Below are 57,213 nucleotides of genomic sequence, written 5' to 3' on the forward strand. Positions count from 1 at the left end.
GATCGGCGTGTACTCCGAAGTGCGTGCCTACGACATCACCGAGGAAGAGATCCGCGAATACGCCCCCAACGGCATCATCCTCTCCGGCGGGCCGGAATCCACCGTGGCCTCCGGCTCGCCCCGCGCGCCTGAGTGCGTGTTCGAGATGGGCCTGCCGGTGCTGGGCATCTGCTACGGCATGCAGACCATGGCGGTGCAGCTCGGCGGCGCCGTGGAAGGCTCCGACAAGCAGGAGTTCGGCTACGCCCAGGTCAAGATCGACAGCGACGACGACCTGTTCCGCGACATCAAGGACCACGTGGACCATGACGGCAAGGCGCTGCTCGACGTGTGGATGAGCCACGGCGACAAGGTGGCCCGCGCCCCTGAACAGTTCACCGTGACCGCCTCCACCCCCAGCTGCCCCATCGCCGCCATGACCTGGCCCGAGAAGCGCTTCTACGCCGTGCAGTTCCACCCCGAGGTGACTCACACCCTGCAAGGCATGCGCATCCTCGAGCACTTCGTGGTGGGCGTGTGCGGCGCCGAAAAGCTGTGGACCCCGGCCCGCATCATCGAAGACCAGATCGCCCGCGTGCGCGACCAGGTGGGCGACCGCCACGTGCTACTCGGCCTCTCCGGCGGCGTGGACTCCTCGGTAGTAGCCGCACTGCTGCACAAGGCCATCGGCGACCAGCTCACCTGCGTATTCGTGGATAACGGCCTGCTGCGCAAGAACGAAGGCGACCAGGTGATGGAAACCTTCGCCCGCCACATGGGCGTGAAGGTGATCCGCGTAGACGCCGAAGAACTGTTCCTCTCCAAGTTGAAAGGGGAGAACGACCCGGAAGCCAAGCGCAAGATCATCGGCAACACCTTCATCGACGTGTTCGATGAAGAGGCCAGCAAGATCGAAGGCGTCGACTTCCTAGCCCAGGGCACCATCTACCCCGACGTGATCGAATCCGCCGCCAGCAAGACCGGCAAGGCCCACGTGATCAAGTCGCACCACAACGTCGGCGGCCTGCCGGAGACCATGAAGCTGCAGCTGGTCGAACCGCTGCGCGAACTGTTCAAGGACGAAGTGCGCAAGCTCGGCCTGGAACTCGGCCTGCCCTACGACATGGTGTACCGCCACCCCTTCCCGGGGCCGGGCCTGGGCGTGCGCATTCTCGGCGAAGTGAAGAAGGAGTACGCCGACATCCTGCGCGAAGCCGACGCCATCTTCATCGAAGAACTGCACAACGCCGACTGGTACCACAAGACCAGCCAGGCCTTCGCCGTGTTCCTGCCGGTCAAATCCGTCGGCGTGGTTGGCGACGGCCGCCGCTACGAATGGGTCATCGCCCTGCGCGCCGTGGAAACCATCGACTTCATGACCGCACGCTGGGCCCACCTGCCGTATGAGCTGCTGGAGAAAGTCTCCAACCGCATCATCAACGAGATCCGCGGCGTCTCCCGCGTGACGTACGACGTCAGCAGCAAGCCGCCCGCGACGATTGAGTGGGAGTGAGGCACGCCTAGGCAAAACGCCTGACACGGCTAAGCTGACCGAGATCAAGGGCTTACCAATTGGTAAGCCCTTTTTCTTTGCAATTCGTTACAGGGTTTTGTTTACTCAGGTTAAGGTCGCCGAGACGACCGCCGATAGAACAGGTAGTACAACGCAGACAGGGCTGTCGCAGGGAAAGGATGTCATCCCCGGGCGGTAGCGTGTTGGAAAACAGTATTTTGGGAAGTAACAAGTACTTGAGGTAAGCTCTAGAAGATATTGTAAGTCATGTTGGTCATTGAAGTAAGTGGCTGTAAATACGTCGCGAGATTAAAAGGGTAGGAAGGAGCTATGCATGAACCGTGTTTTTTGTAGATAGATGAGGGGGAGGAACGTGAATAACGGTAAGAGTTTTTCTGAATTAACCAGCGCCGATAAAAAAGAAGTCGGCTTCCATTATCAGTATTATTATTTTCTCTATCGACTTCTGAATTTAAAATCAGGTCAATCCGTTGGCCTTGAAGTTAAAGATGATGTGCATACAGAGTTGGATAACGATACGCAGATTCTCTTTCAGTTAAAACATACAGTGCAGAAAAATGCCGCTGATTTCGCTGTAGCGCTTGCTGAGTTAGATAATGATTTGTGGAAGACGCTACATAATTGGGCAAAGATCATTTCCGACGAATCAGTTGGCCGCAAGCATGGCCATGAACAAATAGCTTTTATTGCGAAAACAGAGTTTCATTTGGTTACTAATAAGTCAGAGAGTCATAAAAATAATTTCCTGAAGAATTTGGAATGCTATAAGTTTGGAAGTGTTAGTTCAGGTGAGCTAAAGTCCTACATAGAGACTCTGTATAGGAAAACACAGAATTCCCATCTCAAAAATTACATTAAAGTAGTTCTAACTCTTGAAGATAAGGTTTTCCAATTGTTCATGAGCAAGATATACCTAGAGCAAAGTGTGGAGGACCTTCATTCTCTAATAAAAAAATCTATAAGAGAAAAGATGGTCGCGAATAGCAAGGTTGATATTGTCTTTGAGAGGCTTGATTCAAACATTAGGACTGATAATTACTTTAAAATAAAACAAGGTCAGAAAGTGGAAGTCGATTTTGACTCTTTTTATAGCCGCTATAGAAATATTTTTTCTGCTTCTCGGGAGCCGCTTCAGCTAGGAAAGCCATTTAAGCCTGCATATCCAGATGACGTTTTTTCTCAAGTTTTTATTAAACAGCTCATCGCCATTAAAGCTATGAAGGATGATGATGTCGAAAAGGCTTACGAGTATACGTTAAAAAAACTAAAAATCACTCGCTTTTTAGAGGACTGGCTTCAGTCAGGGGAGCTAGTATCCGACGAAATAATTGAATTTCATGGCGACGTAAAAAACAAATGGCAAAATGGGTTTGAACATTGGTGTCAAGACTGCCTTGATCATGAGGCGATAAGTAAAGCGAAAAGCTTGTTGTATGATCTGCGGCAAATAGAATTTACTATAGCTAGTAGCAAGCTTAACACTGAGCTGAGCAATGGAGAGATTTATCATCTTTCTGATGAAAGGATAATCGGGTGGCATCGGGATTGGGAGGATATCTGAATATATGTTAGAAAAGGTAGAGAAGAATTATTGGGGCGGCTATAATAACATTGGTGTAGGCGCGGTGGCTATTGCATCAGTATTAAACCACTCTTACAGCTTATCCATCTCCAAAGTCCTATTAATCATCCCCATGGTCGTGCATCGCCCCACCTTGGCCCATATGTCACATAAGGGGATACAGGAGCGTGGTTCGGCAGCACTTGCATCAGGTTCGCCTAATTTATTTGTTAATTTCAATCAACGATTTGAAAGCTACCTGCCCTTATCATTAAATTCTGTTCAATTACTAGTCCACCTTGGTTATGCAAGATTCGGACAATCCCTTGTGCGTCAAAAAATTCTTACTGTTGATAAGATGTTTGGGCGACGCGCTCAAAAAATTAATCAAGCTTCCAAAAAAATTTCTGAGCTTCTTCAAGAAGATGAGGAAGAGCTTTACTTAAACTTAAGGGTGCATTTGTGAATTTCGGTATTGATTCTGTTGTTATTTGGTCTAAGAGCGATGAGGTTCGCTTGCTAGAATTCAAGCGGAATAAAGTTAATGTTATTACTGGTGAAAGTCAAACTGGAAAATCGACAATATTAAAAATTTTCGATTATTGTTTTTTGGCTAGTGAGCATGATATTCCTCACGATGTTATTAACGACAACGTGAGCTGGTATGGTATTGGTTTTTATGTTAATGGGAAAGACTATTTTCTCGCTCGTCGTAGCCCTTCCGGAAATAATGTCTCTTCCGATTACTATTTTTCATCAATGGGTGAAGTGCCTAGAAAACCCGTCCCCAATATAAGGCAAGAAGATCTTCGTGGCATACTTGAGGCCGAATTTTCTATTGATGATCGAGTCAGGATGCCGTTTGGGGGAAAGGTTATAAAGTCCGGCTCTAAGGTTTCCTTTCGTTACTTCTTAATGTTCAATTCCATTTCTGACGATATAATTATTAACAGTAAAGTGTTTTTTGATAAGCAGGAGATAGATCGGTATCGTGAGGCTTTGCCGAGGATTTTTGACCTTGCTTTAGGAATTGATGACCTTGAAAATATTATTTCACGTGAGCGTAAAGAGTTGCTGCTGAAAGAGCTCAACAAGCTGGAAAAGAAAAGAAACTCTTTTGCAGAAAGCAAAAGCTCCTTTGCTAGTGAAGTTCGAAATATTGCCGCTAAAGCTGCCGAATATGGACTAACCCCTGAGCTCAGTAAGGACATAACGGCTTCGAGTTTGAAGCAGCTTTTGGATAACCCCAATATTACCCCAGCTTTCGATGCCTCAACAAAGCGACGATCAGATATTAATTCAGAGTTATTCTCTATTAAAAGGCAGATTCGGAAATATGCTCAATTCAATGAGGAGTATAAGAGTTACAAATCGACAGTAAAAAATTCTCAAGATAGCTTAAAGCCGTTGAAAGTCTTGATGGAGCGTTCCGATGAAATTATAAAATCTGACATTTTTGACGAGTTGATTAGTAGCTTGCAGGTTGATCTTAGTGTAATAAACGAATCAATTAAATCTAGGAGACCAGTTGAAAGTCAAGTGAATGGAATCGTCAAGGAGTTAGAGGAAAAGAAAAAATTGTTATTAGAGGAGCTGCAGGCTCTTCCTGAGACGCCACGTTCCTTTAGTCAATTGCAAGATATGTGGATTTTTCTTGGTGAAGCCAGAGGTAAGCTGAAGGTTTATTCTAATTTAGATAGTAAATTGGTTGAAAGCCCTAATGATTCGAATTTAGAAGTTATGAGAGAGGAGTGTGAATCTATCCAAGTAAAGGATGTAGAAGCTGAACGTAATGCAACTATCAGTTTGATTGATGAAGTGGCTTCGGACTTGATGAGGCAGGCTAAGGATGCGTTGGAAAACTACGGAACTTGGTATGCGAGTTTCAACTATAAAGAGAAGAAAATACAGCTAAGGAAGCCAAAGTCTACTTTGATCGAAAATGTCGGGAGTAGTTCTAATCATATGTTTTTGCATCTTATGCATTTTTTGTCACTACATGAGGTGGCTATTAATAAAAATTCCAAGTTTGTGCCAAGTTTCTTATTTGTTGACCAGCCGAGTCGGCCATATTGGGGCGAAGAAGAGGATGTTAATCCGGAAAATCTCATTCATAGTGATAGGGCGAAAATAAGAACCGCTTTCGAGATGCTCGATAATTTTATTTCTAATATAAATAAGGAGTACAATCATCAATTTCAAATTATTATGCTAGAGCATGTGCCGTCCGCAATGTTCGATGGTTTAAGTAGTTTCCATCTTTTGTCCCCTTTCAGAGATGGCAATGCTCTTATTCCAAATGGTTGGAAAAACTAAATCCCACTCCATTCAGGAAGACGCTGGCGACACAGGCGTGTTCTTGGGGCTTTGCTGCACAAGAGCCCATGTGCTCTTGCCCAGCAGTGAGAGGTACACTGAACGTGGTGAATCATAGCAAGGGAAACTGCTTAAGAAATATAAAACGTGCCCATTACCTTACAAGCCTACAAGGTTGAGATGTATCTGGCGAACATGCTAGCAGCGTGAGTTTGGTAATTTTCATGTATTTTCTTTGCACTTAAATACAAATACAAGGCAGGGGCAATAACGTATCCGGCAATTAATAAAAGAGATTAAGTTCCTCTTCACGGTTGTGGCCGGATCCGGCGTTCCTTCTCAGACGACACAGGTGACATCCGCATGCACAGTATCTATACCATGACCATCTAGCTTGAAAATACATTACCATATTTTTCTTTGGCCCGCTAGGCAACTTATGCGAGCGTTGACTACGATGCGCTGATTATGGCTTTACTTAAAAAAACTCGTTTTCAGCGACTTGCGCACTCCCTGTGTAAGATCGCACAAGATCGTCAAATTACCCCTGAAACTGTTATCGGTACAGCATTGGCCAGTTGGTGCTCGCAATCCTTTTCTGGACTGCCGAAATCTGGTTTGCCAGTGTCAGTTACACTGCAGCATGATCCGATAGTGGTTGCCTTTGTTGACTTTGTCATGGTTAACGAGCTGCAGGAGGCAACATACTGGTTTTCCTCTTTATATGCACAACTGATTGGAGAAAAAAAACGCAAGAAGCTAGCCATGTTCTTCACTCCACCATCACTGACTAAGCGGCTGCTAGATGATTTGGAGAACAGCGGGGTCGACTTCGTCAGTCGTAGTTTCTGTGACCCGGCGTGCGGTGGTGCGGCCTTTCTAACTCCCATCGCTATGCGAATGCGAGATGCGTTGCACTCCAAGGGTGCAACCCCGGAGCAGGTACTCCAGCACGTGCAAGCGCATCTATTCGGTATCGACAAGAATGAAACTCTGTGCAAGTTATCTCAACACTTTCTTCTGATGGCACTGCACAACGAGGTCGTAGACGCTGAGATAGTGCCGCAATTCCAAGTGTTGTGGGATGATTCACTGCAGCAGATGCCAAACCTAGCAGGTAAACTGGATGTCGTCGTTTGTAACCCGCCGTTTCGCAAGATGTCGGCAGATGAGGTGAGGGAATACTTTGATGAGTTTTCCGACATCATCGAAGCGCAGCCGAATCTCTATGCACTTTTCATTGCCCTTTGCGTAAAGTTGCTTGCACCTGGAGGGACTTGCGCACTAGTGACACCTACAAGTTATTTGTCGGGGCGGTATTTTTCCAAGCTACGAACCTACCTTATGACCCAAACACGAGTGCTGAGCATTGGCATGGTAAGTGATCGTCAAGGTGTCTTCATTGACGTTGAGCAGGAGACGGCGCTGACTCTTGCAAGACGTGAAGACAACAGACACATGCACTTGACAGTTGCTGAGGTGAGTGTGGTTTCCAGAGATGGTAGCTATAAAGACGTTGGCCAGTGTTCGTTGCCGAACTCGGGCTTAGTTTGGCCTATTCCGCGTACAGAAAGCGATGTTCTGTTGTTGCGTAGTACGTCGAAGTCAAAGATTTTTCTTGAAGATTACGGCTATACAGTTCGAATTGGAGCCTTTGTATGGAATCGTGACACGCGCCCTACTTACCCATCGGCCAAAAGTGCCGCTAGAGCAAATGGAGGTACGGCGATTCCTCTGCTGTGGTCCAGCGATATTGCCGCTGACGGAAGTTTACGATTTGACGGTCTGTCGAGCGTCAATAAGGAGCCTCGTTTTGTGGACTTTGGCTCTAAATTGCATCGGTCAGTAGTTCGATTTCCCAGTGTGATACTACAGCGCGTAACATCAAATGACCAGCCGAGGCGGCTGATTGCAGCAGCTGTTCCAGAAAATATCTTTGATAGCTACGGGGGATTCGTCGGTGAGAATCATACAGTCATCCTCGAGCAAGTTGTACCAGAGCCAGTGCTTCCGCCGGCGCAATTGGCTAAATTGCTGGGAACTCCAACCGTTGATCGTTACTTCCGGTGTATATCAGGAGCAACCAATGTCTCCGCTTTTGAGCTAAAGCAGCTGCGTCTGCCAGATCCAGATCGGCTAAAGAAATACCTAGCACAGGGCCACGACATCGCCGAGGCTGCACGGCGAGCTTTATACGATTAGCGGCGCTTGTTATTTTGCCATCCCATGAATCGAGGCGAGTCATGACATTTGGTAATAAAAATAAGTTCAAGGAGCTGCGGGAGGCAGAGAAAAAACGACGAGAAGCAGAGCAAAATCGACGAAAGCTAGTGGCTCGGTTTGCCAATCGTAAACCACCGCCGGTGCGGTCTGAGCTAACTCACGCACCAGAGTCGCCCAAGCAGCCCCCTGAAAAGAAGAAGTTGCCACCACAGCCCGCTGTTATCTCTCGCGTAAAGAACTCGTTGATTGACCTATTTCGCGACGACGAAGTGGAACCCAGTGTCCCGTCCAGTGCGTTAGTGGGATTGGCCGACTTGTATTTACACGCGGCTGAACACCGCACGCGCCACATTGCGCTTGTGTGGCCGGCCACCCTCAAGACGCTAACTCTCGTGCACGCGCTGGCCACGTTGGTGCGGTGGCACGAAGGGGACAAGCAGGGTGTTCGAGGAATACTATTTCCTATCAAAGCTAATGTGTTCAATCTGCTAAACCACATTCATTTCGATCGGGCCGAAGTATTACGTATTGCGAACGAGTTGGCTGAGGTGCAGTCTTACTCGAACAGCCGGGTCAAGCGTTCTATGCCCGAAAAGGACGCTTTCTTTTACTCACTCAGTGAATGCAGCCTGCCTACACTCGAAGGCGAGTCGTTTCACCCGACCATCGGCGAGTTGCTGCCACATTTCCTAGCTACGCCGGACTTCACTGAATGGAAGTCTTGCTCGGATCGGCTGCTCGCTCTTATCCGGGCCAAGCTGGTAAAGCGAACGCATGCCAAATCCTTGAAAGAGCTACATTGTGTCAATATCGGTGATCCCATGACGGCCCCTGATGCTCTTTTCGCACTCGATGGACGGATGTCGGAAGAAGAGCTGCGCCGGGCAGCGCGAGCGCTTGCCAAGACCACACCACCCGAAGTGGTGTTGGTCCCCGTCACACGGACTGTGCGTTTCGAGGCCCCTAGTTGGCGGGGGCGGATTGCGCGCTTTTGCATGATGCTAGAAGAAGTTTTTCATGCAAAGCCACCCGGAGTTGTCATCGTCACCGATGAGCCACATGCCGCGTACAAGCTAAAGAGCGAGCTCTGGAAACGCAACGATAAGCGTGAGCCAGATCGGCGTTGGCGAACCCCACATGAATTCAAGATTTGCGGCTTCCCGAACACTGTGGCGTCAGAAGGGTTGCTGTCAGCAGGAACGCGGGAAGTGCTGCACCCAATGCCCCGGGAATTCAATGTCTACATTGTGGATGCTGATATCACCAAAGTTGCTAATGGGCTGATGCGAATCGCCAACGTAACTCCTGGGGGCCGGGAAGCGGCCAAGCCCCTGGCGGATGCGGCATCCTACTTGTCGCGCATAGCAGTTCTGCCGTGTGGCGTACGGCACCTGTCCGAGTATTTAGCAGGGGCAGATGTGGCAGAGCGCACGCGTGTGGCGTTTGACTGGCCTACATACATTGGCGCCATTTACGAGTTTGACCGCTGCGTGGGCGTTGGCGAAAACCGTCCCGCCTTGATGGAGTGCGTCGAAAAGGGCTCTCGACTATTTGAGAACTACTATGAGGCAACACCTTTTGCCCACAAGCTTACCGAACTCGTAGCAAACGTTGTGACAGGTAAAAGGCGGGCGGTTGCCGTGGTGTTTACAAGCGCGTTGTATCGGCGCCTGGCCGAGCGTTTCTTGGCTGAGTACGACCAATATCCTGCGGGCACAACTTTCAATACTTTTAGCGATCGTATCTATCTCATTACAGCTTCCCATCTCGAGGAACACCTGAGTGGGCTTGAAGGTTCGACTCTTGTCTTTGCGGGCCTCAACGAAAACTGCCTGCGGCTGCTTCTCACGGATGACCGTGTGCCGGCTCATTCGGTGGTCTTGCTCACTCAGCGTGCGGGGCAATTCCTGCGTGCATCTCTTAAGCCCATCGTCGAGAACTTCCTAGAGTTTAAATCTTTCAAGCCGCGGATTGAGTCCCTTCTTCGTCAGCTTAAGGACCTTCCCGACGATTCATCGGTCCTGTCTACCGGTGATTACGTTTTGCCTACGTTTCGCGTCGAGTTGTCCTCGGACGCATCCTCGTGCAGCAAAGGTATAGACCTCGACTCGTGGGCCATCCGTCTCGACAACGGAGTTACCCAGTATCGTCGCGACAGTTCTGAGGTTTATGTCTACGACCCTGCATCGGAGTACTCGTCTGAGCGAGGCTTCAGGATCTGTCAAGTTAAGTCGTTGGAAGTAGGTGACAAGCTCTTTGTCATGTCGGGTGAACTACGCGAGATGGTCGAACAAGCCCTGAGCGATGCTGGCGTGTTCATCCAAACAGACAAGACGTTTGAAGCAGCGTTGCGCAGCTACCACGAGCAGGTCCAAAAGCGTCTGGCCGAATGGTTCCCGGGCAGAACACTTTCCGAGAAGGCGAGGGCGTTGCGCAAGGAGATGCTCACAATTGATCCCAGGCTAGAGGAGAGCCTCCCTACAGAGCAGGCAATGCGCCACTGGATCAACTTGGGTGAGTCATCAAACACTCCTTTTGAAAAGCTCCGCCCACAGGCCCCACAAAGCGAGGCAACATTTAAAGCCTTTGCTGAGGCTCTGGGCTTCTCGTCACTGGAAGTTGCATACCAGTGGCAGCGCGTCATTATGGCAGTGCGTAACTCGCGCCGGCTCGACGGACGCCACGTGTCAGATATCTATTCGTACATGCTTCTGCAGCCGGAGTCGGCCATGGCCAACTCAAATATCAAACGGCAGACGCTGATGCAACTCTTTGACAAAGCCCGTGAGGATGTGGCTACCGTCGAGTTGGTTGGCCCTGTTAAGGAGTCGAAGACATGAGTCAACCTGTCCTTAGCGCTGATCCAGCAGCCATTCCAGCGACACTAAAGGAGGCCGTGGTCGACAGCGTTCTGAATCTGACTTACGCACAACTGAGCGGCCAGGGTCCGACGGGGCAGTACTTGTTCGGAGCCCGCCCACGGACACTACTAAACTCCGGTTTTCTACTACCGCAGCGTAGTCCGTCTGGCGACGACGAGGTGACCTCGCCCATTTGGATATCGTCGCATGGATTGCAGATGCAGCTCAACGTAGAGTCACCGTCGGTGGTGACGATTCAGCCTCGTGTTTCGCTTTACGTGCGCGTCCTCCCCCGAGAAGAAGACCTCAAGCGTCCCAACTGCCGGCCTGTCTTCATGCTGCGGCAAGCCGTGCGCGATGAGCTCATGGCTGAGCGTGACAATTGCCTCGACAAAGAGTGGGAGAAGGTCAGGGGCTCATATACCTCCAGGTGGAAGCATCCTGGATGGGCCGAGATTCGTAAGAAGGTCGTCGACGAGGTGTATGCCGCTAAGGGCATCCCACGACATCTGCTGACTTCCGACTTGCCGCAAGAAACTATGGAAATTGATGTAGAAGAGCAAACCGAAAGGGACACGGCAGGCGAGACGACGCAAGAGGCGGTTCCCGTTTCCGCGGCTGGATCGCTCCCGATTAAGGACGAGCACTTCGAACCGCTGACAATTCCCCATAAATGGATGCGGTTGGAGGTCGAGTTGCCAGCTCTCGAACTAGATGCTGCCAAGCCCAGTGACCAACTCCAGCACGACATTGACGACCACGCTGTGCGCATGAACGAGGCAATCGCCAGACGACTTGACGAGTGGGTGCACAGCGATAACCCCGAGACGGGTGGTAAGGCTTGGGGATATCGCCGCCAACTCACTATTCCGGCCAGCCTGTACACAAAGTGGACGGACTTTCTCGACAGAGTACGGAATTCTGATACACCGATTGCAATCCCTAACACTCAACTTAATTGGGATGTTCAGATAGATGCCGACTGGCAGGACAGCTCAAAGCGCAATCTTTTCTTTGCACTAGAAAACGTCACCCCGGTGCCCCGCCAGCATGAAGATGAAACGGAAGAAGCCGTTTTCCTTGTCTCGTTGGAAGTGCAGTTGCCTGCGACGCTTCATCATCCACTGAAGCTCGAACGCATTGAGCCTTCATACCGATACAACAAATACCTGACCTATCCGGCAATGGGTCACAACTGCGGTGTCGCTCGCATAGATTCGCCTCTTGAGCTGTGTGTGCTGGAGACGACTTGGACGCCACGTTACACCCAGCCACGCATAGTTCCGTCCAGCACAAGCGGGGTGCAACGGCAAGTGCGGCAGCTCGCACACCCTAAGAGCTTGGAAGGCCTCTTGCCACTAGTGCCTGCCATGCAGGCATGGTTGGATACTCTGCCTGGGCAGGTCAATCCGGCGGAGGGGCTTGACCCATTTGATAATGAAGGCATAGCGCGCGAAACCGAGGGGTTCCACCAGGATCTCAATAAGTGGAAAGCGGAGATAAATTCGGTTTCGGCCGGGCTGGAGTGCCTGCAGGAGTCTAAAGCGGCCTGGCAGCAACGTGGTCCGCAATCCGACCCGAAGGCTGTAGTCTACGAAACCTGGCTCGCCATGAACGAAGCGATGGCGGACTTCATGAAGGCGCGTTTCGGACACGACAACAATGAGTGGCGCCTATTCCAGATGGCTTTCATCATTGCCAACATTCCAGCGCTGGCCTCTCGAATACCTAATTTCAGCCACTACTATGACGAGCGCCGCGACGATGCGGTAACCCTTCTGTACTTCGCTACCGGCGGTGGCAAGTCCGAAGCCTTTTTTGGGCTACTTGTTTTCAATCTGATACTCGATCGCCTGCGCGGTAAGCATCGAGGGGTAACGGCGCTAATTCGCTATCCGCTTCGCCTGCTCACCATTCAGCAGGCCCAGCGTTGCGCACGCGTGCTTGCGCATGCCGAACGTGTGCGCCAACGACATGGGTACGCAGGCAACGTTTTGTCCATCGGTTTTTGGGTAGGCAGCGGCGGCTCACCAAACCGTCACACCACTAAAGGAATCAAGAGCATTCCACAGGTCTCCACAGCTCCGCCCTGGCTGGCAGATGAGAAGGCGCTGCGGGAGGATGACGCTAAGTACTCGGCTGCGATACGCGCCTGGCGAAAGTTGCCCACTTGCCCGTTTTGTGGTGGCGACACAGCACTGCGGCTGTTCATCGAGCACGGCGACCAAATACTTGGGCACGTCTGTACCAACATCCAGTGTGATTCCAACCGTGGGCAATGGAAGCCGCTGCCCTTCTACATCGTCGACGATGATATATATGACTTGGCGCCATCCGTACTGCTCGGCACAGTCGACAAGCTGGCGCTTATTGGGCACTCCAGTCGGACCATCCGACGCATTTACGGTATGTTCGGGGCTGCTCCATGGGTAAAGCCTGCCAACGGACGGCTCTACATCCCTGACAAACATGAAATTGCCGCGGGGCCAGGAGGTAAGGGCATGGTGGGGGTGTACCCAGCTTACAAGTCGGGGCAGCGTATCTTTCACGATCCCTTTCCCAGCCTCATTATACAGGACGAGGCGCACTTGCTTGACGAGTCATTGGGAACCTTCGCTGGCCTGTTCGAATCGACGCTGGACGCTGTCTTCGCACACTTGGCCAAGCCCCTGAATGAACTCATCGCAGTTGATCCACATGGGCGGCGCCGGCGACCCAAAATCATCGCTGCGTCTGCGACGGTCTCCGACCCCGAGCGACAGCTAGAGCACCTGTACCAGCGCTCGGTTCCAGCGACGCAGTTTCCCGAGCCGGGGCCTTCATTGTACGAGTCTTTCTACGCCAAGCCTGCCGAGGCTGCATCTGAAGAAGTTGCTCGCCGAGCCAATGCCAACATTGAGGTGGCCAGCCAGCAAGCTCGTGTGTACACGGCGTTCATGACCAACGGCAAGCCCCATACCTCCACCAGCGTGGCGGTCCTATCTGGGTTCCATTTCATCATCACGAGGTTGTTTGACGGACTCGTAAGCGATGACGCCAAACAGTTCGACGCGGTACGGCAGCAATTGGCCGACCATGTCTCAGCAGGGCCGTTGAAAGCGCTGCATAGGCAGGCACTGCTTGCTGCAAATGCCTCTGAATTGGTGACACTCGTTGACTTGCACCGCATCGCGCTAACTTACGTCACCAACAAGAAGGGTGGAGACCAAATCATGTCCGCTGAGGCAGAGGAAACGCGCAAGCGTCACCTTAACGAAGGCATTGATCTTGAGGGGTTAGACACGCGCCTTATCACTGGTTCTGTCGATCAAGGCGAGATTCAGGCCGTGGTGGAAACTGCCCAACAACGCATGGCACCTGGTACGATTCTACCGCCGATCCGAGAGCAATTACGCTCCGTCATCGCTACCTCGGCCATCTCTCACGGCGTGGATGTCGACGAGTTCAACTCAATGTTTTTCGCAGGCATGCCCTCGGACATCGCGGAATACATCCAGGCTTCGTCGCGTGTCGGTCGCGCACATATTGGCTTCGTAGTGCTGGTGCCCACGCCGCAGCGCCGCCGCGACCGTCACATCGTCCACATCTTCGACATCTTCCACCGCTTCTTGGAGCGTATGGTTCAACCCGCAGCCATCGACCGATGGGCTGAGCGTGCCATCGAGCGTGTATTCCCTAGCCTTTTCCAGGCGTACTTGCTGGGCGTGGTCCCCAGCCAGGAGTTACTACGTCTGCCCGAGAACGAAAAGCACAAGACGCCGGACTTCAGCTGCATCCCAAACGTGCGGCGCGAATTTTCCGCCAGGGGCGATGCGTTCATCGACGAAATCGATCGCTTCATCGAATCGGCGGTGGGTCTGCGCGGTGTGTTTGCACCCGAAGGAGAGGAGCACTACCGCCAGCGAATCGATCAGTGGACTAGAAGCCTTATCGGGAACACGTGGAACAGCCCACTTTGGGGAAGCGGCACGATGGATGGGTATTTCCAGGCTCAGACGGACCCGATGTTCAAACCTATGACCTCGCTACGAGACGTGGACCAAGGAGGTATCATTCAGGCATCCTTCCGCGATACTAAAGGACGCAGTCAAACACCCGGCGAAGTGCAGTTAGTGATGGATCTGGTGCGCCACGGCGTAGCTAACAATGACGGTTTGGATAATTCGTAGTTGGGAGACTGACATGGCAAGAAGGGGAACCTTCCACGCGTTGGATGACGACGAGAAGACACTGAACGCACCAACAATGGCGCGCTCGCGCAGCCAGTTAGGCTCCGCTTATGCACCCGGAGCCTTTTTCACGTTTGAAGGTGGCCTTGGCGCCTGCGTGTCGATTCCTGACCTGTCGGCAACCACCGACGATGCGGCAATTGGATCAGAAACCAAAGCACAAATCATGCTTCGCCTGCAGGAAGTCTGGCAGAGCTGGTTCGGTCGCGCCTACTCGATAGGTACTCCGGATCGCCTAATCCACCCACATCAGTGCCTTGATGAGGCCTTGCTCAAAGGCGCTTCGGTTATCCCGCTAGGTGGCGACCGTCTTACATTCCTGAGCCCACTGCGGATGGGCTATGCGCCATCTCCGCTGACCTTCGTCTGCAATAAATGTCGGCTGTTCAAGAGATTCGAATCGGTATCGGATCTGGCGAGAAACATCGGTAATCTACGCAAGGCTAAATGCTTGGCACCAGACGCCAAAGGCCCATGTCAATGGCGTCAGCTCGACGTCATCTTTGTTCATTGGTCAGGTGAGTGGATGCCAGCCACACCCGGTAAGTGGGAGTGGAATAGCCGCAATAGCGAAGCGTGGTTAGGTGGTGAGGCTTGCGCGGAATGCGGCAGCAAAGATTTTAAACTCAATACTGACTCGCCTCGAATTGGCCAGTGGCACTTCTATTGCGCAAATGGACACAAACGCAGCAATGAATGGCGCCAGAACGACCGCTTCACGACAGAAATATTCCGGGACCGAGCAAGTACGCGAATCAGCGAACGTCGCATGGAGCCTATTTCGTACCGTGCATCATCAGCGTACTACGCGCAAGCCGAGCAGTTTGTGCTCTTTCCAGAGACGGAGCATCGACTCCTCTCCCTCCTAGAGCCACAACAACATGCGGAGTTGGCTGCGTTCATTGGGGCCAAGTTCCGCTTTTGCGGCGCGGCACTTACGCCCAATGAGATGAAGGAGGCACTACTGGCAGCCGGTAAGGCTGACGAATGGCAGTCCTACGAGAGCATACAGCGCATGCGTAGGTCGGCGGAGAGCAGCGGTGACATAGATGGGTTTAAGCTCATGGATGATGAGCTCAGGAAGCTGGTCAATCGTTGGACCACGAGCGATCCACCATTGGTTCGGCCTATGGTCGACTTGCCCCCCTCCGTGATGGCTCAGCTCTCGGTTCGCAGAGAATACACCAGCCGATTCGACCCTTTTGTTCTAACCGTCGAACATGAGGCTCTCAGCCGTGGCAAGCTTTCGGCCGCGACAGAAGGCGGTCGTGCGCCCTTCGTGCGCTTCAATCACCTCGACAACGACCTGGCGCCTAAGGATGCTGCGGCCAAGGCGGCCCAAGAGAGGGAAACGCAGCGGCTAATGAATAAGCTCGGGATGACTGAGCTTGGCCTGATTCGGGAGTTCGACCTGTGCCGATTTACTCACGGCTACACCCGAGTGTCGGCAACGCCTACCCTAGAAAAGCGTGGACAAGACATGCCGGTCCGGCTTCGGCTGTTTGAACCGCTGCGTAATGGCAAGCGACCTATCTATGTCGTCACCCAGGCCAATGAGGCCCTGTATGTGCGTTTGGAACCACATGCTGTATATGCATGGCTCCAAGAAGTCGGCGTGCGTGACTTGCCACCGTGGGATGCACTCGATTCGGTCATGCTAGGCGGGCGGTTGTTGGAAGTCGCGCAGCCGTTTGGACAGTATTTCTCTTTGCTCAAAGAGGGGGATGCATCGACCTATCGCTACGTCTACACTTTGCTACACACTTATGCACACGTACTCATGAAGAACGTCGCAGAGCTCTCGGGCCTGGATCTGGGCTCAATGGGTGAGTACATATTTCCGCTAGACCTGGCATTTGTCGTGTATCGAAACGGTACGACTATGGATCTCGGGAACTTGTCTTCTCTGTGGCGCAACGAGAACAACCGCTTCCTCTCGCGGCTGCTGGAAGCGTCCACACATCGCTGCAACTCGGGGCGGCTTTGTGACACTGGCGGCGGAGCGTGCCCTGATTGCATCATGATTCCCGAGACCTCTTGTATCGCGCAGAATCAGTTGTTGTCTCGTGCTGTGCTGAAGGGTGGGCCCGCGCCACGGGAGGACGCGACTCACAAGGGGCAGCGTATTCGTGGCTACCTCGAAGTGGTCAACGAAGACGATGGATGCTGACCTGGAAAGCGCTTTCGACGCTCTGGAACCCCTATAAGAGATGCGCGCTTTTTTATGTGAGCTCCCCGGCATCGGCGGGCTTGACATGCCGCTGGAGCTCAGAGCCATTTGCATACGGTCGGATTGCCGCAAGCACGATCGGGTGATATTGAACGTGCTCTCGTTGTTCTGAAGTTGACCCGCCTTGGTGGATGCCCGATCCTTTTGGGAAGGATGAGTCCATGCCCAAACCTCACGCCTCTTATTATGCCGTTCCTTGCAGGCGATATTCTTATTGTTCTTTTTGCTCGACCTGGGCAAATAAGATCAGCTTAATCAGACTCTGTCAGATAATGGGGGAAAGGCCTGTATCTACCTCACTGGTGGCTGCCAGGCAGCTGCGGTTGTGTTGTTTAGCGCTTCCTTAGCTCGCGTTGATAATTTCTGAGTTTGGTTGGGTGGTAACTATCCGATAAAGGCTGCTACCGCATCATTACTTGGCCCACATAGCTTCCATCTTGGAGGCTCTCGATTGTCATCTCGGCAATTTCTGCTTCCATCTTGCCCTTGGCCTTTTCCTGCTCAAGATATGCTTCGGCCAGCTCTGGGGCAGCATGGCTATCACCTAGAATGGCCGCTCCCACCCAATTGGCAGGAATTTCTCCATCTGCCTCGTGCCGCTCGGCGTAACTTTCCTCGACTGCTGAGTAGCACTCCCTCGCGCTTTCATTGCTCTCGACTTCTTCTATCAGCATGCAGCGAAAAAGGGGGAGAGAGTCGTTGCTCGGTGCGATGTCATAAGCTCGCTCCACCGTGCTTAGAGCAAGCTCGTAATTTCCCTGATAGATGGCAATTTGGGCTCTGTTGATCAGCGCGAAGTGATTCCCAGGATCGGCCTCGAGCGACTGCTCGATAAGAATTTTCGCTTTTTCTAGTCTCTCATTGTTTCCCTCTGCAATGCCGAGAGCAGTTTCTTCGTTGGCTTTCCTTTGAAGCTCGATGGAATCGCTAGCGATATCATTGCCTCTACCTTCCTGGCAGGCCGTGAGGAGAATAGTCAGCGAAATGACAAAAAATAATTTACGGAGCATGCTGTTTCTCAGCTACCTGAATGGAAATCGTTTTGCTTGTGCTGGGTGGCATCGGTGCTGCTGATCCTGCGCTGGTCTGGTACTGGAAGGTCCCTTGGAGGTAAAGAGAAAGCGTCTTGCCAGGCTGTGGTTCGGGTAAGGAAAAGGAGGCGTGGCCTACCGGTCTATATAGAGGTTCATCCGGCCAAGCATTGATTCCGTTATTCTGAAGAACTGCCGATTCCAGTAACTGATCGCCATCCCTGAGCTCGGCACGCATGGCTAGAATGGCCGTGCCTCCACCTGGGGTTTGTGCTGCGATTGCTCCACCACGTGCCGATAGATGAAGCGTGTTATCTCTAATCGTGACATGGACCCGAAAGATATATCCTCCATTACTGCCAATACCTTCGACGAAGAGATAGGCTGGCTGATTCATGATCACTTCGGTTTTGGAGGCGACATACTCGTATTCAGCTTCTGGGGAGTTTTCGGTAAATGAGGTCCTGAATGAGTCATTTTGATTCCCGGGCACCCTAAGCGAACGCATACGCGCTAGCGAGCCTGCTGCTTGTGAGCTTGCTCCAGTTGGGGAGCCGGTGGCTATGGTAGAAGCCGCTTCGACGTAACCGCCACACGACGTAGCGCTGCCATCGATGGCTGCAGCTGAGCCCTCGATTGGATACCACGCCACGCCGGAGGTAATGCTGGCGCCACAGGAACTCTTGTCGCCGACTCTGGCGACGGGAATGCCATCCACCTTGGCAGTGCTTGCACCGGAAACGATCCGATGCGGTCCACCCTTGCAGGAGCAAGCTACCTTGTCGCCAACCTTCGCAAGATCCATGGTTTCTTCCCTTCTACCCCATGCCCATGGTGCGGTTACCGATTATCGCTAGATTTGGCGCCTTGGCTACCGCTGGGTGGGAATTTGAGAAATCGCTTACGGCAAGGGGGAGAAATATCTTACAGAGCTAATGTGCTGGCGACCCAACTCCAGCCATTGTTTACATAAGCGGGCGCCTCAAGGGCGCCCGTTTTCGTAGTGGGGTAGTTGCCTCACCTTCAGAAGCGGTCGACCCGGAACGGTGCCATATCCACCGCGGGCTCTTCGCCATCCATCATCTGGGCGAGCAGTTCGCCGGTGGCCGGGCCCAAGGTGAAGCCCTGATGGCCGTGGCCGAAGGCGAGCCACAGCCCTTCCTTGTTGGGGGCGGGGCCGATCACCGGCTTCATGTCGGGCAGGCAGGGGCGGGCGCCTTTCCAGGGCTGGCTGTCGCGGCGTTTGCCCAGCGGGAACAGCTTGCGTGCCACCTTCTCGGCGGCGGCCAGCTGCTTGTACTGGGGCGGTGATTCCAGATCGGCCAGCTCGGCGCCGGTGGTCAGGCGAATGCCGGCACGCATCGGTTCGAGCAGGAAGCCTTTCTCGGCATCCATCACCCAGTGGTTGAGCTTGGCATCCCCTTCGGCGGAGTAGTGCATGTGGTAGCCGCGCTTCACGAACAGCGGCACTTTCATGCCCAGCCTTCCCAGCAGCTCTCCGGCCCAGGGGCCCAGGGCTACCACTACCTGCTCTGCCTCCATGGGGCCTTCGCTGGTATTGACTCGCCAGCCGCCCTCGACCTGGAGCACGTCCTCGACGCTGGCCTGCTTTATGTGGCCGCCCTGTGCGGCAAAGCTGCGGGCGTAGGCCTGCACCAGGCCGCCCGGGTCTGAGACCATCCAGGGCTGCGTCCAGTGGATCGCCCCGACCAGCCCCTTGGCCAGATGCGGCTCCTTGGCGTAGAGCGCCTCGGCGTCCAGCGCTTCATACTCGACCCCGAAGCGCTCGTGGTTTTCCTGGGCTTCTTTCTGGCGCTCCTCGAACTCTTTTTGGGTGCGGTAAAGCTCCAGCCAGCCGCCCTTGCGTACCAGCGCCTCGGCGCCGGCGGCTTCGATCATCGGCGCGTGGGCATCCTGGCAGCGCATGATCAGCGATGCCCACTCGGTCACGATGCGCTCGTAGCGCTTACCGCTCGAGTTCAGCCAGTAGTTCAGCAGCGGGCCCGCCGCGCTGAGCATGCCGGTGGGACGGTAGCGGATGTCCACCTGGCGGTTGGGCACCACACGCAGCAGGGTGGCGACATCACGAGGGAAGGCGTAGGGGCGCACCGCCTCGCGCTGGATGATGCCGGCATTGCCGAAGGAGGTCTCGAGGCCCGGTTCGCGGCGGTCCACCAGCGTGACGTCATGACCGCGACGCACCAGATGCCAGGCTACGGATACGCCGACCATGCCGGCACCAAGAACGATGATTTTGCGGGCCATGAAGGACTCCCTGCCGATGGAATATGGAAGCTCCGCCGGGGCAGAGCCTGTCATTGCGCGGAGTTTATCAGCACTTCCCAGAAAATCGGCTACCTGCTGAAAATTAAGATAAAGACACCATATCTGCATGTCATGGCAGAATATTTGCCCGTGGCCATGGGGCTGAATGGGATTTTTGATTGTGGCTGGCTGTTGGGCCTGCTTGCGCCATTACCGATAGTGTAGGTGCTGCACTGAGGGCCGCCATGGTCTGGCATGATCTGGCTAGGCTCTGATCAAGGTCGGGTGGGACGGGTGCTGATTCCGGCGGCTCGCAACGGGAAAATTACCGCTCGGTAATCTCCCATGGTGATCAAGGCTCGGTTCGCGGGAAAATTACCGCTCGGTAACTTTTGTACGGTCGCTCTTGCCAGTCTTTCGTGAACGGTAGCGATGGGGCTCGAGCTGATGAGGCCCGGGCGGCTGCGTTGTTCATCGCGCAATGCCGCGCATCTTCGCTTCGCCTTCCGTCAGTACGCTCCATGCCTGACGCCTCAGCGCCTGGTCACCCGCTGTCATCACTTCCAGCAGCCGGCGCTTCTCAGCCAGGTAGACCCGGGCGAAGCCGCGGTCCCGCGCGACGATACTGACGGTGTTGTCGATCAGGTCGGCGTACTTGATGGTCTGCGCCTCTGGGGAGACCTGCGCCAGCCTGTCGCGCTCCAGCGCCTTGCGGTGAGCGCGGTTGCCGATTTCCGGATCAATGAATTGATCCGTCAGTTCCTGAACCAGGACGGCGACCCGCTGGCCGAAGCACTCCTCGATGTCCAGCGCCGTCACGGCGGTATCCTCGAGCACGTCGTGCAGGTGGGCGGCGGCGATCATCTCCACTGTCGCCGCCTCCACGGCCGCCACCATCTCGGCGACGGTCGCCGGGTGCTGCCAGTAGGGCTCGCCGGTGTACTTGCGCCGCTGGCCCACGGCCTGATGGGCGGCCCGGCTGAACAGTGCCGCTCGTTCGATCATGTCGTTCATTTCGGCAACTCCCACCGCTTCACCTTGTCCCTCACATTAACCCTCATCTTCTCACCATCATGATGCCAGAGTTCCCTCGGCCTCGGGCCTCTCACGTAGGGCAACATTGATAGGTGCTGAGTTGGCGTGCTCCAAGTAACGCGCCGCTAGCGCCGCTTGGGCCGGTAGGCAGGTGTCCGATTCATTGTTTGCATAGGTCTTGCATATGCATGGCGCAGATACTATAGTGTCCTATGCAAAGCATATGCGGGGGTAAAAATGCGTACCGTCTCAATATTCAAGAACGGCAAGAATCAGGCAGTCCGTCTGCCCGCCGACATGGCCTATGAAGGCATTAGAGAGCTGGAAATCACGCGGGTGGGAGATGTCATCACCCTTCGCCCCGTTCGGCCTTCCTGGGCGTCTCTGCATGATCTGCCGAAAGCCGATGACGACTTCCTGCAAGAACGGCCAACAGTTCTGGGTGATGAAGGTAGGTTCCATCTGTGACGACCTACATGCTCGATACATGCATTTGCTCATTCATCATGCGTGAGCACCCAGTATCGGTGATCCAGCGCTTGGCCACTGAAGTTGAGAAGGGCAATCGGATAGTCGTTTCTGCCATCACTTACGCCGAGATGCGTTATGGCCAAATTGGCAAGAAGGCATCAGCCAAGCACAAGATGTTGGTCGATGAGTTCGTGATGCGTCTTGATGCCGTATTGGCGTGGGATCAGCCAGCCGTGGATGCGACGGTGGAGGTGATGAGCGAGCTGGCTAGCGCTGGGACACCCATCGGACCTAACGACACGGCGATAGCAGGACACGCCATTGCCTCTGGCTGTACGTTGGTCACCAACAATGTTCGTGAATTCGGCCGTATCAAAGCCTTGGTTTACGAAGACTGGTGCCATTGACGGCCTTTCGTTGCGTACCGCCGGAAGGCGGTACGCTTAAAGATTTGAGGGGCGTTCTTCCGTTCAGGCTGCCTTAACCGCGCGGTAACTTCTTCAGGCGCTCATCGGCGCGCTTCACCGTTTTCATCTTTTCCGGCCGCTTCATGGCTTTCCAGTGGCGAATCTCTTCGATCGTGCGGCCGCAGCCGATGCAGAGATCGCCTTTCAGTTGGCATATCGAGACGCACGGGCTTTCGATCTTCTTCGCCATTCAATGCCTCGTTGGCTTGGTGCGTAGCCTGCGCTGCCAGTCGCCGCCGTGCTCTCGCTCACAGGCTTCTTCACTGTCGAAATCGAGATGCCGCGAGGCGTCGCTGACATCGAGGCCGGCCTCGGCCAGCGCCTCGGCGGTCAGGTCGGCGATGTGGCGCCGGGCATCGCCCTTGAGCGCATTCGCCAGGTTGGGGTGGGTGTCGAACACCCAGGTCACCACCAGGCTCTCGGGAAAGCGCTGGTAATCGACCTCATGGGTCAGCCAGCAGAAGCCGGGCAGCAGGGGCTTGGCCTGCTCGCAGGCGTGAGTCAGCGCAGCGCTCAGCCGTCGCTCCATCTTGCCGCGTTCTTTCTTGGCAATCATTGCATCTCCAAAACGTTTGGCCGGCCAGCCAGGACTCATTGGCGACCTGATGCCCACTTTAGCGGGCTGAGCCACACAGTTCACTGCCCGACATTCCGATCGCACGGGCAGGGTTGGAGATGCGGGGCCATCCGTGGCCCATGGAGCACATCATGGCTTGCTGGTTTTCTAGTGTGCCAGGATCTCGTTGAACTCCAGCACGTTGCGGTCGGGGTCGCGGATGAAGCAGACGCTGCGGCGTCCGTGGCCCATGGTGACCGGCCCTTCGGTGATCGCTATCTCTTCGCGAGCCAGCCAGGCCACCAGTTCGTCCATGCTCTCGACGATGAAGGCGGCGTGGGTGTAGCCGGGCCGTTTGATCGGGGCGTCGAGGAGCACGTTGCCCACTTCGGCGGGCTCGCCGTTGTAGATCAGATGGATGCGCAGGCCGGTGGGGTGCACGAGCCCGCTGGCCTTGGCCTCGGGGGCGTACTCTTCAGGGTCGCGCAGGAAGCCCAGCTTGGCGTAGAAGGCTTCGGCGATGGCGAGATCGGTGACGCGAATGCCGATATGGTCGAGGCGTAGGGTGTCGAAACGCATGGTGATGACTCCTGGTAGAAAGGGGATGGTTCAGGCTTCAAGCCCGGCGCGTGTGCGCTGGAAGGGGACGAAACCGGGCAGGCTTTCGATCTGGCGCAGCCAGGCCCGCACGCTCGGGTAGCCGGAGAGGTCCACGTTGCCCTCGGGGGCGCGTTCGACGTAGCTGTAGAGCGCGACGTCGGCAATGGTGGGCTGGGCCGTGCCGGCGATCCAGCGCTGGCCTTCCAGCGTCTGCTCCATCACGGCGAGGGTGGCGTGGGCGCGCCCGATCACCTCTTCGGCACGGAAGGGGGCGCCGAACACGGTGATCAGCCGGGCGGCGCAGGCGCCGTAGGCGATCTTGCCGGCCGCCACCGAGAGCCAGCGCTGCACCCGCGCTTCGTCGGCGGGATCGGACGGCAGCCAATGGGATGGGCCGACCTTCCTGGCCACGTAGACGAGAATCGCCAGTGAATCGGCGATGACGGTGCCGTCGTCGTCGAGCACCGGTACTTCGCCGAAGGCGTTGAGGGCGAGAAATTCCGGCTGCTTGTGGGCGCCGGCGGCGAGATCGACTTCGATCAGCTCATGCTCGACTCCGGCGAGGGAGAGGAACAGCGCGGCGCGATGCGCGTGGCCTGAGAGTGGGAAATGGTAGAGCTTCATGCGGTTGTCCTCGGGGTTCATGTCCGTCCTTCGCATTCTGGCTCTCGCCCTTGGTTGAGAGAATCCGCCGAAATCGCACTTCATCATTGCGGTTTTCGACGATAATGCTCGGTGGCGGGCTGGCGAGGGCGAGGAGACGCGATGGACAGGCTGCGAACGCTGAGGACCTTCATCTGCGTGGCGGAGCAGTCGAGCTTTGCCGAGGCGGGGCGGCGGCTGAGCATGTCACCCACCACCGTGACGCGGACCATCGCGGCGCTGGAGGCGAGCCTTGGCGTTCAGCTGCTGAGGCGCACCACGCGCAGCGTTCGGCTGACCGAGGAGGGCGCGCTGTTCCTGGAGCGATGTCGGGCGGGACTGGCCGAGATCGATGGGGCGTTCGACAGCGTGCGTGGCAATCGCTCGGCGCCCCGCGGCACCCTGACGGTGACGGCGCCGGTGATGTTCGGCCGGATGCATGTGTTGCCGGTGGTGGTGGAGCTGCTGCGGCAGTATCCCGAGCTGCAGGTTCGGCTGCTGCTGCTGGATCGGGTGGTGCGCCTGGTGGAGGAGGGCATAGACGTTGCGGTACGCATCGCCGAGCTGCCGGACAGCTCGTTGCACATGCTGAGAATCGGCCAGGTGCGGCGAGTGCTGAGCGCGAGCCCGGCCTATCTCGCGGAACGTGGCAGGCCTAACTCGCTGGCCGATCTACGCGAGCATGATCTGATTGTGATCGAGAACGAGGCCGTGTCGCAGCGTGGGCTGGGCTTCGACGAGGTTCGGCGTTCGGGGCGTCCCGCCCGGCTGTCGGTCAATCATGTGGACGCCGCCATTGCCGCTGCGGTCGCCGGGCTCGGTGTGGTGCGCACGCTCTCTTATCAGATCGCCGAGGATGTCGCGGCAGGGCGGCTCGAAACCATCCTGAGCGATGACACCGCCCCCGCGCTGCCCATCTCACTGCTGTTCCAGAGCGGCCGCCGGGACCACCCGAACGTGCGCGCCTTCATCGATGCCGCCAGGCAGCACTTGCAGGGGGTGTCGCTGTAGCTGGTTTCTGATCAGGGCAGCAGTTGCCGTATCAGCTCCCCTCGCTCCATCTCCAGCATCTCCGCCAGCATCGGCTCCTGTGCGGCGTTGCCGCTGGACTGCCACTCCAGCAAGAGCACCTCGAACTCGGGTGAGTCGGCCAGGCGGGCTGCCAGCACGTGGTTGGCGTCCGGCTGTGAGTCGAGCTCGTCGGCCGTGACGTAGGCGGCTTCCACCTCCGCATAACAGGCCATGGTATCGTCCGTGACGCCTGCCAAGCGCTCGAGCAACATGCAGCGCAGCAGCAGCCCTTCCTTGTGCAAGCCCTTTTCATGCAGCAGGTCCAGATCGCGCTTGGCTTCTTCGTAGCGGCCCATGCCGGCGAGCAGGTTGGCTCGGCTGTTGCGAAGCTCGGTGTCGTCGGGGTGTCGTTCCAGCCCCTCATCGTAGATCGCCAGCGCGGCTTCGAGCTGCTCCGCATCCCCTTGGGCTTCCATGACCGCTGCGCCGGCACGCTCCTGGTAATACGCCGGAGGCTCAGCGCTGGCCGGTGAGCCGGCGGCAAGCAGCAGGGCGGTGACGGTGAGCGAAATCCTGCCAATCTTCCTTGGGTTCATCCTGATCCCTCGCTTCCTGTCCATGCAGTGATGAAAGGATTATTGCCCGCTTGGTGCAGCTGGCCACGTGCGAGGGCAGAGTTGAGATATGGCTTACAGAAATTTCAGCCTGGGCTTACAGATGGTGGGAGAGTAAGGGAGCCATGCCGTGGCTCGTATAGTGCAAAGTGGAATCGACACGACGTATGGCTGAGGAAAAGGAGAGCCTATGCCATTCTGGGCTGTGGTCGGTGGAGATGACGAAGCGACTCGAACAGCGGCTTGGTCGGCATGGGCGACAGCCGGAAGTCCATTACTACGAGGGCGAGGATCACCTGCCGGGAAGTGAGGGAGAGAATCGTCACCATGAGCTATTGATCGATTTCTTTAAGCGTCACCTTGGGCCAAGCGATACGACAAGCTGATATTCCGCCGGTGGGCGAGCAAGGAACGAGCCGGCCGCCACCGAGCCTTCGCTCGGTGGCGGCGAGGTTTCTTTGGTGTTGATGATGGGCAATTCCCTGGCTCAGCCTGCAGCGACGGTCATGCCGCCGTCGGCCATGACGACAGAGCCGACCATGAAGCTCGCGCGTTCCGAGGCCAGGAAGGCGACCACTTCAGCGATCTCTTCCGGTTGCGCCGCGCGACCAATGGGCGCGCCCTCACCGTGCTGGGCCAGAAAGCCAGGGCCATCTTCCATGACGTCGTTCAGGATATTGGTCACGACATCTCCTACCCCGACGGCGTTTACGCGGATCCCATGCTCGATGGCCTCGAGCGCCAGCGTGCGGGTCAACTGGGCCAGGGCGCCCTTCGATGCGGTGTATGCCGCAATGGTCGGGAAGGCAAAGTAAGAGGCGTACGAGGCGATATTGACGATCGCGCCGGATCTGTTCGGCTTCATCGCTTTCACGGCTTCGCGGCAATGCAGAAACGCCGCCGTCGCGTTCACGGCCTGTATGCGCTCCCAGTCCTCGCGCGTCATGTCCTCGACCAGCTTGTTGATGATGATGCCGGCATTGTTCACCAGGATATCGAGCCGGCCGAACTCCTCGACCGCCTGGGCAACCGCATGTTCGGCGGCGCCGTCCTGGGTGATGTCGGCCACTAGCGGCACCAGGCCCGGCCGGGCCAGCTCCTCGACGGCGGGATTGCGGTCTTCTGCGATGACCTTTGCACCCCGGGCGTGCAGCAGCAGCGCAATGGCTTTACCGATGCCGCTGGCAGCACCCGTGACCAGCGCGATCTTGCCTTCAACTTCGTGGGGAGCAGTGTCTATGATGTCAGTCATGTCTACCTCCAGAGTCGGGGCCAGGCGAGGCATTCGCCGGCCGGCACCCAGCGGGTGCGGTGGTTGATGACGGTTTCACTATCGTGCAGGAAGGCGGGAGCGGCTTTTGCAGGCTTGCGCCGGCTATTGCGATTTTGCGCTGAAGAGTAGCGCCGAGGAGTGCCGTTGATGGACATCTTGCGAGTCCCAGCCGAGTCCATGTTGCGGAGCATGCCGAGCGAGCACCTGGCGCTGCCGCAACGCGCTGGGCTGCAAGATGTGGTACTGCAGCTATTCACGCATCGCAGCATCGCGGAACCCATACTGGTTCCGGCCGTGGCCGAACCGCTGCTGGTCATGGTGCTGGCCGGATCGGCGAGGGTCGAGGAGCGCGCGCTGGGCGGCGAGTGGAAATCAGCGCAGGTGCAGGAGGGGGACTTCTTTCTGACCAGCGCTGAGCTGCCCTACGAGATGCGCTGGCAGACCCAAGGGGGCGATACCTTCGAGGTGATGCACCTCTACTTCACTCATGCGCTGGTCGATCGAGCAGTCCACGACCTGCTGGGCAGCCAGGTCGGCCCGATCCGCTTCCTCGACGTTTCCGGCGAACGGGACGACCTGGTGCGGATGCTGCTCGAGCAGATTCGGCTGGAGTTGATCAAACGCCGTGAGCCCAGCTCGCTGTTCGTCCATGGCCTGGCCCAGGCACTGGCCATTCATCTCGTTCGGACTTACCGTGACCCGGAGGCCGCAGCCAGGCGCAGCAACGCGCTGCAAGCCTACAAACTGCGGCGAGTCATCGACTTGATGGAACAGCGGCTTGCCGAATCCTTTTCCCTGGCGGACTTGGCTGAAGCGGCGCAATTGAGCGAGTACCACTTCAGCCGGCTGTTCAAGCGGGCGACGGGGCTTTCACCATCTCAATACTTCATCCGTCTGCGCATGGACCGCGCCCGTCAGCTGTTGCTGGATACCGACCGCAGCATCATCGATATCGGGATGGAGGTTGGCTATTCGAGCCCGAGCCACTTCTCGCAGGTGTTCCGCCGCCATGTCGGTATTCCCCCAAGCGCCTATCGCAACCCGGAGCACGGCTAGAGGTCTGCGGCTTGGGCTTTCTCCGATCCCGGCAAGCGCCCGGCAAATCCCTTGACGTATCGTATGCTGGTGTCCATCGTATAGACAGACTTGTCTGTTCGGTGCTTTGTCATGATGACTACATCCCCGATTTCCCGGCCTCGCGAACGTATTATCGAGACAGCCAGCCGGCTGTTTTTCCGCCAGGGCTATTGTTCGACGGGCATCAATCAGATCATCAGCGAGTCCGGCGTCGCCAAGGCCAGTTTCTATGCCCATTTCCCGAGCAAGGAGGATCTCGCCATTGCTTGGCTGAGGCAGCGCGAAGAGAACTGGATGCAGCAGCTGAGCGAGCGTGTTGGCCAGCACCTATCGGCCGATAAACGTATCGTCGCCATGTACTCCATGTGGTACGACCAGCTGCGTGAAGAGGGCTACCGTGGTTGCGGGTTCATCAATATGGCCGGGGAGTTCAGCAGTGAGGAGAGCCCAGTCAGGGCCTGCGTGCGCGACCATAAGAATCGAGTAAGGCAATTTGTTGCCGACCATGTTCTGGATCAGTACCGGGATACGATGACATCTGGCGGATTCGATGAGCTGGTCGATGTGGTCTATTCACTTTTCGATGGCGCCATCGTTCAAGCGCAGAACTTCATGCAGGAATGGCCCGTCGAGGTTGCCTTGAAGGCTTCCCTCAACATGCTCTCTCATGAGCGTGGCGAAGCTTCATAGGCCTATGAATAGGTGCCCACCCATCCTGCTGAAGCGCAACTCACCTTTCAATGTGGTCGGCGCCGGCCTCTTGATAGTGGCTGCTACTTATGGGCTGTCGCGCTATACCTATGGCTTGTTCGTTCCTGCCATCAGGCAGGATTTCATGTTGGATCAGGCGACAGTGGGTGCCATTGGTAGCGCTTCCTATCTGGGGTATCTGCTGGCAACGCTTGTCAGTCCCTTTCTGGTGCGCCGCTTCGGTGCCCGCCTGCCGATCTTATTGGGTGGGGCGACGGCAACGCTGGGTATGTCATTGATCGGACTGGCCAATAACCCGATATGGCTGGCACTGGGAGTTACGCTTGCCGGTTGTAGCCCGGGGCTGGCTTATCCACCGCTTTCCGATGCCATCAAGCAGCTGTGCAGCGCGGAAAAGCAGAGTCGCTACTATGCCATCATCAATTCGGGCACCAGTTTTGGTGTCATGGTATCTGGCCCCCTGGCGCTGTTTGCGGGGCCCCGTTGGCAATTGGCTTGGCTGTGCTTTGCATTTATCGCGTTGATTGCCACGCTTTGGAATCTTTTCATCATGCCGGGCCATGCGAGCGAAGCCGATGATCAGGAACGTGCTGGCAAAGAGCGTACAGATGATACTCGCACTGGTCATGAGCCCATGCGGGTATTGCTGAGGCGCAAGTTGAAAGACAGGGCGGTGTGCCGTTTACTGCTGGGCGCGTTGTTGTTCGGGCTGGTGACGTCCGTTTACTGGACGTTTTCCGTTGATTTGATAGCGGGAGAGAATGACCTGCCTGATGCAGGGCGCGTGATGTTCTGGATGGTGGTCGGCATCGCTGGTGTGGCGGGTGGATTGGCCGGCGAGCTGGTGACTCGCTTCGGGCTGGCCAGGGTATTGCAGTGGGCGTCGCTGGCCATTGCGGCCTCGATCGCAATACTTACTATGGCGAGTGGAGACATGCTGGTGCTGACCCTGTCGGCAGTGGTGTTCGGCGCCATGTTCATTCTCATCACCGCGTTATACGGTATCTGGAGTGTCACTTGTTTCCCTGAGGCACCTTCCGCAGGTTTTGGTTTGACCTTCTTTCTCATTTCCGCTGGACAACTGATATCGCCCACCCTCGCTGGGGTTGGGGCGAAGCTCTGGGACATGGCCGGCGTTTTCCAGGTAACCGCCGTACTCTGTCTGGGGCTCCTGCTGTTGTTGCCTGCCCAGGATATTCGGAGCATGTGAGAAACCCCGGGCAGCCATACTTGGTTGCACGGCTATTCTAATCCGCCGGGTAAGGTAGGGCGGGCGTCGGAGTAGACCGCCCGAAGCGCCTGGCGGTCCACGGCGCTATCCATTGCACGGCGTCGTCCACGTAGCTGTACACCACCGGGATGACCAGCAGGCTCAGCAGCGTCGAGGTGATCAAACCGCCAATCACGACGAAGGCCATGGGGGCCCGAAAGCTGGGATCGCCCGCCCACCCGAGGGCGATCGGCATCATGCCGGCCCCCATGGCCAGGGTGGTCATGACGATCGGTCGAACACGCTTGCGGCAGGCGTCGAGGATAGCTGCCCGGCGTTCGAGCTCATGCTCCTGGCGGGCAATGATGATGTAGTCCACCAGCAGGATCGAGTTTTTCGTGGCGATGCCCATCAGCATGATCAAGCCGATCATGGCGGGAAGCGACAGCGCTGACTGGGTGATGAACAGCGCAAGGAAAGCCCCGGGAACGGAGAGCACCAGCGCCACGAGGATCGTGACCGGCTGCATGAAACTCCCGAACAGCAGCACCAGCACCATGTAGATGCACAGCACGCCGGTCAGCATGGCGATACCGAAATCCACTGCCATCTCGGCCATTTCCTCTGCATCGCCTGCCGCCGCCTGGTGAACGCCGGGTGGCAGCTGGCGCACGCTGGGCAGCGCCTGAACGATCTGCTCGATCTCCCCCAGGGGACGCCCCTGCAGCACTACCTCGAAATTGACGTTGCGCAGACGGTCGTACCGAGTGATCTCCGCTGGCCCGCTGCTCCATTCGAGAGTTGCCACGTTTTCGAGCGGTACCATCCCCTTCGCACTGGGGACGGGCAGGCGCCTGAGGGTCGTAATGTCCTGTCGAGCAGCATCCGACAGGCGCACCATGATCGGCACCTGACGCTCGCTGAGGTTCAGCTTCGGCAAGTCTTCGTCGTTGTCGCCCATCGTGGCGATGCGCAGCGTGTCGGCGATGGCCGAGGCCGATACGCCAAGGTCGGCGGCGCTTGCAAAGTCGGGGCGTACGATGAGTTCGGGTCTGACCAGGCTGGCCGTCGAGCTCACGGCGCCGAGACCGGACACGGCACGCAGCTCCCGCTCTACCTCGCGGGCATGCTGCTCGAGCACCCGACTGTCCTCGCCGACCAGCGCCAGCTCATAGATGTCTCCTGAATCGCCGCTTCCCACCTGGGTACGCACCCCGGGAAGCGTGGCGAGCGCATCACGTAGTTGCTGCTCGATCGCTTGCAGCTTGATGCCCGCACGGCTGGTGCGATCCGCCAGGCCCACGGTGAGCACCAAGCGGGTCACTTCGGCATCGCCACCGCTCGAAGCGTCCCCGACGGCGGCGAAAACGCGCATGACATAAGGGTTCTCCTCCAGGCGTGCGCGCGCCTGCTCGGCAAGCAGCATCGCTTCCGGCAGGGTGCTTCCGGGTGGCAAGGTCAGTGTCGCCTGGGTCTGGGAGGTGTCGTCGGGCGGTATGAAGGCGCCCGGCAGGGTCGATGCCAACCATAGGCCACCGGCGAAGCAGGCTGCCGCCGCGAAGAGGGTCGTCTTGCGGTGGCGCAGGCACCAGTTGGCGACGACTAGATAGTAGGCAATCCACTTTGGCTCGTGCTGGCCTCGGCTGGGTTTACGCAGCAGGTAGGCGGCCATCATCGGTGTGAGAAGGCGTGCCACTATCAATGAGAACAGTACCGCCACCGAGGCCGTCCAGCCGAACTGGAAGAAGAATCGTCCCACCGTGCCGCTCATGAAGGCCGTGGGCAGGAAAACGGCAATCAGCGTGAAGGTGGTGGCGGCCACCGCCAGGCCAATTTCCGCCGCAGCATCCATCGCGGCGCGACGCGGGGGCTTGCCCATCAGCAGATGGCGTTCGATGTTCTCGATCTCGACGATGGCATCGTCCACCAGCACGCCGATTACCAGCGAGAGTGCCAGCAGCGTCACGACGTTGAGCGAGAAGCCCATCAGGTGCATGAGGCCAAAGGTGGGAATGATAGACAGCGGCAGTGTCACGGCGGCGATCAGCGTCGCCCGCCAGTCGCGCAGGAACAGAAACACCACCAGCACGGCCAGCAGCATGCCTTCGAACAGCAGGCGCATGGAGCCCTGGTAGTTCTCCCTTACCGGCTCGACGAAGTCGAAGGCTCGGTGGATCTCGATATGGGGGTATTGTGACTGCAAGGCGGTGAGAGCGGACTTCACGCCTTCGGCCACGTCGACCTCGCCGTACCCTCGGGCTCGCGTCATCTCGAAGCCGACGACGGGCACCCCATCGAGAAGCGCCGCCGTACGCCGCTCGGCCACGCTATCGGTGACGCTTGCGAACTGGTCGAGGCGGATGCGACGGCCATCGCCGAGCGCCAACTCCATCGCCGCCAGTTCAGCCGCCGAGGCGAGGTTGGCGACGATGCGCACGGCCTGTTCGGCACCGCCGATGTTCGTGCGCCCACCGGGTGCTTCCTGCTGTGCCTGGCGCAACTGGCGTGAAATGTCGAGTGCCGTCGTGTTCAGTGCCAGCAGGAGATCCGGGTGCAGCTCCACGCGGACTTCGCGATCGACGCCGCCGATTCGCCGTACCTCGCCCACACCGGGCACGGTCAACACCGCCTTGGTGATCCTGTCATCGACGAGCCAGGACAGCGCCTCCTCGTCCAACTGGGCGGAGGTCACCGCGTAGAGCAGGAGCGGGTCGTCGGAGAACCCCCGTTTCTGGATCACCGGGTCACGCAGCTCGGCAGGCAGGTCCGAGCGGATGCGCGAGACGGCGTCGCGCACGTCGTCGAGCGCTTCCTGCATGGATTTTTCCAGCCGGAATATGACGCCGATTTCGGCGTGGCCATCGGTCAGCGTGGTGATGATGTGCTTGACGCCGGACACCCCGCCAATGGCGTTCTCGATCTTGCGGGCGACTTCGTTCTCCATCAAGGTGGGGCTAGCCCCCGGCAACGAGGCGGAGACGACCACCCGGGGGATGTCCACATCCGGCAAGTCCTGGATGGGCATGCCCCTGAATGACATCAGCCCCCATGAGGTCAACAGCACGAAGAGCAGCACGACCGGGATGGGGTTTCGAATCGCCCAGGAGGAGGTATTGAGTGTCATGGCTGCCCCCTCGTTAGCGATGTCGTCAGCCCTGGCGCGCCCTCGGCGATGATTCCCTCGCCAAGTCCCTCGATCTCCACTACCCGATCGCCGTGGCCCAGGAAGGCGCCACCCGACGCAACGACGCGGGCATCAGGCTCGAGCCCGGAGAGAATTTCGACCCTATCCCCCATATGCTGACCCAGGCCGACCTTCGACTCCGTCACCCGGCCGTCTTCATCGACACGGTGCACGTAGCCGAAGCCGTCGCGGAGCTGCACCGCCGATCGCGGTAGGGTCAGGGCCTGGCGTGTTCCCAACTCGAACTCGCCGCGCGCAAACATGCCCGCCCGGGCGACGTCGCTTGCCGGTAGATCGACGTAGACGAGGCCGTTGCGGGTGGACACGTCTACCACTGGGGCAATCGTGCGCACGCGTCCTTCCAATTCGTGGCCTCCCGGAAGGGTGACTCTGGCGCTCTGGCCGGGCTGCAGCCGCTCCAGATCGGAAGCGGCAACCTCGGCCCGCCATTCGAGCCGACCGAGTCGGATCAGGCGGAACAGTTCCTGACCCGCGGGAAGCACCGCGCCGACCGTGGCACTACGCGCCGAGATCACGCCATCGTCGGGGGCGAGCACCTGGGCTTGGGCCAAGCGAAGCTGCTGCGTGTTCTCGATGGCTCGCGCCGCCTCCAGCCGAGCCCGCGCGGTACGCTCCGTGGTGATGTGCTGGAAAATCAGTTGAGCCGACATCGCCCCCGACGCCTCTAGCTGGCGGGCGCGCTGGGCGTTGCCCTCGGCTTCGGCGAGTGCCGCCTCGGCCTCGGCGACGGCGGCGCGGCTCTGCGCCAGTTCAGCGCTCACCGTATCGGAGGCGAACGTGGCGAGTGTCTGGCCACGTTGCACGACATCGCCCACGTTGGCCTCGACGCTGGCCAGGCGCAGGCCGTTCGCCTCGGTACCGATGCTGGCTTCCTGCCATGGCATGACGTTCCCGTTTGCAGCTATTCGGATAGGCAGCATGGCGGGGCGCGGCGAGGTCACGGTGACGGTCAGAGCGGCTTGCTCGACCGCTATGGCTGCTACGGGCGGAGCGTTACTGGAGGCATGCATGAGCCATACGACCGTCACGCCGAGGGTCAGCGCACCGGTTGCGGCGGCTGTGAATGAGCGCGTATTTAGCATCATGCCTCTCCGCAAGACAGCGACGGCTTATGGCCAGCCGTACGGTGGCGGAACAGGAAGGAAATGAGAATGACATCGATGAGTGGGAGCATTCTGTGTCCTCGTCTCTGCTGAGACGAGACTCTCCACTTCTACGCCTTTCAGAACACTTACCGAAGTAGCGGAACGAAGAGAGTCTCCCGGTAAGTTTTCAGTAAGGGAACGGCGGCGAGAGTTAAAGTAACTGGCGTTCCTTCCACATTGCGTGAGAAACCCACATGCCTTCATCGAATCCGCTTGTCTCGATCATTCATGGTTCTGCCGTGCGGGTGGCGGCCGTTGCGTTGCTTGCCGTTGGCCTGGGGGCTCCGGTAGCGGCGCTGGCCCAAGCGCCGGGCGATGCCGAGTCGTCAACGACCTGGGCGCTGGGGCTCGGCGTCATGAGCGCGCAGGAGCCTTATGCCGGTATCGGACGAGACAATACGGCGCTACCGCTGCTCCAGTTCGAGAACCAGTACGTGAATCTGTTCGGCCCCCGGATCGAGTTCAAGCTGCCGAGTCTCGATATCGGCGATTCCCAACAGCTCAACTTCGGTATCGTCGGCGAGTACGACGGAAGCGGTTACGAAGAGGGCGACGCCCCGATCCTCAATGGCATGGAAAAGCGCAGAGGCGGCTTCTGGGCGGGGGGCGTAGTGGAGTGGAGCAGCAGTTTCGTCGATGTCAGTGCCGAATGGCTGGCCGACGTTTCAGGTAACAGCAACGGCCAGATCGTCAGTCTCGGCCTGGCGAGAACCTGGCGGGTGGGCAATCGTGTACTGCTCACCCCGCACGTTGGGGCAAGCTGGCAGGACGAGAAAACGGTCGACTACTATTTTGGGGTGCGTGAAAGCGAAGCCCGTCTCGACCGCCCTGCCTATGCGGGGGAGTCGGCTATCAACATCGAGGCGGGGGTGCGCGGTGTATACATGTTCGACAAGCACCACTCCGTGCTCTTAGGGGCCGGGGTGACGAGCCTGGCGGATGAGATCAAGGACAGTCCGCTGGTGGATCGCTCGACTACCAACAGCGTTTACCTAGGCTACATGTACCGCTTCTGATGAGCCGCATACTCCTGGTCGAGGACCACGACCGCCTGGCCCGGCTGATGTGCCAGGGGCTGGAGGCCGCTGGCATTGCCGTGGACGTGGCCGGCCGCATCGACAGCGCCTGGACGGCGATTCAGCAGATCTCCTACCAGGCCCTGGTTCTCGATCGGGGGTTGCCGGATGGCGATGGCCTCAGCTTGCTGCATAGGCTGCGCAAGGCCGGCCTCGGCGTGCCTTGCCTCGTATTGACGGCACGCGATGCCCTGCATGACCGAGTACAGGGGCTCGATGCCGGGGCCGACGACTACCTGCCCAAACCGTTCGCCATGGACGAGATGGTGGCGCGCGTCCGGGCACTGCTGCGTCGGCCCGTGGCGTTCCACTCGCTCGACCCCAGCCATGGCGATCTGACCCTGCGGCCCGAGGCCTGCATGCTGCGCTGTGGCGACGCAAGTGTCACCCTCTCCTCGACGGAGCTGCACATCATGCAGCTGTTGTTGCACAAGCCCAGGGAGGTGGTGCGCCGCAGCGCGCTGGAAGCGGCGGCTTGGGGGCTGAGCGAGGCGGTGACGCCGAACGCCCTGGACGTGGCCCTGCATCGTTTGCGCCGCAAGCTGCTCGCCATCGGTTCGCGTCAGCGCATCGTCAACGTCAGGGGGCTGGGCTATGCGCTTCGTGAAGACGCCGTCGCTGAATAGCCTGAGCCTCAAGATCCTGCTGGCTTACGTAGCTGGCATGGCGCTCAGTATGGTGCTGCTGGTGGTCGCAGCAGTGGTGGTGACCCAGACCAACCTCCTGGCCCGGATGGATCTGGTCAATGCCGTGGAGGCGCTGAAGGACAACGTCGTCTTCGACCGCGATGGCAGGCCCATCGGCTTCGACTCGCGGCTGGACGACCGTGCCTGGCTGTATGAGGGACCGCAGCGCGAAACGGCCTATCGGATCCTGGACGACGCCGGCAACGTGGCGGCTTTCTCGAGCGCCGGCGAGGCGTTCTGGCCACCCGGCGATGATCTTCTCCGTATGACGAGCAGACACTTTACCTTCGAGCATGAGGGCAACATCTTCTACGGCGCCACGCAGCCCCTGCAGCATGAGGGGCGCCAGTGGTTTCTGCAGTTCGCCGCCAGTGCACGGTTCATGAGCATCCTCGACAAGGTTGCCTTGCCGCGAATGATCGTTGGCATCACGGTATTTGGCATCGTCCTTTTCATGGCCTTCGGCCTGTGTGCCTTCATCACCTTGCGCTACACCCTCAAGCCGCTGCGCGACGTTTCGGAATCCGCTGCCGCCATTTCCCCGCGCTCCCTCAACTCCAGGTTGAAGACCGAGGCGGTGCCGGCGGAGATTGCGCCTCTCGTGGATAGCTTCAACCGAGCTCTGGAACGTCTCGAGCGGGGCTATCGCGTGCAGCAGGAGTTTCTGGGCAATGCGGCACACGAGCTCAAGACGCCACTGGCCCTGATCCGCGCTCAAATAGAGTTGAGAGAGGATGGCAAGAACGACAGCGACTCGCTATTGAGCGACGTCGAGTACATGACGCGCCAAGTGCAGCAACTTCTGCTCTTGGCGGAAGCCAGCGAGGCGCACAATTACCACTTCACCACCGTCCGGCCTCAGGAGATCGCCCATGAAGTCGCCTCCTACTTGCAGCGCATGTCGGAAGCAGCCGACGTGCACGTGACAATACTCGCAGGGGAAGACAATGTGGCATGGCAGGCCGATCGTGCCGCTTTCTTCACCCTGCTGAAGAACTTGTTGGAAAACGCCATTCAGCATTCACCTGCCAAGGCGACCGTCTGTGTGGAGATCAATGGTGATACGCTGAGCGTGCGCGACACAGGGCTCGGCGTTGAGCTAGAGCACCTGCCGCTGCTGTTCGAACGCTTCTGGCGCGCTGCGCATCGGCGCGACCATGGAGCAGGCTTAGGCCTGGCCATTTGTCAGGAGATCGCCATGACGCATGGCTGGCAACTCACTGCGGAGCCGGCCGAGCCGGGGCTGCGATTTCGTCTTTTGAATCGTCCTTGAGCCAATCGATAGGATAAGCTGATATCCCGCCGGCACGGCGATCAATGAATGAGCCAAGGAGGCTTTCGTGATGGAGTGGTGGACCTGGATAACCTACGTGGGCGTGATCACTGCCCTGATCATCTTCCCGGGACCGGTGGCGCTGTTGTGCACCACCCATGGCCTCCGCTTCGGCCGCCACCGAGCCTTCGCTACCGTACTCGGCGGCGGCGTGGCTTCGCTGGTGCTGATGACGCTCTCCGCGCTGGGCCTCGGGGCGGTGCTGGCCACCTCGGAAACGGCCTTCTTCGTGCTGAAGCTGCTAGGCGGGGCTTACCTCATCTATCTGGGACTTCAGGCCTGGCTGAGCGCGCCCAGTTCACCGGTTGCCACGGCCAGCGAGCCGGCTCTGGCCAGCGTGCGCTCTACCAGTGGCTTGTTCCGTCAGGGGTTTCTGGTGGGTATCGGCAACCCAAAGGACCTGCTGTTCTTTGCGGCGCTGTTTCCCAACTTCATCACCGTTGGCGAGCCGCAGATGCTGCAGTTCGCCATTCTGGCGCTGACCTGGCTGGTCATCGATACCACGCTGATGACGCTCTATGCCACCGCCGGTGCGGGGCTGGGGCGCTGGTTCGACAGCCCCGGCAGGCTGCGGGCGTTTCATCGCACCACAGGTGGGCTCTTTCTGGGCGCCGGAGGCACGCTGATTGCTACCAGTGCGAGCAAGTGAAGCAGTGCGAGCAAATGGGACGGTGGTGCCGAGCTCGGGGCCAGCACGCAGCGTCTTGCTGAGCTGTCGGTTGGAGGCTTTATGAACCGGGACCGCCTGCAGCGTGGCCTCGTGGTGGCCGAGATGCTCCTGCTGGCGCTACCGGTCAGTGCGTTCTGCCTCGTGTTCGGCCTGGGTCTGCTGCTCACGGTGGGCTTTCCCTGGGGCATGCAGGAGGTGGCGATCATCCTCTTCGTGTTCGTCGGTACCCTGGGCATCGCTGGCTTGTGGTGCGTGGCGGTCGCATTCCTGCTTAGGCGCGAGCGCTCCCTGTGGTGGTGGCGGGCGGCCTGCGCCGGAGCGGGGTTGACGCTCGTCTCGCTGGTGCTGGTCGGGCTGCTGACGCTGGGCTGGGAGCCGGCGGAGTGGGTGATCATTGTTGCCTTGGGCATCTTCGCCAGCCCGCTGCTCATCCCCTTTCTTCACCTTCGCTATCTGTGCCATCCGCAGCGCGCGGCGCCGCTTACTTAATTCCCACCCCGATAGCGCTCTCTCGCTTCGGAGATGGTGCGGTGATTCTGGTCGGCCCAGGCGACCAGCGCACGCATCGGTTCGAGGAAGGAGTGGCCGAGTTCGGTGAGGCTGTACTCCACCCGCGGGGGCACTTCGGGATAGACCGTGCGGGTGATGAAGCCGTCCTGCTCCAGGCGCTTGAGGGTGCGCGAGAGCATCTGCTTGGAGATGTCGCCGATCTCGCGCATCAGTTCGTTGAAGCGGCGGGTGCCGGGCCGCAGGGTAAGCAGCACGAGCACGCTCCACTGATCGCCGATGCGGTCGAGCACGTCACGGATGGGGCAGGGGGCATCGGATGCGAATTTTTTCAGCTCTTGGAGTGGCATGGAAGCTCCTGTAGTGCCCAAGGGTCATGACGGTGTGACCGGGTCGCACGGCGGTGACTTCTTGCGAATGGCAGAGAAGTACCATAGTTTGCCGCTTAGGTCTACAAAGCAGACCAGGTGCATAAAGCAAACCAAAGGAATCTTCGTCATGGCCAACATCGCTCTCATCGGTGCTTCCGGCAACGCCGGCTCCCGTATCCTCGCCGAACTCTCCGAGCGCAGTCACATGGTGACTGCCATCGCTCGCCATCCTGAAAGAATTGCCAAGCTGCCTGGGGTCATGGTCCGCCAGGGGGATGTCCACGACCGCGCCGGGCTGGCCGAAATGCTGCGTGGGCACGATGCGGTGATCAGCTCGGTGCATTTTGCCACCAGCGATGCCGATGCGCTGATCGGTGCGGTGCGCGACTCCGGGGTGAAACGCTATCTGGTCGTGGGTGGGGCCGGCAGCCTGGAGGTCGCGCCGGGTCAGCGCCTGATCGATCAGCCGAGCTTTCCGGCCGAGTACTTCGAGGAGGCAAGTGCCGGCGTGGCTTTTCTGGAATATCTGAAAGGCGTAAAGGATCTCGACTGGACCTTTCTCTCGCCCTCGGCACTGTTCGTACCGGGAGAGCGCACCGGCAACTTCCGCCTGGGCAAGGACTCGCTGCTGGCCAACGAGCATGGCTCCAGCATCTCGTTCGAGGATTACGCCATTGCCCTGGTCGATGAGCTCGAGCGCCCTGCCCATGTGCGCCAGCGCTTCACCGTGGGGTATTGATGAATACCGGTGCATGTACATAACGCGACAAGGCCCGCCTAGGCGGGCCTTGTCGTTGAGCCGGAAAGCCTGGTGCATGCGCTCATGGCTAGCCGGTCAGCGCCTTGCCTCGAGGATCAGGTTGAACGGCGTTTCGGCCGCGCGCCGGAAGTGGGTGAATCCGGCCTTGCGGAAGACGTCGGCCAGGCGGGCTTCGCCGGCCTGGGCGCCGAGCACGAGGTGGCCGCCTTCCGAAATGGCATGGGCACAGCAGATGGTGGTGGAGGCCGAGTAGTACATGCGCGAGACGACCGAGAGGTTGTTCTCGACCTTGTCCTGGGCGTAGGGCTCGACCAGCATCACCGTTCCCTCGGGAGCCAGCACCTGCTCGGCGTAGCGGGCGGCGGCGACGGGGTCGCCCATGTCGTGCAGGCAGTCGAAGAAGCAGATGAGCCCGTACTGCCGGTCGGGGTAGTCCACTGCGCGGGCGATGCTGAAACTCACGCGGTCGGCCACGCCCGCCGCGGCCGCATTGCGCCTGGCGGCTTCGATCGAGGCCGGGTGGGCATCGAAACCATGAAAGCGCGAGCGGGGAAATGCCTGCGCCATCAGCACGGTGGAGTGACCGTGGCCGCAGCCCACGTCGGCCACGCTGATGCCGGCTTCGAGCTGTTGGACCACGCCCTCCAGGGCGGGCAGCCATTCCGCTACCAGGCTGGCGCGGTAGCCGTTGCGATAGAACGCTGCCACGCCGCACTGCAGGCGGCTGTCGTGGTCGCCCCAGGCCACGCCCTGGCCGGTGCGAAACGCTTCCAGGGTGCGCTCTTCATCGAACCACATCGAGGCCGGCACCTGCCAGGCGTGAGGAATGAACACCGGGCTCTCTTCGTCGGCGAGCACCAGGGCCTGCTCGGGGGAGAGCTCGTAGGTGTCGTTGACGGCGTGGTAGCCCACGTAGCCGCCAGCGGCCTGAGCATTCAGCCACTCGGAGACGTAGCGCTCGGCACAGCCGGTGCGGGTGGCGAGTTCCTTGGCACTGAGCGGGCCGGCGCCCGCCATGGCCTTGTACAGGCCGAGCTTGTTGCCCAGGCTGATCATGATGCCGCCGTAGGCGGAGGAGAGGTCGCCCACGGCCTGGGCGACAAAAGCTTCGAGTTTGGTCTGATCGATTGCGGGGGAGGTCATGTGCTGCAGCTCCTGTCTTGTTGTGTCGGGGTCTTGCGTCGCGTCCATCATCTCCGTGGGGTGCTGCCCGCTGAAGAGCGGAAACGACCCGCAATCGGTTCGTTTGTGCCACACTGAATTCCTCCACCCAACGAAGCGCCACGCGCCATGACAGGATCTACCACTCCTGCCGGGTCGCGCCCCCGGCACATCAGCCTCGTGGCTCTACCCGATGCCACGGTCTCCACGCTTGCCGGACTCTTCGATGTGATGAACGGCGCCTCGCTGATGGGCTTGGTAACGCCCGGGGTCCCGGCGCCGTTCGAAATCGAGATCGTGGGGGAGACGGTAGGAGCGCTCGAGCTGGCCAGCGGCGTGCCAGTCGATGTCCAGCGCGCCATCGATACCGTCGAAACGAGCGATATTGTGATCGTACCTTCGGTGTTGCTGCCGGCTCACGGCTGGGAGAAGGGCCGCTATCCCCGACTGGTGGAATGGCTGCATGCCATGCACGAGCGTGGCGCGGTGCTTTGCTCGGCGTGCTCGGGAGTCTTCCTGTTGGCCGAAACGGGCCTGTTCGACGGTATGGAGGCGACGGTGCACTTCGGCTATGCCGAGGCGTTCATGACCAGCTACCCTGCGGTGTCGACTCATCCGGAGCGGGTGCTGGTGATCGCCGGCCAGCATGAGGAGCTGGTGAGTTCGGGGGCGGCGATGAGCTGGCACGACCTGGCGCTCTATCTCACCGCGCGTTATGCCGGTGCGACCACGGCGCAGGAGATCGCACGGCGCTTTGCGCTGCAGTGGCATCAGGATGGGTTGACGCCCTATCTGGTATTTGCCGCCAAGACGGATCACGGCGATGGCGAGATCCAGCGTGCTCAGCAGTGGCTGGATGAGCATTTCGCCCTGGCTCACCCGGTGGAGGCGATGATTGAACGTTCGCGGCTGGCGGAGCGTACCTTCAAACGTCGCTTCGTCAGCGCCACCGGCCTTACGCCGATTGCCTATGTTCAGCGCCTGCGGATCGAAGATGCCAAACGTCGGCTCGAGCGCACCGAGGCCTCGGTGGAGGAGATCAGTTGGCGGGTTGGCTACGAGGATTCGGCCTTCTTCCGGCGCCTGTTCAAGCGCACCACCGGCTTGGCCCCAAGCGTTTATCGCCGTCGTTTTTGCATTCCCGATTTCGCTCGCCAACCCCATGACACGACAAGGCCCGCCTAGGCGGGCCTTGTCATCGAACCCAGAGGTTCGACAAATCGTTTAACCGTTAGGTTATGCGACTTGCTTGATATTCGAGGCTTGGAGGCCTTTCTTTCCCTGGGTCACGTCGAAGGAGACGGTTTGACCTTCCTGCAGGGATTTGAAGCCTTCTTCCTGGATTTCGGAGAAGTGGGCAAAAACATCGTCACCGCCATCGGCCGGAGTAATGAAGCCGAAGCCCTTGGAGTCGTTGAACCACTTGACTGTTCCAGTCGTCATAATCGAATTCCTTTTGCGCTAGGCGCCTTGCAATATTTCTGGTGTTACCCAGATGAGTAGTGGGTAAAACAAGATGAAATCACAGGGCCGCCGAACGAATCCGAACGCTACTGAAACTTTGTTGCTTGCCTACCAACTGAACCCACGGTGTCATGCTTGTTTGCCTGGGTCAAAGCCTTTCTCGATTGTTTTTCGGTATTCACGTGAAGGGCATGTTTTCGTTGAAGTTAATAAAAAACCGCAGTGAAGGGGGCTGTCAGGATCGGCTGGGCTTGTGTATTTCTAGGGTTGTTATAACATAACAAAACAGGCGTTGGCGCAGCGCTTCCTGCTGCGGCGTATTCCCCGTTACGGTGCATTCCATGAGCTTCGATACCCAGGATCCGATTCCCGTTACCGTGCTGACCGGTTTTCTCGGCAGCGGCAAGACGACGCTGCTCAACCGTCTGGTGCGTCAGCCGGCGATGAGCAATGCGCTGGTGGTGATCAACGAGTTCGGCGATATCGGCCTGGACCACCGTCTGGTCGCCCAGAGCGATGAAAACAGCGTGGTGGAGATGAGCAGCGGCTGCCTGTGCTGCACCATCCGCGGCGACTTGAGCCGCACCGTACAGAAGACTTTCGATGCCATCGAACGGGCGGGCGGCGAGCCTTTCTCGCGGGTGATCATCGAGACCACCGGGCTTGCCGATCCGGCGCCCATTCTGCACACCCTGATGACCGACTACTGGCTGGCCCATCGCCTGGTGCTGGATGGTGTGATCTGCCTGGTGGATGCCGCCAGCGGTATCTCGACGCTCAATGCCCACCGGGAGTCGCAGCGTCAGGCCGCCGTCGCCGACCGCTTGCTGATCACCAAGGGGGATCTGGTCGACGAGGAGCGGCTGGCCCGGCTTGGCGAGCATCTTGCCCGGATCAACCCTGCCGCCGAGCAGGTGCAGGTACGCCACGGCCAGATAGCGGCCGAGCAGCTCACGGGGGGCAGCCTGTCCGCTCGCCAACGTGGGGCGGAGCAGTGGCTGAGCGCGGCTTCCTATGCGCAGGTAATGCCCGCCGGTGGCGCGGCGCCGATGAATGCCGGCAGCCTGGTCTCGATGATGGCACCGGCGTCCAGACCCTCGCTGACCCGCCACGGCGAGCAGATCCGCTCCTTCTGCTTCACCGTCGAGCAGCCCATCGCCGCGGAACGGCTGGAAGACTGGCTCGATCTGCTGATGTCGCTGCTGGGCGAGAAGATCCTGCGGGTAAAAGCCATCGTGAACGTAGCCGGGCGCGAGCAGCCCCTGGCACTGCACGGAGTGCAGCACATCTTTCACCCGCCGGAGCCGCTGCCGGTAGAAGCCTGCCAAGACGGTATCTCGCGCTTCGTATTCATCACCAACGGGGTAGAACCCGAAGCCGTCACCCGGCTGTTCGACTACTTTCAGCCCGTCCAGGCGACGTGAAACGTCGAGGCAGGCTGGCATGCGCCTGGCTGCCACTCACGAGAACAGGCTCGGGCCGGCGGCTGGCATCGTGGTGGCGTACCAGGCCAGCGACAGACCCAGCCATACCAGAGCGAAGCCACCGGCCATGGCCAGCCAACCGCCAAGGCGGCTCACCTGTGCCAGACGGCTAGTGCCGTGCTTGAGTTCGGACTTGAGAAAGATCCGTGTCATCCAGTCCCGTGCCAATACGCTGGCCAGCGCCAGAGCGGAAACGGTAATGGCGGTACCCAGCGCCATGGTCATGACGGCGGCCGCACCCAGCGCCATATGGCCGAGCAGGCTTGCCGCCCCCATGATCAATACGGCGCCGCTGCAGGGGCGCATGCCGATGGTCGCCACGGTGGCCAGCGCCGTGCGCCAGTCGCCGGCTTCATCCGGGGCCACGTGATGGCGCGCGCCGCAGCTGCAGCCATGACCGGCCGGGTCGTGGCCGTGATGCTGCACATTGTCGTGGGCGGGGGCGACGTGAAACGCGTGGAATGGCTGGCCTGTGTGAGCCGTTGCCGCAGGGCTGAAGGTGGGGGCCATCAAGGTTGAGGTGGGATTGGCATGTTCGATGGAATGGTCGTGAGGGGCGTTGATGGCGGGTAAGCCGGAATCGCCACCAGCTGTCTGCTTCAGCAAGCGCCTGGCACGTAGGCATAGCCAGACTCCCAGAATGGCAACCATCAGAAAGCTGGCCAGCTCCAGCCCGGCGACGCTGCCCATGGCCTGGCGGGTCAACCACCCCAGCCCCTTGACCAGCACCAGCACCAGGGCGATGGCTGTCAGGCCTTGCAGCATGGCGGCGCTGAACGAAAGACCGAGGGCACGCTTCACTCCACCGCCCTGGGAGAGCAGGTAGGTGGAGAGCACTGCCTTGCCGTGGCCGGGCCCGGCGGCATGAAAGATGCCGTAGCCGAAGCTGAGCGCCATCAGCCACCAGCCGCTTGCCCAAGAGGGGGCGGCCGACCATTCGGTGATCGCCAGGGTCAGGGCGCGATGGAGGTCGCGTTGCCAGGCCAGCAGCTGCAGGGTCAGGTCTTGCCATAGGTGCTGTTGAACGAGCAGCAGGATGCCGCCTGCAGCGAGCAGCGCCACTACCACTGCCCAGCGGCGTCGATGCAGAGCCTGGCGTGGCTTCGCTGCCGATTCGGGTGTGCCAGAGGCTGAAGTGTCAAACGAAGGTTGCGGCGTGTTGAAGTGCTGTGTCATGCCGGCTCCTGCGGGTCGGAAAGCTCAAAATGTTATGTTATAACATATTTGCACTAACAAGCGTAAAGGTCTCGACTCGATGAACAGGTTACCGCTGGAAGATATCGCCGCTGCCCCCGCCACTCGCCTGGGCACCCTGAGCTGGGTAGGCATGGAGGGTATCGCCCTGCCGTTTCAGGTCGCCGGCCAAGGGGTGACTGGCCAGGCCTCGGCCGGTGTCAGCTTGGATGACCCCACTGCACGCGGCATTCACATGTCGCGCCTCTACCTGGCGCTGGCCGAGCTCGAGGAGCGTGAGCTTTCGCTTACGCGCGTGGCGGCGGTGCTGGAGGGCTTTCTCGACACTCACCAAGGACTCTCGCATAGCGCCTTTCTCGATCTCGGCGGCGAGGCGATGCTCAAGCGCCCAGCGCTGATCAGCCCGCTGGCGGGATGGAAGCGCTATCCCTTTACCCTGCGCTGCCGGCGCGACAGCCAGGGCTTTCACGCCACCCTGGAGCTCACCGTGGGTTACTCCTCCACCTGCCCGTGTTCGGCGGCGCTGTCTCGCCAACTGATCCAGCAGGCCTTCGACGAGGACTTCACCGACATGCCGGTCAGCCGCGAGGCGGTGCGGGCCTGGCTCGGCAGCGAGCAGGGCATTCTGGCCACGCCCCACAGCCAGCGCAGCCAGGCGCATCTCACGGTGCGTCTGGCCGGCGCACCGGACGAGCTGCCGCTGGTCAGCCTGGTGAATCGCGCCGAACGTGCCCTGGGCACGGCGCTGCAAACGGCGGTGAAGCGGATCGACGAGCAGGCCTTCGCCCTGGCCAACGGCCAGAATCTGATGTTCTGCGAGGATGCCGCGCGCCGCCTGCACCATGCCTTGCGCGAGCAGCCCGGCATCAGCGGTTTTCAGCTGCGTGTGGTGCATGCCGAAAGCCTGCACGCCCACGATGCCGTGGCGCGCAGCGAGTGGAACTGGGGCGGTGGCGACAGCAAATGCTCATGACGGCAGGCGGTCAACGTCGGTTCCGGGCCGGCGGGCATCCCATGCTACTATGGGGGTTTCGGCGAACCTGACCGGCAAGAAGGATTGAGCATGCCTTTACTCGATAGCTTTACCGTTGACCACACGATCATGGCCGCCCCGGCCGTTCGCGTTGCCAAGACCATGCAGTCGCCTTCCGGCGATACCATTACGGTGTTCGATCTGCGCTTCAACAAGCCGAACGAAGACATGATGGGTGAGAAGGGCATCCACACCCTGGAGCACCTGTTTGCCGGCTTCATGCGCAATCACCTGAACGGCAAGGACGTCGAGATCATCGACATCTCCCCGATGGGCTGTCGCACCGGCTTCTACATGAGCCTGCTCGGCAGCCCCAGCGAGGAACGCGTCAGTGAGGCTTGGCTGGCGGCGATGCAGGACGTTATCGACGTCAAGCGGATGGAAGATATCCCGGAGCTGAACGAGTACCAGTGCGGTACCTTCGTGATGCATTCCCTGGAAGAGGCCCAGGAGATCGCGCGGAGCATCATCGAGCGCGGCGTTGGGGTCAACAAGAACGCCGATCTCGCGTTGAGCGCCGAGCGACTGAAAGCGCTGGGCAACCCCGACGCCTGATCGGGCCGATGGAGTCGGCCCATCGCCTGGACGAAGCGGTGACCGGTGAGCTGTACTGCAAGCAGTCATCGGTCCGATGGGTCTACTGTCTTAGGCTGGACCGATTCGAACAGCGCTGTCTGAAGGAGGGACAGCGGATCCGCTTCGATCAGGAATACGCGTATGAAAGGAATCGACGCATGGCGGCTGCCGGCCCTGTTGGCCCTGTTGATGGCTGCACTCTTCGTGGCCGTGCCCAGTGCGGCGCAGCTACCCGAGGGTGTGGGTGAGAACGGCAACGAGAGCGAGGATGACGAGAGCGAGGAGCGGGAGTGGTTTCCCCTCGACTCGCTGAACGCCGGCCTCGGCGAGCCGCCCGACGAAGTCGAGCGGCTGACCCCTCAAGGTGCGCTCCGCAGTTTCGTCGAGCTCACCGAGAATGATGAGTACGCCGCCGCGGCACATCTGCTCAACCTTTCCGAGCTGGACGAGGCGGAACAGCAGCAACAGGGGCCCGAGCTGGCCCGACAGCTGGCCTCGGTGCTCAGGCGCGGTGAATGGTTCAACGTTTCCAACCTGCCCAGCCGCCAGGATGCCGCCATCGAAGACCCTTCCGGCCAGCACCCGCTGGTAGGCGAGCCGCGCCGAAGCCTCGAGCTGGCCACTATGACGGTCGATGGCGAAGACTACGAGGTACGCCTGGAGCGCTACCGCGTGGACGACGAGCAGCCGGTATGGCTGATCTCTGCGGAAAGCGTTTCCGTTATTCCGCGGCTCTACGAAGAGTTTGGGCCGTCGCTGATCGAGGCCTACATACCTGAGCGCTTCAAGACGAGCTTCGGGATGCTCCAGGTCTGGGAATGGATCGCCATTCCGCTTTTCCTGCTGCTGACCGGCCTGGTGGGGTGGGGCGTCTACGCCCTGGTCGGCCTGCTGGCGCACTGGTTTCCCCATGGTGTGCCTAGCATCTTCGCCGGCCGGATCGGTGTGCCAATGGCGCTGCTGGTCATGGCCTTCGTCGCGCAGATGCTGCTCGACTATGTGGTCTCCTTCACTGCCGTGGCCACCACCTTCATCCGTACCCTGCTGATCATCCTGATTGCCTGGGGCGTAGGCACGATAGCGCTGCGCCTGGTGGATACCGTTCTGCTCAAGGTGACGCGGCGCTTCGTGGGGGAGATCGACGACACCAAGCCCAAGGACGAGCGCCAACTGCTGACGACGCTCTATGCGCTGCGCCGGGTCATCATCCTGGTTGCGGTCATCGCCGTTTCCGTCTACGTGCTGAGCCAGATCGAACTGTTCGAGACGCTGGGCCTGTCGCTGCTGGCCTCGGCCAGCGTGCTGGCAGTGCTGGTGGGCATTGCCGGTCAGGCGGTGCTGGGCAACATTCTCTCTTCGTTCCAGGTCTCGCTGGCCAAGCCCATCCGCATCGGTGACCTAGTGATGTTCGAAGGGCAGTGGTGCTATGTGGAAGGCATCTTCTACACCTTCATCCGTTTGCGGGTGTGGGACGAGCGACGCTTGATCGTGCCGGTGACCTACTTCGTCTCCCAGCCGTTCGAGAACCTCTCGATCAAGAACGCCAAGATGTATCGCAAGCTGGAGCTGATATTGCACCTGAGTGCCGATGTCGAGCTCATCCGTCATAAATTTTTCGAGTTCGCCGAAGAGGAGGAGAACGTCGTCGAGCATCACAAGCTGTGCTGCTATGTGACAGGGCAAACCGAGAAGTCGCAGACCATTACCTGCTACCTGATGGCGACCGACCCCTTCGCCGGCTGGGTGGCGGAGATGCAGATCCGCGAGCGGCTGATGAACTTCATCCGCACTTATCATCCCGAATGGTGGCCGCGGGATATCGTGGTGCTCAGTCAGCACGATATCGCAACGGAAGAAAAGCATGAGAAGCCACGCGTCCGGGTTCCGGCCGAGGGTGAGAGTGATGGAGAACGTACGGCTGAGTGAGGCGAAGCAGGGTATCGTCCATGACGCCTGCTCTATTCGCGATTATGCGATGGGCTCGCCGTTGGCGTACTTGATCCAGGTCTTGCCCAGATGATTGCGCAACTCGCGCCCGGCCTGCTCCGGGTCTCTCGATTCCAGCGCCGCCATGATGGCTTCGTGCTCCTCCATGGCGGTCGCCCACTTCTCGTTCTTCTGGTTCGATAGATAGCGAACGCGATATAGCTGCCGACTCAGATTGGCGTGCATGTCGATCAGTGCGGAGTTGCCCGACAGGGCGACGATGCGGTTGTGAATCTCCTGGTTCAGGCGGAAGTAGCTCTGGCGATCGCGGCGCAGAAAGCAGGCCTTCATCTCGTAATGGAGCGCTTGCAGCTCGGCGATATCGTCATCGCTGGCGTTGATGCAGGTGAGCTCTGCAGCGGCTTGCTCCAGCACGCTCAGTACGTAGGCCTTTTCCTTGATGTCGGCTGGGCTCACTTCCGCTACCACCGCCCCCCGATGGGGAGAAATGACCACGAGCCCTTCGGTGGCCAGGATCTTGAGTGCTTCCCGCAAGGGGGTACGCGAGACCTGAAGCTCCACGGCCAGGGTGCGCTCGGGAAGGCGCTGACCGGGCTGGAAGTGATCCATCACGATGTGTTCACGCAGGTAGTTGGCCACTTTCTCGACCAGACCTGCATGGCTTGACTGAACGGCTTCTTCCATAGGATTGCTTACTCCGGAGTCGAGTGCCAAGAATGGCATACCATTTTGGTCCTTTCAAATCGTAACGCGCCTAGGGCTCTCCATTTATCACCCATATTTTTCAGATGGTTAGTGGCATAACAAGACGGCCATTGACTAAAGTCGTATCTACGCGTTGTTGACCCTCAAAATGGCATACCATTACATTTTGATCAGATCCGGCGCTGCCTGAGCAGTGTCCACTGCCAGGCAATGTGATTTCAGGCAGAGGAGGAAGCCGGACCCGCACCGCCAAGGCGAAGCCCCTCAACGATGACCGGAACGGGAAAACAAATCGCTCATGAACTATCTGCAACATTTTGAAATAAAAAAAGTTGTTGAGGCTTGCGTGGCTGGCGCCGGCGACTTTGGAAGGGGTGTCTTGCGGCAGGCTCGCGGCATGGAAGGGCTCGCAGCGAGGGTTGCCATTGATGTCACACCGGAGAGAGCCGCCGAAGCCTTGCGCTTTTCCGGGGTGCCCGATGCTGAAATAATGGTATGCCATTCTTCCGAGGAGGCAGCAAAGGCTTGGCAATCAGGCGGGTACGTCGCTGCGGGCAGCTTCGAGCACGTGCAGGCGCTGCCTTTCGACATTCTGGTGGAATCGACGGGCATTCCCGAAGTGGGGGGGCGCTATGCCGAAGCCGCGCTGTTGGCGGGCAAGCATGTGGGCATCGCCACGAAGGAGACCGAGTCCGTTGTGGGGCCTTACCTGACTCGCCTGGCGCAACGCCATGATCGCCTCTTCACACCGATGGATGGGGACCAGCCAAGCCTGCTGATCGGGCTCGTCACCTGGGCTCGTACGCTGGGCTTCGAGATCATTGCCGCGGGCAAGAGCAGCGAATACGACTTCGTCTGGGACGAGGCGGCCGGCAGCGTGCTTTGCAATGGCGTTTCCTACCCGGCGCCCGGTCTGGCCGAGCTGTGGGAGCTGCCCGAGGGCGCGGAGCGTGAGGCTGTCGAGGCCCGTGGCAAGGCCCTGGCCGCCATCCCGCAGATATCCGTGCCCGACCTGTGCGAGATGGTCAACGTGGCCAATGCCACCGGGCTCGGCCCCGACCTCCCGGAGTTCCATGCCATGGTGCTGAGAACCGGCGAGGTGCCGACCCTGCTCGACCTCGAGACGCACGGTGGGGTGTTACGTGGCAACGAGCGTCTCGAGGTATTCAACTGCCTGCGCCGCCCGGACGAGATCAGCTTCGCCGGCGGTGTGTTCATCGTCGTGCGCTGCGAGGATCCTCACGTGTGGTCGCTGTTGCGTGACAAGGGGCACATTCTCAGCCGCAGCGGCAACTGTGCAATGATCTACCTGCCGCGCCATTTGCTTGGCCTGGAAGCGCCGATCTCGCTGCTCGATGCGGTGCTGAACGGCAGGACCTCCGGCGGCGGTCAGGCGACCACGCCAAAGTTCGATCTGACCGCCCGTGCTACCCAGGCGATCCCTGCCGGCCAGCGGTTGGAGATGCGCGGCCATCATCGCCATATCGAGGGCCTGCGGCCCGAGATTCATCCGGCCGCGGCGCTCTCGCCCGAGGCCAAGGTGCCTTTCTATCTGCTTCCCGGGGCGGAAGTCGTTCGCGACATCGCCCCCAACCAGCCGATCACGCTGGCGGACGTCGCCTTGCCCGATTCGCGACTCCACCAACTGCGTCAGGAGCAGGATCGGTTGTTCCATGGGCAGGATGCCACCTCAACGCTGCGTGAAAGCGTCGACAGCACGCTTGACTGAACTCGCTCATCCGACCGGAACCGCACGCATAACAATTATGTAAAGGAGAACGACATGCTCACCAAGAAAACACTGAAAACCGCTACTCTGGGCCTGGCCCTGGTTGGCGTAGCCATGGGCGCCAGCGCCAATGAAGTGGCCGACTATCCCAGCAAACCGATCCAGTTCCTGGTGGCTGCCGGCGCCGGCGGTGGCGTCGACAACTTCGCACGCGTGGTACGGCCGATGTTCGAGGAGGCGGTAGGCGGGGCGCGCATCACTGTCGTCAACCTGCCCTCGGCCTCGGGAGCCCTAGCTCACCAGCGGACTGCCAACGGGGCACCGGATGGTCACACCCTGGATTTCGCTTCCACCACCTACGTGACCTCCCTGGCCGCAGGGCAGAATCCGATCGGCCTGGATCAGCTCACGCCCGTTGCACGCATGCAGTCGGATGTCATGGCGCTGTTCGTCAATCCGGAGCGCTATCCCGATTTCGAGTCGTTCCTGGAGTACGCCCAAGAGAACCCGGGCAAGGTGACGGTAGGTGGCACGCACACGGCCAGCCCGGATCATGTGGCTTTCCTGTCGCTGCGTGACGCATCCGGCCTGGACATGAACTTCATTCCCTATGACAGCACCGGCAACGCCACGGCCAACGTGCTGGGCGGCAACATCGACGCCACCACCACCTCGCTCAGCCCGCTGCTGAGTTATATCGAGGCGGGCCAGATGATGCCGATCCTGATCTTCAGCGAGGAGCGCCTGGACCACTACCCTGACGTGCCCACCACCGTGGAACACGGCTGGGACCTGACCGATGGCAATGACCGGGCGGTTTTCGTCCATGCAGACACCCCGGCTGAGCTCGTCCAGCACCTCGAAGGTGTGTTCCAGGAGATCTTCGCTTCAGAGGAATACCAGGCTTATGCCGAGCGTGTGAACCTCGATTATCGTGAGGGTTGGATGGGCGGCGAAGAGTACCGCCAGCGGCTCGAGAACAACTACGAGCTCTATTCGCGCCTGCTGCAGAACGGTAACTGATACGTTCCCGACAGGCACCAGTGGGGGCGTGACCCGCTCCCACTTTCATTCACCGCTTGAGCCAGTCTTAGGCTCCATACGAAAACTGTCTGCGCTCGCCCATACAGCGTTAAAAATCGGCTCAAAGTACTCATTTACACCCCCGTAAACTCCGTCTTTTCGCCGATTTTTGCCTTGTCTGGCCATCGCTCGCCGACTTTTCGTACAAAGCCTAGGCCGGTCACGCGACGTTCCCTGCGGGGGCCATTATGCAAGCCAGGATCTATATTTTCGCGGTGGCGGTCATTCTGCTCGCCCTGGCCAGCCTGCCGCTCACGCTTCAGTTCCCCAGCTCGGCGCAGGTTTCCACCTTCATCGGGCCGCGGGTCTGGCCGCTTCTTCTTACCGTCCTGTTGCTGCTCTTTGGTGGCGCCTTGTTGGTGATGACCTGGCGGGATGGGCGCCGTCGAGCACAGCAGCCTTTACAGGACGGCATCGTACAGCACGCCATTTCACCAGATGACCTCCCGACCGGGGCAAGTGAGAGCGATACGGGGGAAGCCCCGGCGCGGACGCTCGCGCTCGCGGCCACACGGCACTGGTGGCTGATGGCGGCCACCGTGGGTTACACCCTGCTGATGTCAATCATCGGCTTCGTCGCCGCCAGTGCGATCTTCACCTTGTTGTGCACGCTGCTGCTGGGTGCGCGCTCGTGGCTGGTCATCGTCATCACTGTCGTGGTGGCGGTGGTGCTCATGCAGGGAGTCTTCGTGACCCTGCTCGGCATCCCCCTGCCGTGAGCCCGCCCTGATGACACCTCTATCGACTTGCTCCGGGAGTTGACGATGGAACATTTTCTCAGCGGGTTGGCCGTGGTGCTGCAGCCACTCAACCTGCTATTGCTGACCTCTGCGGTATTCATCGGCTTCATCGGCGGTGCGCTGCCGGGTATCAGTGGCGTGATCCTGGTGGTTATCCTGCTGCCGGTTACCTATGGCATGGAGCCCACCACGGCGTTCATGCTGCTGACCGCAATCTATGGCGCGACGGTGTTCTCGGGTCTGATCACGGCGATCCTGTACCGTGCGCCCGGTACGCCGGAATCGGTGATGACCGCCTTCGACGGCTATCCGATGACCCAGCAGGGGCAGGCCGGCAAGGCGCTGGGTATCGGCGTGCTGAGCTCTGCCATCGGCGGTCTCGTCGGTACCGTGGCATTGATCGTGTTCACGCCGATTCTGGCCACCATGGCGCTGCGCTTCTCGTCACCGGAGTATTTTGCCCTCGCCATCCTCGGCCTGACGGTGGTGGCCTCGCTGGGCGGCCGGCTGATCTACGGACTCATCGGGGCGACTCTCGGCCTATTGATCGCCACGGTAGGCACCGATCCGCTCACCGGTACCAGCCGCTATACCTTCGGCAATCTCAATCTTGCCGAGGGTGTCGGCCTGATCCCGATGATCGTGGGGCTGTTCGCCATCTCTGAGGTAATGAAGCGTGCCCTCGACCAGGACAGCCATCAGCCGCTGAAGAAGGTCAAGGTGAAGATCTTCGATCTGCCCATTCTGCGCCAGATCGGCGGTACGCTGACGCGCTCCTCGTTCATCGGCGTGATCACCGGCATTCTGCCTGGTATCGGGGCCAGCACCGCGGCCATGGTCAGTTACAGCGAGGCGGTGCGCTGGTCCAAGCACCCGGAGAAATTCGGCAAGGGGGCGCCTGAAGGGGTGGCCGCGCCGGAGTCGGCCAACAATGCCGCTGCCATGGGAGCGCTGGTGCCATTGTTCGCCCTCGGCATTCCGGGCAGCGGCACCACGGCGGTGATCCTCGGCGCCTTCATCATGCATGGGTTGCAACCCGGCCCGATGTTCATGATCACCAGCAGCGATCTGATCTATGCCGTATTTGCCGGGCTGTTCATCGTCAACTTCATGATCCTGCTGTTCTCCAAGCCGTTCATCGCGCTGTTCACCAAGCTGCTCAACGTGCCCTATTCGGCGCTGGGCCCGCTGATCGTCATGTGCTGCATCGTGGGGACCTACTCAGTGCGCAACTCGATGTTCGACGTGTGGCTCATGCTCGGTTTCGGTGTGCTCGGCTATCTATTGGAAAAACTCCGCTTTCCGCTGGTGTCGATCATTCTGGGCCTGGTGCTCGGCCCGATTGCCGAGAGCGAACTGCGCCGCACGCTCTCCATGTCCCAGGGCGACCTGTCGATTCTCTTCACCCGGCCGATCAGCGCCACTCTGTTGGCCATCGCCTTCCTGCTGCTTGCCATGGCCATCGTCGCCCCCCTGATGAAGCGCCTGCGTAACCGGGCTGCTTCCAACTCGTCACCTGAACAGCGGAGTCATTCATGACCATCGTACTGGGCGCCATCGCCGACGACTTCACCGGTGCCACGGACCTTGCCAACAATCTGGTGCGCAGCGGCATGCGCTGCCTGCAAGTGATCGGTGTACCCGGCACCGATCTCGATGTGAGCGAGGTCGACGCCGTGGTGGTGGCGCTCAAATCGCGCTCCTGCCCGGCCGACGAGGCCGTGGCCGATTCGCTGGCGGCGCTGGCGTGGCTGCAGGCACAAGGTGCCCAGCAGTTTTTCTTCAAGTACTGCTCCACCTTCGACTCCACCGCGCGTGGCAATATCGGCCCGGTGGCCGATGCGCTGATGGAGCGGCTGGGTGTGACGCAGACGGTCATGGTGCCGGCATTCCCGGTGAATGGCCGTACCGTCTATCAGGGGCATCTGTTCGTCGGCGATCGACTGCTCAACGACAGCGGCATGCAGCACCATCCGCTCACGCCCATGACGGATGCCGATCTGGTGCGGGTACTCGCTTCCCAGACCCCCCATCCGGTTGGGCTGGTGCCGCGCCCGGTTCTCGATCAAGGGGCCGAGACGACCCGGCAGCACCTGGCGGCATTGGCTGAGCAGGGCGTGCGCCACGTGATCTGTGACACCCTCGATGAGCATGACCTGGACGTGCTGGCAGAGGCCTGCGAGGCGATGCCGCTGGTGACCGGCGGCTCGGGTCTGGGCCAGGCACTGCCCGACCGTTATCGCCGCTTGGGCTGGCTGGACGAGATCGCCGAGCCGGGCCGGTTGCAGCCGGCCAGCGGCAGTGCCTTGGTGCTCTCCGGCAGCTGTTCCAGAGCGACACTCGCTCAGGTAGCGCACTTTCTGAAGCGCCACCCCGGTTTCTCTCTCGACCCGCTGGCCTTGGCCGAGAGCGATGCGCAGCTGCAAGCGGCACTCGATTTCGCTCGCGACACCCTGAAGAGCGGCGGGCCGGTATTGGTCTACGCCTCTGCCGATCCGGAGAAGGTGAAAGCCGCCCAGGCCAGGCTTGGCGTAGAGCGTGCGGGCCAGCTCGTCGAGCGTGCGCTGGGCCAACTGGCAGCGACCCTGGTGAGCGAGGGAGTAGGCCGGCTCGTAGTGGCCGGAGGCGAGACCTCGGGAGCGGTAGTGTCGGCACTCAAGCTCAATACCCTGCGCATCGGTGAGCAGATCGACCCCGGCGTACCCTGGACCCAGGCCCATCTCGAGAGTCGCGAAGCCCCTCTGTCGCTGGCGCTGAAGTCGGGCAACTTCGGTGGTGTCGATTTCTTCACGCGTGCCTTCGAGGTGCTGCCATGAGCGCTCACGAGGAGAACAGGCTGCGCGAGCAGATATCCACCCTGGGCAAGTCGCTGTTCGACCGTGGCCTGACCATGGGTTCCAGCGGCAACATCAGTGTGCGCCTGGACGATGGCGGCTGGATGATGACACCGACCAACGCCTGTCTGGGGCGCCTCGACCCTGCGCGTATCTCGCGGCTCGATGGTCAGGGCCAGTGGCTGGACGGCGACAAACCCACCAAGGAGCAGTTCCTGCACATGGCAATGTATGCCGAGCGCCCCCAGTCTGGCGCCATCGTGCATCTGCACTCGACCCATTCGGTGGCGGTGTCGTGCCTGCCGGGGATCGACCACTGCGACTGCATCCCGCCGCTCACCGCCTACTACGTGATGCGGGTCGGCAAGCTGCCGCTGGTGCCCTATCACGTACCCGGTGACCCCAAGCTGGGTGATGCCGTGCGTGGCCTGGCGGGCCAGCATAGCGCCGTACTGCTGGCCAATCACGGACCGGTGGTGGCGGGCAAGGACCTGGAAGCGGCGGTATACGCTACCGAGGAGCTGGAAGAGACCGCCAAACTCTTCCTGCTGCTGCGCGGGGAAAATCCTCGCGCCCTCAACGAGGAGCAGGTGGCCGAACTGAAGCGGCGCTTTCCTGCCTGAGTCCGAGCTCGCCTTGTCATGTCAACGCCGCCCTGGCTAGCCAGGGCGGCGTTCATCGTCGTCATGAATCGTTCGTTCAACGGATCACGAAACCGCGACCGACCGGGTCACGTGCGTCGATCAGCCATTTGGCGTAGCCGATCAGTTCGGCAGTGCCCTGTACGCTGGGGCGGATGGCCCGGTAGCCGCCAACTTCCGTCTCGCCAAGAATCTCCCCGGTGAAGCGGCCGCTGCCGAGCAGGCCCTCGGAGTGGATGGGGCGACCCACTTCCAGCTCGTTGCGGGCATGGAACATGGCCATCATCGCACTGGTGCCGGTGCCGCCGGGCGAGCGGTCTAGCTTGCCGTCGGAGAACACGTGCACGTTGCGGTAGAGCGAATCCGACTGTGAGCCCTCGTGCCAGAAGGTGACGAAATTCAAGCCGTTTATGTGCGGGTGAGTCGGGTGACGAATCTCCATGCGGGCGTTGAGCTCGGCCTTCACGGCCTGGCCGGCATGGGAGAAGTAGCTGCCGTTTTCCGGGCAGATGGGCTGCTTGTCGGAAGGTACCCGAATGATGGCGAAGAAGTTGCCGCCGAACACCAGGTCGGCCTTGAGCGTGCCGAGGCCGGGCACTTCGACGGGGATATCCTGCTGCATGACGAAGGCGGGCACGTTCTCGAAACGTGTCCAGTGCACCTTGTCGGCGTCGGCCTTCACTTCGGAGACCACGGTGCCGGCGGTGGTCTCGAAGCGGATGCGGGTGAGGCCGTCTTCCCGGGGCGGTGGCGCCAGGCGGTGGGCGACCATGGCCATGGAAAGCGCAATGGTGCCGTGGCCGCACATGTCGACGAACTGCTCGCCGTCGATCCACAGCATGCCGGCGTCGTGATCGGCATCGGAGGGTGGAGTGAGAAACACGCCGAACATGTGCTGGTGGCCGCGCGGTTCGCGCATCAAGCTGGTTCGCACGTGGTCGTGATGCTGCTGGAGATAATGGCGCTTGTCGAG

The 57,213-nt window shown here is 59.4% G+C and carries 49 protein-coding genes (2 of these 49 cut by a window edge); 31 read left to right on the forward strand and 18 right to left on the reverse strand.

The features are described 5' to 3' along the window. From guaA to HOP59_RS01120, 8 genes are all read left to right on the forward strand, one after another. Positions 1–1,492, forward strand: the 3' portion of a protein-coding gene (gene guaA / locus HOP59_RS01085) for a glutamine-hydrolyzing GMP synthase (RefSeq protein WP_234252467.1). It extends 83 nt beyond the left edge of the window; 1,492 of the gene's 1,575 nt are visible here — the last part of the coding sequence; the start codon falls outside the window, past its left edge; the stop codon is at positions 1,490–1,492. Positions 1,493–1,865: 373 nt separating this feature from the next. Further along, positions 1,866–3,074, forward strand: coding sequence for an ABC-three component system protein (locus HOP59_RS01090; protein ID WP_234252468.1), 1,209 nt, complete (start codon positions 1,866–1,868; stop codon positions 3,072–3,074). 4 nt (positions 3,075–3,078) lie between these two features. After that, positions 3,079–3,540 (forward strand): three component ABC system middle component, encoded by a 462-nt coding sequence (locus HOP59_RS01095; RefSeq protein ID WP_234252469.1) that lies wholly within the window; start codon positions 3,079–3,081, stop codon positions 3,538–3,540. After that, positions 3,537–5,390: a DUF3732 domain-containing protein gene (locus tag HOP59_RS23575; protein WP_234252470.1), complete on the forward strand. Its 1,854-nt coding sequence runs from the start codon at positions 3,537–3,539 to the stop codon at positions 5,388–5,390. The genes HOP59_RS01095 and HOP59_RS23575 overlap by 4 nt, the downstream gene beginning before the upstream one ends. Before the next feature lie 468 nt (positions 5,391–5,858). Beyond that, positions 5,859–7,592, forward strand: a complete 1,734-nt coding sequence (locus HOP59_RS01105) for an HsdM family class I SAM-dependent methyltransferase (RefSeq protein WP_234252471.1) — start codon at positions 5,859–5,861, stop codon at positions 7,590–7,592. 41 nt (positions 7,593–7,633) lie between these two features. Continuing rightward, positions 7,634–10,453, forward strand: a complete 2,820-nt coding sequence (locus HOP59_RS01110) for a hypothetical protein (RefSeq protein ID WP_234252472.1) — start codon at positions 7,634–7,636, stop codon at positions 10,451–10,453. A gap of 239 nt (positions 10,454–10,692) precedes the next feature. Beyond that, positions 10,693–14,643, forward strand: a complete 3,951-nt coding sequence (locus HOP59_RS01115; protein WP_234252473.1) for a DEAD/DEAH box helicase family protein — start codon at positions 10,693–10,695, stop codon at positions 14,641–14,643. A 13-nt stretch (positions 14,644–14,656) separates the two neighbouring features. Beyond that, positions 14,657–16,873, forward strand: coding sequence for a hypothetical protein (locus tag HOP59_RS01120; RefSeq protein ID WP_234252474.1), 2,217 nt, complete (start codon positions 14,657–14,659; stop codon positions 16,871–16,873). Positions 16,874–17,334: 461 nt separating this feature from the next. Here the strand turns inward: HOP59_RS01120 and HOP59_RS01125 are convergent, their stop codons facing one another. The 4 genes from HOP59_RS01125 to HOP59_RS01140 form a co-directional block, all read right to left on the reverse strand. Continuing rightward, positions 17,335–17,943 carry a tetratricopeptide repeat protein gene (locus HOP59_RS01125; protein ID WP_234252475.1) on the reverse strand — a complete coding sequence of 203 codons (609 nt, stop codon included), beginning with the start codon at positions 17,941–17,943 and terminating at the stop codon, positions 17,335–17,337. Further along, positions 17,933–18,769 carry a PAAR domain-containing protein gene (locus HOP59_RS01130; RefSeq protein WP_234252476.1) on the reverse strand — a complete coding sequence of 279 codons (837 nt, stop codon included), beginning with the start codon at positions 18,767–18,769 and terminating at the stop codon, positions 17,933–17,935. The genes HOP59_RS01125 and HOP59_RS01130 overlap by 11 nt, the downstream gene beginning before the upstream one ends. 218 nt (positions 18,770–18,987) lie before the next feature. Beyond that, on the reverse strand, positions 18,988–20,229 hold the full coding sequence (locus tag HOP59_RS01135) for an NAD(P)/FAD-dependent oxidoreductase (RefSeq protein WP_234252477.1): 1,242 nt from the start codon (positions 20,227–20,229) through the stop codon (positions 18,988–18,990). 471 nt (positions 20,230–20,700) lie between these two features. Further along, positions 20,701–21,243: an HD domain-containing protein gene (locus HOP59_RS01140; protein WP_234252478.1), complete on the reverse strand. Its 543-nt coding sequence runs from the start codon at positions 21,241–21,243 to the stop codon at positions 20,701–20,703. A gap of 258 nt (positions 21,244–21,501) precedes the next feature. On the opposite strand from HOP59_RS01140, the gene vapB reads away from it, so the two are divergent. Both vapB and HOP59_RS01150 read left to right on the forward strand, forming a co-directional pair. Further along, positions 21,502–21,732: a type II toxin-antitoxin system VapB family antitoxin gene (gene vapB, locus HOP59_RS01145; protein WP_234252479.1), complete on the forward strand. Its 231-nt coding sequence runs from the start codon at positions 21,502–21,504 to the stop codon at positions 21,730–21,732. Further along, on the forward strand, positions 21,729–22,142 hold the full coding sequence (locus HOP59_RS01150) for a type II toxin-antitoxin system VapC family toxin (protein WP_026038312.1): 414 nt from the start codon (positions 21,729–21,731) through the stop codon (positions 22,140–22,142). Before vapB ends, HOP59_RS01150 begins: the two co-directional genes overlap by 4 nt. Before the next feature lie 73 nt (positions 22,143–22,215). Here HOP59_RS01150 and HOP59_RS01155 read toward each other — a convergent pair whose 3' ends face one another. From HOP59_RS01155 to HOP59_RS01170, 4 genes are all read right to left on the reverse strand, one after another. Beyond that, positions 22,216–22,392: a DUF1289 domain-containing protein gene (locus HOP59_RS01155; protein WP_234252480.1), complete on the reverse strand. Its 177-nt coding sequence runs from the start codon at positions 22,390–22,392 to the stop codon at positions 22,216–22,218. Beyond that, entirely contained in the window at positions 22,393–22,758 is a 366-nt protein-coding gene (locus tag HOP59_RS01160; RefSeq protein ID WP_234252481.1) for a polysaccharide deacetylase family protein, read from the reverse strand. 168 nt (positions 22,759–22,926) lie between these two features. Next, positions 22,927–23,337 carry a VOC family protein gene (locus HOP59_RS01165; protein WP_234252482.1) on the reverse strand — a complete coding sequence of 137 codons (411 nt, stop codon included), beginning with the start codon at positions 23,335–23,337 and terminating at the stop codon, positions 22,927–22,929. Between the two features lie 30 nt (positions 23,338–23,367). After that, positions 23,368–24,018, reverse strand: a complete 651-nt coding sequence (locus tag HOP59_RS01170; protein WP_234252483.1) for a glutathione S-transferase family protein — start codon at positions 24,016–24,018, stop codon at positions 23,368–23,370. Between the two features lie 105 nt (positions 24,019–24,123). On the opposite strand from HOP59_RS01170, the gene HOP59_RS01175 reads away from it, so the two are divergent. Further along, on the forward strand, positions 24,124–25,011 hold the full coding sequence (locus tag HOP59_RS01175; protein ID WP_234252484.1) for a LysR family transcriptional regulator: 888 nt from the start codon (positions 24,124–24,126) through the stop codon (positions 25,009–25,011). Positions 25,012–25,022: 11 nt separating this feature from the next. On the opposite strand, the gene HOP59_RS01180 is transcribed toward HOP59_RS01175, so the two are convergent. Together HOP59_RS01180 and HOP59_RS01185 are read right to left on the reverse strand one after the other, a co-directional pair. Continuing rightward, complete coding sequence (locus HOP59_RS01180) at positions 25,023–25,607, reverse strand: tetratricopeptide repeat protein (RefSeq protein WP_234252485.1); 585 nt, start codon at positions 25,605–25,607, stop codon at positions 25,023–25,025. 505 nt (positions 25,608–26,112) lie between these two features. Further along, positions 26,113–26,877: an SDR family NAD(P)-dependent oxidoreductase gene (locus tag HOP59_RS01185; protein WP_234252486.1), complete on the reverse strand. Its 765-nt coding sequence runs from the start codon at positions 26,875–26,877 to the stop codon at positions 26,113–26,115. 168 nt (positions 26,878–27,045) lie between these two features. Between HOP59_RS01185 and HOP59_RS01190 the strand changes: the two genes are divergently transcribed. From HOP59_RS01190 to HOP59_RS01200, 3 genes are all read left to right on the forward strand, one after another. Then, positions 27,046–27,954, forward strand: coding sequence for a helix-turn-helix domain-containing protein (locus tag HOP59_RS01190; RefSeq protein WP_234252487.1), 909 nt, complete (start codon positions 27,046–27,048; stop codon positions 27,952–27,954). Between the two features lie 111 nt (positions 27,955–28,065). Beyond that, a complete protein-coding gene (locus HOP59_RS01195; protein WP_234252488.1) occupies positions 28,066–28,665 on the forward strand; it encodes a TetR/AcrR family transcriptional regulator in 600 nt (199 codons plus the stop codon). Continuing rightward, the gene (locus HOP59_RS01200) at positions 28,643–29,896 is read left to right on the forward strand and encodes an MFS transporter (protein WP_234252489.1); all 1,254 of its coding nucleotides are present in this window, start codon (positions 28,643–28,645) and stop codon (positions 29,894–29,896) included. Before HOP59_RS01195 ends, HOP59_RS01200 begins: the two co-directional genes overlap by 23 nt. A 37-nt stretch (positions 29,897–29,933) precedes the next feature. On the opposite strand, the gene HOP59_RS01205 is transcribed toward HOP59_RS01200, so the two are convergent. After that, positions 29,934–33,020, reverse strand: a complete 3,087-nt coding sequence (locus HOP59_RS01205) for an efflux RND transporter permease subunit (protein ID WP_234252490.1) — start codon at positions 33,018–33,020, stop codon at positions 29,934–29,936. After that, positions 33,017–34,186 carry an efflux RND transporter periplasmic adaptor subunit gene (locus HOP59_RS01210; RefSeq protein WP_338073317.1) on the reverse strand — a complete coding sequence of 390 codons (1,170 nt, stop codon included), beginning with the start codon at positions 34,184–34,186 and terminating at the stop codon, positions 33,017–33,019. The genes HOP59_RS01205 and HOP59_RS01210 overlap by 4 nt, the downstream gene beginning before the upstream one ends. 254 nt (positions 34,187–34,440) lie before the next feature. Here HOP59_RS01210 and HOP59_RS01215 point away from each other — a divergent pair, with 254 nt between their 5' ends. The 5 genes from HOP59_RS01215 (at position 34,441) to HOP59_RS01235 (ending at position 38,500) form a co-directional block, all read left to right on the forward strand. Further along, entirely contained in the window at positions 34,441–35,262 is an 822-nt protein-coding gene (locus HOP59_RS01215; protein ID WP_234252491.1) for a MipA/OmpV family protein, read from the forward strand. After that, the gene (locus tag HOP59_RS01220) at positions 35,262–35,948 is read left to right on the forward strand and encodes a response regulator transcription factor (protein ID WP_234252492.1); all 687 of its coding nucleotides are present in this window, start codon (positions 35,262–35,264) and stop codon (positions 35,946–35,948) included. The genes HOP59_RS01215 and HOP59_RS01220 overlap by 1 nt, the downstream gene beginning before the upstream one ends. Continuing rightward, positions 35,917–37,281 (forward strand): sensor histidine kinase, encoded by a 1,365-nt coding sequence (locus HOP59_RS01225; RefSeq protein WP_010629980.1) that lies wholly within the window; start codon positions 35,917–35,919, stop codon positions 37,279–37,281. The genes HOP59_RS01220 and HOP59_RS01225 overlap by 32 nt, the downstream gene beginning before the upstream one ends. Positions 37,282–37,351: 70 nt before the next feature. Continuing rightward, positions 37,352–37,990 carry a LysE family translocator gene (locus HOP59_RS01230; protein ID WP_010629979.1) on the forward strand — a complete coding sequence of 213 codons (639 nt, stop codon included), beginning with the start codon at positions 37,352–37,354 and terminating at the stop codon, positions 37,988–37,990. 81 nt (positions 37,991–38,071) lie between these two features. After that, on the forward strand, positions 38,072–38,500 hold the full coding sequence (locus HOP59_RS01235; protein ID WP_010629978.1) for a hypothetical protein: 429 nt from the start codon (positions 38,072–38,074) through the stop codon (positions 38,498–38,500). On the opposite strand, the gene HOP59_RS01240 is transcribed toward HOP59_RS01235, so the two are convergent. Continuing rightward, the gene (locus tag HOP59_RS01240; protein WP_234252493.1) at positions 38,497–38,868 is read right to left on the reverse strand and encodes a winged helix-turn-helix transcriptional regulator; all 372 of its coding nucleotides are present in this window, start codon (positions 38,866–38,868) and stop codon (positions 38,497–38,499) included. The two genes, HOP59_RS01235 and HOP59_RS01240, sit on opposite strands and share 4 nt — an antisense overlap. A 148-nt stretch (positions 38,869–39,016) precedes the next feature. On the opposite strand from HOP59_RS01240, the gene HOP59_RS01245 reads away from it, so the two are divergent. Further along, positions 39,017–39,628 (forward strand): NAD(P)-dependent oxidoreductase, encoded by a 612-nt coding sequence (locus tag HOP59_RS01245; protein WP_234252494.1) that lies wholly within the window; start codon positions 39,017–39,019, stop codon positions 39,626–39,628. Between the two features lie 96 nt (positions 39,629–39,724). Here the strand turns inward: HOP59_RS01245 and HOP59_RS01250 are convergent, their stop codons facing one another. After that, positions 39,725–40,792 (reverse strand): class I SAM-dependent methyltransferase, encoded by a 1,068-nt coding sequence (locus HOP59_RS01250; protein ID WP_234252495.1) that lies wholly within the window; start codon positions 40,790–40,792, stop codon positions 39,725–39,727. A 147-nt stretch (positions 40,793–40,939) separates the two neighbouring features. On the opposite strand from HOP59_RS01250, the gene HOP59_RS01255 reads away from it, so the two are divergent. Continuing rightward, positions 40,940–41,995, forward strand: a complete 1,056-nt coding sequence (locus HOP59_RS01255; RefSeq protein ID WP_234252496.1) for a GlxA family transcriptional regulator — start codon at positions 40,940–40,942, stop codon at positions 41,993–41,995. 51 nt (positions 41,996–42,046) lie between these two features. Here the strand turns inward: HOP59_RS01255 and HOP59_RS01260 are convergent, their stop codons facing one another. Then, complete coding sequence (locus HOP59_RS01260; protein ID WP_086511223.1) at positions 42,047–42,253, reverse strand: cold-shock protein; 207 nt, start codon at positions 42,251–42,253, stop codon at positions 42,047–42,049. 362 nt (positions 42,254–42,615) lie between these two features. Here HOP59_RS01260 and HOP59_RS01265 point away from each other — a divergent pair, with 362 nt between their 5' ends. Next, the gene (locus tag HOP59_RS01265) at positions 42,616–43,698 is read left to right on the forward strand and encodes a CobW family GTP-binding protein (RefSeq protein ID WP_234252497.1); all 1,083 of its coding nucleotides are present in this window, start codon (positions 42,616–42,618) and stop codon (positions 43,696–43,698) included. A gap of 36 nt (positions 43,699–43,734) precedes the next feature. Here the strand turns inward: HOP59_RS01265 and HOP59_RS01270 are convergent, their stop codons facing one another. Then, positions 43,735–44,934 (reverse strand): nickel/cobalt transporter, encoded by a 1,200-nt coding sequence (locus HOP59_RS01270; protein WP_234252498.1) that lies wholly within the window; start codon positions 44,932–44,934, stop codon positions 43,735–43,737. Positions 44,935–45,013: 79 nt separating this feature from the next. On the opposite strand from HOP59_RS01270, the gene folE2 reads away from it, so the two are divergent. The 3 genes from folE2 to HOP59_RS01285 all read left to right on the forward strand — a co-directional run bounded on the left by folE2 (position 45,014) and on the right by HOP59_RS01285 (position 48,487). Next, positions 45,014–45,925 carry a GTP cyclohydrolase FolE2 gene (gene folE2, locus HOP59_RS01275; protein WP_234252499.1) on the forward strand — a complete coding sequence of 304 codons (912 nt, stop codon included), beginning with the start codon at positions 45,014–45,016 and terminating at the stop codon, positions 45,923–45,925. Positions 45,926–46,015: 90 nt separating this feature from the next. Then, complete coding sequence (gene luxS / locus HOP59_RS01280; RefSeq protein WP_010629963.1) at positions 46,016–46,540, forward strand: S-ribosylhomocysteine lyase; 525 nt, start codon at positions 46,016–46,018, stop codon at positions 46,538–46,540. A gap of 162 nt (positions 46,541–46,702) precedes the next feature. Beyond that, the gene (locus HOP59_RS01285; RefSeq protein WP_234252500.1) at positions 46,703–48,487 is read left to right on the forward strand and encodes a mechanosensitive ion channel family protein; all 1,785 of its coding nucleotides are present in this window, start codon (positions 46,703–46,705) and stop codon (positions 48,485–48,487) included. Between the two features lie 42 nt (positions 48,488–48,529). Here HOP59_RS01285 and HOP59_RS01290 read toward each other — a convergent pair whose 3' ends face one another. Further along, complete coding sequence (locus HOP59_RS01290) at positions 48,530–49,192, reverse strand: GntR family transcriptional regulator (protein ID WP_234252501.1); 663 nt, start codon at positions 49,190–49,192, stop codon at positions 48,530–48,532. A 589-nt stretch (positions 49,193–49,781) separates the two neighbouring features. On the opposite strand from HOP59_RS01290, the gene HOP59_RS01295 reads away from it, so the two are divergent. From HOP59_RS01295 to otnC, 6 genes are all read left to right on the forward strand, one after another. Then, positions 49,782–50,942: a hypothetical protein gene (locus HOP59_RS01295; protein WP_010629957.1), complete on the forward strand. Its 1,161-nt coding sequence runs from the start codon at positions 49,782–49,784 to the stop codon at positions 50,940–50,942. Between the two features lie 54 nt (positions 50,943–50,996). Continuing rightward, entirely contained in the window at positions 50,997–51,965 is a 969-nt protein-coding gene (locus tag HOP59_RS01300) for a Bug family tripartite tricarboxylate transporter substrate binding protein (protein ID WP_234238708.1), read from the forward strand. A 248-nt stretch (positions 51,966–52,213) separates the two neighbouring features. Continuing rightward, the gene (locus tag HOP59_RS01305) at positions 52,214–52,744 is read left to right on the forward strand and encodes a tripartite tricarboxylate transporter TctB family protein (RefSeq protein WP_234252502.1); all 531 of its coding nucleotides are present in this window, start codon (positions 52,214–52,216) and stop codon (positions 52,742–52,744) included. Between the two features lie 45 nt (positions 52,745–52,789). Continuing rightward, complete coding sequence (locus tag HOP59_RS01310; protein ID WP_234252503.1) at positions 52,790–54,304, forward strand: tripartite tricarboxylate transporter permease; 1,515 nt, start codon at positions 52,790–52,792, stop codon at positions 54,302–54,304. Beyond that, the gene (gene otnK / locus HOP59_RS01315; protein WP_234252504.1) at positions 54,301–55,581 is read left to right on the forward strand and encodes a 3-oxo-tetronate kinase; all 1,281 of its coding nucleotides are present in this window, start codon (positions 54,301–54,303) and stop codon (positions 55,579–55,581) included. Before HOP59_RS01310 ends, otnK begins: the two co-directional genes overlap by 4 nt. After that, a complete protein-coding gene (gene otnC, locus HOP59_RS01320; RefSeq protein WP_234252505.1) occupies positions 55,578–56,222 on the forward strand; it encodes a 3-oxo-tetronate 4-phosphate decarboxylase in 645 nt (214 codons plus the stop codon). The genes otnK and otnC overlap by 4 nt, the downstream gene beginning before the upstream one ends. A 76-nt stretch (positions 56,223–56,298) precedes the next feature. Here the strand turns inward: otnC and HOP59_RS01325 are convergent, their stop codons facing one another. Continuing rightward, positions 56,299–57,213 carry the 3' portion of a proline racemase family protein gene (locus tag HOP59_RS01325; protein WP_234252506.1) on the reverse strand. 102 nt of this gene lie beyond the right edge of the window, so the window shows 915 of its 1,017 coding nt (coding positions 103–1,017); its start codon lies beyond the right edge, outside the window; it ends in the stop codon at positions 56,299–56,301.

The organism is Billgrantia aerodenitrificans, assembly GCF_021404405.1.
In the GTDB taxonomy this organism is placed as follows: Bacteria; Pseudomonadota; Gammaproteobacteria; order Pseudomonadales; family Halomonadaceae; genus Halomonas; species Halomonas aerodenitrificans.

Excerpts from the sequence above, each read along its gene's own strand:
- HOP59_RS01175 (WP_234252484.1), top strand. The coding sequence starts at position 24,124 with ATGGACAGGCTGCGAACGCTGAGGACCTTCATCTGCGTGGCGGAGCAG.
- HOP59_RS01170 (WP_234252483.1), bottom strand. The coding sequence starts at position 24,018 with ATGCGAAGGACGGACATGAACCCCGAGGACAACCGCATGAAGCTCTAC.
- HOP59_RS01125 (WP_234252475.1), bottom strand. The coding sequence starts at position 17,943 with ATGCTCCGTAAATTATTTTTTGTCATTTCGCTGACTATTCTCCTCACG.
- otnK (WP_234252504.1), top strand. The coding sequence starts at position 54,301 with ATGACCATCGTACTGGGCGCCATCGCCGACGACTTCACCGGTGCCACG.
- HOP59_RS01185 (WP_234252486.1), bottom strand. The coding sequence starts at position 26,877 with ATGACTGACATCATAGACACTGCTCCCCACGAAGTTGAAGGCAAGATC.
- HOP59_RS01240 (WP_234252493.1), bottom strand. The coding sequence starts at position 38,868 with ATGCCACTCCAAGAGCTGAAAAAATTCGCATCCGATGCCCCCTGCCCC.
- HOP59_RS01095 (WP_234252469.1), top strand. The coding sequence starts at position 3,079 with ATGTTAGAAAAGGTAGAGAAGAATTATTGGGGCGGCTATAATAACATT.
- luxS (WP_010629963.1), top strand. The coding sequence starts at position 46,016 with ATGCCTTTACTCGATAGCTTTACCGTTGACCACACGATCATGGCCGCC.
- folE2 (WP_234252499.1), top strand. The coding sequence starts at position 45,014 with ATGAACAGGTTACCGCTGGAAGATATCGCCGCTGCCCCCGCCACTCGC.
- HOP59_RS01105 (WP_234252471.1), top strand. The coding sequence starts at position 5,859 with ATGGCTTTACTTAAAAAAACTCGTTTTCAGCGACTTGCGCACTCCCTG.
- HOP59_RS01305 (WP_234252502.1), top strand. The coding sequence starts at position 52,214 with ATGCAAGCCAGGATCTATATTTTCGCGGTGGCGGTCATTCTGCTCGCC.
- HOP59_RS01140 (WP_234252478.1), bottom strand. The coding sequence starts at position 21,243 with ATGAACGACATGATCGAACGAGCGGCACTGTTCAGCCGGGCCGCCCAT.
- HOP59_RS01200 (WP_234252489.1), top strand. The coding sequence starts at position 28,643 with ATGAGCGTGGCGAAGCTTCATAGGCCTATGAATAGGTGCCCACCCATC.
- HOP59_RS01115 (WP_234252473.1), top strand. The coding sequence starts at position 10,693 with ATGCAGCTCAACGTAGAGTCACCGTCGGTGGTGACGATTCAGCCTCGT.
- otnC (WP_234252505.1), top strand. The coding sequence starts at position 55,578 with ATGAGCGCTCACGAGGAGAACAGGCTGCGCGAGCAGATATCCACCCTG.
- HOP59_RS01255 (WP_234252496.1), top strand. The coding sequence starts at position 40,940 with ATGACAGGATCTACCACTCCTGCCGGGTCGCGCCCCCGGCACATCAGC.
- HOP59_RS01290 (WP_234252501.1), bottom strand. The coding sequence starts at position 49,192 with ATGGAAGAAGCCGTTCAGTCAAGCCATGCAGGTCTGGTCGAGAAAGTG.
- HOP59_RS01195 (WP_234252488.1), top strand. The coding sequence starts at position 28,066 with ATGATGACTACATCCCCGATTTCCCGGCCTCGCGAACGTATTATCGAG.
- HOP59_RS01180 (WP_234252485.1), bottom strand. The coding sequence starts at position 25,607 with ATGAACCCAAGGAAGATTGGCAGGATTTCGCTCACCGTCACCGCCCTG.
- HOP59_RS01155 (WP_234252480.1), bottom strand. The coding sequence starts at position 22,392 with ATGGCGAAGAAGATCGAAAGCCCGTGCGTCTCGATATGCCAACTGAAA.
- HOP59_RS01210 (WP_338073317.1), bottom strand. The coding sequence starts at position 34,186 with ATGATGCTAAATACGCGCTCATTCACAGCCGCCGCAACCGGTGCGCTG.
- HOP59_RS01220 (WP_234252492.1), top strand. The coding sequence starts at position 35,262 with ATGAGCCGCATACTCCTGGTCGAGGACCACGACCGCCTGGCCCGGCTG.
- HOP59_RS01135 (WP_234252477.1), bottom strand. The coding sequence starts at position 20,229 with ATGGCCCGCAAAATCATCGTTCTTGGTGCCGGCATGGTCGGCGTATCC.
- HOP59_RS01260 (WP_086511223.1), bottom strand. The coding sequence starts at position 42,253 with ATGACGACTGGAACAGTCAAGTGGTTCAACGACTCCAAGGGCTTCGGC.
- HOP59_RS01205 (WP_234252490.1), bottom strand. The coding sequence starts at position 33,020 with ATGACACTCAATACCTCCTCCTGGGCGATTCGAAACCCCATCCCGGTC.
- HOP59_RS01110 (WP_234252472.1), top strand. The coding sequence starts at position 7,634 with ATGACATTTGGTAATAAAAATAAGTTCAAGGAGCTGCGGGAGGCAGAG.
- HOP59_RS01160 (WP_234252481.1), bottom strand. The coding sequence starts at position 22,758 with ATGATTGCCAAGAAAGAACGCGGCAAGATGGAGCGACGGCTGAGCGCT.
- HOP59_RS01250 (WP_234252495.1), bottom strand. The coding sequence starts at position 40,792 with ATGACCTCCCCCGCAATCGATCAGACCAAACTCGAAGCTTTTGTCGCC.
- HOP59_RS01310 (WP_234252503.1), top strand. The coding sequence starts at position 52,790 with ATGGAACATTTTCTCAGCGGGTTGGCCGTGGTGCTGCAGCCACTCAAC.
- HOP59_RS01230 (WP_010629979.1), top strand. The coding sequence starts at position 37,352 with ATGGAGTGGTGGACCTGGATAACCTACGTGGGCGTGATCACTGCCCTG.
- HOP59_RS01215 (WP_234252491.1), top strand. The coding sequence starts at position 34,441 with ATGCCTTCATCGAATCCGCTTGTCTCGATCATTCATGGTTCTGCCGTG.
- HOP59_RS01270 (WP_234252498.1), bottom strand. The coding sequence starts at position 44,934 with ATGACACAGCACTTCAACACGCCGCAACCTTCGTTTGACACTTCAGCC.
- HOP59_RS01225 (WP_010629980.1), top strand. The coding sequence starts at position 35,917 with ATGCGCTTCGTGAAGACGCCGTCGCTGAATAGCCTGAGCCTCAAGATC.
- HOP59_RS01235 (WP_010629978.1), top strand. The coding sequence starts at position 38,072 with ATGAACCGGGACCGCCTGCAGCGTGGCCTCGTGGTGGCCGAGATGCTC.
- vapB (WP_234252479.1), top strand. The coding sequence starts at position 21,502 with ATGCGTACCGTCTCAATATTCAAGAACGGCAAGAATCAGGCAGTCCGT.
- HOP59_RS01190 (WP_234252487.1), top strand. The coding sequence starts at position 27,046 with ATGGACATCTTGCGAGTCCCAGCCGAGTCCATGTTGCGGAGCATGCCG.
- HOP59_RS01130 (WP_234252476.1), bottom strand. The coding sequence starts at position 18,769 with ATGGATCTTGCGAAGGTTGGCGACAAGGTAGCTTGCTCCTGCAAGGGT.
- HOP59_RS01245 (WP_234252494.1), top strand. The coding sequence starts at position 39,017 with ATGGCCAACATCGCTCTCATCGGTGCTTCCGGCAACGCCGGCTCCCGT.
- HOP59_RS01300 (WP_234238708.1), top strand. The coding sequence starts at position 50,997 with ATGCTCACCAAGAAAACACTGAAAACCGCTACTCTGGGCCTGGCCCTG.
- HOP59_RS01265 (WP_234252497.1), top strand. The coding sequence starts at position 42,616 with ATGAGCTTCGATACCCAGGATCCGATTCCCGTTACCGTGCTGACCGGT.
- HOP59_RS01285 (WP_234252500.1), top strand. The coding sequence starts at position 46,703 with ATGAAAGGAATCGACGCATGGCGGCTGCCGGCCCTGTTGGCCCTGTTG.
- HOP59_RS01165 (WP_234252482.1), bottom strand. The coding sequence starts at position 23,337 with ATGCGTTTCGACACCCTACGCCTCGACCATATCGGCATTCGCGTCACC.
- HOP59_RS01120 (WP_234252474.1), top strand. The coding sequence starts at position 14,657 with ATGGCAAGAAGGGGAACCTTCCACGCGTTGGATGACGACGAGAAGACA.